Below are 56,169 nucleotides of genomic sequence, written 5' to 3' on the forward strand. Positions count from 1 at the left end.
TTCGCACCGCAGGGTCGTCATCGGCCGCCAGATCTGCTGCGGCACCGCCCGCTCGGACTCCTCCAGGTCGAGTACGTCCTTCACATGCAGATAGCCCATGAAGGCACCGTTCTCGGCGGCCACCGGGAAGCGGGAGTACCCGGTGCGCGCGGTGAGCGCGACGACCTGGCCCGGGGTGACCGAGGGCCCAACGGTCACCAGGGAGTCGCGGTCCAGGAGGACGTCGGTGACCGGGCGGGAGCCCAGCTCCAGGGCGTCCTCCAGACGCTCCTGCTCCTCCGGTTCCAACAGGCCCGCCTGGCCCGAGTCCTCGACCAGCCGGTTGAGCTGTTCGCTGGTGAAGACCGCCTCGACCTCGTCCCTCGGCTCCACACGGAACAGCTTCAGGATCAGCCGGGCGCAGGCGCCCAGGCCGACGGTGACCGGCCGGCACAGCCGCGCGAAGGCGACCAGGCCGGGACTCAGCCACAGCGCCGTCTTCTCGGGCGCGGCCATAGCCAGGTTCTTCGGCACCATCTCGCCGATGACGAGGTGGAGGAAGACGACGAGGGCGAGCGCGATGACGTATCCGAGGGGGTGGATCAGCCCGTCGGGCAGATGAATCGCCTCGAAGACCGGCTCCAGCAGATGGGCGACGGTCGGCTCGGCGACCGCGCCGAGCGTCAACGAGCAGACGGTGATGCCGAATTGGGCCGCGGCCATCATCTGCGGGAGCCGCTCGAGGCCGTACAGGACCTGTCGGGCCCGCGCGGTCCCCAGCGGTTCGATCTGGCTGCGCCGCACGGAGACGAGCGCGAACTCGGCGCCGACGAAGAAGCCATTGGTGAGCACCAGCAGCGCGGCGAAAAGGAGTTGGAGCACGCTCATCGGACGGCCTCCGCAGCGGGCGCGGTCCGCACGAAGCGGACGCGTTCGGCGCGGTAGTGCCCGACCTGGCGCACCGACAGGCGCCAGCCGGGGAGTTCGGCCTTGTCGCCGGGGGCGGGGATCCGGCCGAGCAGGTCGGCGACGAGGCCCGCGACGGTCTCGTACGGCCCCTCGGGCACGTCGAGTCCTATGCGCAGCAGGACGTCCACCCGGCAGCTGCCGTCGGCGTCCCACGCGGGCCGCCCGTCCTCGGGCGGCGCCGCCGCGAGTTCGGGCAGGTCCTGCCCGTCGTGTTCATCGCGGACCTCGCCGACGAGTTCCTCGACGATGTCCTCCAGGGTGACGACGCCCGCCGTACCGCCGTACTCGTCGACGACGACGGCGATCGGCTGCTCGCTGCGCAGCTGCTCCAGAAGGGGCTGCACGGGCAGCGTCTCCGGGACCAGCAGCGGGGCCTGGGCGATCCTGCCGACGGGGGTGCGCAGCCGGTCGCGCGAGGGGATCGCGAGGGCGTCCTTGAGGTGCACCATGCCGACGATCTCGTCGATCCGCTCCCGGTAGACGGGGAAGCGGGACAGGCCGGTGGCGCGGGTGAGGTTGACGACATCCTCGGCGGTCGCCGACGACTGCAGCGCGCTGACCTTCACGCGCGGGGTCATGACGTGCTGCGCGGTCAGGTCGGCGAGCGAGATGGTCCGTACGAAGAGATCCGCGGTGTCCTGCTCCAGGGCACCGGCCTGCGCCGAGTGCCGGGCGAGCGAGACGAGTTCTCCGGGGGTGCGGGCGGAGGCCAGCTCCTCGGCGGGCTCGACGCCGAGAGCCCGTACGAGCCGGTTGGCGACCGCGTTGAGGGCGGCGATGACCGGCCGGAACAGCCGCGAGAAGATGTGCTGCGGGCCCGCCACGAAGCGAGCGACCTGCAGGGGCTTGGACACCGCCCAGTTCTTGGGCACGAGTTCGCCGATGACCATCTGCACGGCCGAGGCGAGCAGCATGCCGACCACCACGGCGACACCGGACACGGCGCCTTCGGGGATGCCGATCGCGGTGAACGGGCCGTGCAGCAGCTCGGCGAGCGCCGGTTCGGCGAGCATGCCGACGACGAGCGAGGTGATGGTGATGCCGAGCTGGGTACCGGAGAGCTGGAAGGACAGCTCCTTGAGCGAGTTCACGACGGTCTGAGCCCGTCGGTCGCCGTCGGCCGCGGCCTTCTCGGCGTCGGGGCGCTCGACCGTGACGAGGCCGAACTCCGCCGCGACGAAGAAGCCGTTGGCGAGAATCAGCAGGAATGCCGCCCCAAGGAGCAGCAGGGGGATGGTCATGCCGCCGCCTCGATATGTCGGGAGGGGGCGGCGCAGGTACTACAGGACGATCCGTCCATCGCTGGAGGGAGTCACTCCTCGGGTAGCAGGGGGCCTCTGAATTCCGGGTGGCACATCAGAGACGGAGGCGCAACGAAAACGCCTCCGCCAACAGATTAATCAAGACATGGGCCCGGCGGGCAGGGTGGAAGGCTGAGAGTCAGCCCTCATGTTTCTCGGGGTCGCCGATGGAGCGGGCCTCGGCGAGGGCACGCAGGGCGCGGGCGTCCTCGATCGCGCGCTGTTTGGCGATGCCCGGCTGGATGCCGAGCGCGGGCAGGCTGGTGCCGTCACTGAGGTTGAGGAACACCCAGGGGTCACCGGGGCGCAGGTTGACCTGGAGGATCTCCGCCCAGTCCAGGTGTCGTTTGCCGGCGATGTTGACGACGGTGACGCCGTTCTCGTCGGCGACGACTTTGGGCCGGGAGAGCAGCAGGAGCACCCCGAAGAGCAGCGCCGCGGTGAAGATGAAGCTGAGCCGCTCCCCCGGGCCGAGCTGCTCCAGGAGCATCGCGACCGTCGTGATGACCACGAAGATCGCGGCGCCCGCGGTGAGCAGCACGGCCCGGGTGCGGGACGGTCGGAATGTGACGGGAAGGGTGGGAAGGTCTGACATGTCCGGCAGTCCCGTCAGAGCCGGCAGGCGTGGATGGCGGTGGTCAGGATGGCCCGCGCGCCGAGCGCGTACAGGTCGTCCATGATCCGCTGGGCCTCCTTGGCGGGGACCATGGCGCGCACGGCGACCCAGCCCTCGTTGTGCAGCGGCGAGATGGTCGGCGACTCCAGGCCCGGGGTGAGGGCGACAGCCTTCTCCAGGTGCTCGGCGCGGCAGTCGTAGTCCATCATCACGTACGTCCGTGCCACCAGGACGCCCTGGAGGCGGCGCAGGAACTGCTGCACCTTGGGCTCGGCGTCCTCGGCGGTGTCGGCTCCGACCCGGCGGACGACGACGGCCTCGGACTTCATGATCGGGTCGCCGAAGACCTCGAGGCCCGCGTTGCGCAGCGAGGTGCCGGTCTCGACGACATCGGCGATGACCTCGGCGACGCCCAGTTCGATGGCGGTCTCGACCGCGCCGTCGAGGTGGACGACGGAGGCGTCGACGCCGTGGTCGGCGAGGTGCTTGGCGACGATGCCCTCGTACGAGGTGGCGACCGTCATGCCGGAGAGGTCCGCGATGCCGCCCGCCGTGCCCGGCTTGGTGGCGAAACGGAAGGTCGAGCGGGCGAAGCCGAGCGGCAGGATCTCCTCCGCGTTGGCGCCCGAGTCGATGAGCAGGTCGCGGCCGGTGATGCCGATGTCGAGGCGGCCGGAGGAGACGTAGATCGCGATGTCGCGAGGACGGAGGTAGAAGAACTCGACCTCGTTCTCCGGGTCGACGATCCTCAGTTCCTTGGACTCCCGGCGCTGCTGGTAGCCGGCCTCATGCAGCATCTCCGCCGCAGGGCCTGACAGGGAACCCTTGTTGGGGACGGCGATGCGCAGCATGAGGTCGGCTTCCTTTGCGTGATGGGGGTTGGGGAACAGCGGGATCTACAGGTGGGCGTACACGTCGTCGAGGGAGATCCCCCGCGCGACCATCATCACCTGGACGTGGTACAGCAGCTGCGAGATCTCCTCGGCGGCGGCGTCCTTGCCCTCGTACTCGGCGGCCATCCAGACCTCGGCGGCCTCTTCGACGACCTTCTTGCCGATGGCATGGACGCCCTTGCCGACCAGCTCGGCGGTACGCGAAGTGGCGGGATCGCCGTTGGCGGCCTTGTGCTGGAGCTCGGTGAAGAGCTCCTCGAACGTCTTCTTGGACATGGTGCTGCCTACCCTACGCGCTCACGGGGGTTCCTCAGCGCCAGGGTTCAGATACTGAGCGCAGCGTGGCCGCGGTCGCCACCGCGGCCGTCACCGCCTCGTGCCCCTTGTCCTCGTTGGAGCCCTCGATGCCCGCGCGGTCCAGGGCCTGCTCCTCGGTGTCGCAGGTCAGCACGCCGAAGCCGATGGGCACGCCGGTGTCGATGGAGACCTGGGTGAGGCCGTGGGTGACGCCCTGGCATACGTACTCGAAGTGGGGGGTGCCGCCACGGATGACGACGCCGAGCGCGACGATCGCGTCGTAGCCGCGGCCCGCCAGGACCTTGGCGACGACCGGCAGCTCGAAGCTGCCGGGGACCCGAAGCAGGGTCGGCTCGTCGATCCCCAGCTCGTGCAGGGCGCGCAGCGCGCCGTCGACGAGGCCGTCCATCACCTTTTCGTGCCACTGTGCCGCGATGACCGCGACGCGCAGGTCGCCGCAGTTGCGTACGGACAGTTCAGGTGCACCCTTGCCGCTCACGTCTCTCCTCAGTGCCGCTGTGCAGTGTTGCCGATAGTGCCGTTGTTGCTGGTATTGCCGTTCTTACTGGTTGCCGCAGGCGGACACGGTGGTCGTGTCCAGCCAGGGCAGGTCGTGACCCATCCGGTCCCGCTTGGTGCGCAGGTAGCGGAGGTTGTGCTCGCCCGCCTGTACGGGCATCGGTTCCCGAGCGGAGACCTTGAGGCCGTGCCGGACGAGCGCGTCGGTCTTGTCGGGGTTGTTGGTCATCAGGCGCAGGCTGTGCACGCCGAGGTCCTCCAGGATCTGGGCGCTCGCGCCGTAGTCCCGGGCGTCGGCGGGCAGGCCCAGCTCCAGGTTGGCGTCGAGCGTGTCGCGGCCCTGCTCCTGAAGCTCGTACGCGCGCAGCTTGGAGAGCAGCCCGATGCCGCGTCCCTCGTGGCCGCGCAGGTAGACCACGATGCCGCGGCCCTCGGTCTGGATGCGTTCCATGGCCGTCTGCAGCTGGGGGCCGCAGTCGCAGCGCAGCGAGTGGAAGACGTCGCCGGTGAGGCACTCGGAGTGGACGCGGACGAGGACGTCCTCGCCGTCACCGATCTCGCCGTGGACGAGGGCGACGTGCTCGACTCCGTCGACGGTGGAGCGGTAGCCGTAGGCCGTGAACTCGCCGAAGGCGGTGGGCAGGTGGACCTCGGCCTCACGGCGGACGGTGGGCTCGGCGGTGCGGCGGTAGGCGATCAGGTCCTCGATGGAGATGATCGTCAGGCCGTGCTTGCGGGCGAAGGGGATCAGCTCGGGCAGGCGGAGCATGCGGCCGTCCTCGCCCGCGATCTCGACGATCGCACCGGCCGGGCGAAGGCCCGCGAGACGGGCCAGGTCGACGGCTGCCTCGGTGTGGCCGTTGCGGACCAGGACGCCGCCGGGCTTGGCGCGCAGCGGGAAGATGTGGCCGGGGCGCACGAAGTCGTCCGCCTGGGCCCTGCCGTCGGCGAGCAGCTGAAGCGTGGTGGCACGGTCGGATGCCGAGATGCCGGTGGTCACACCGTGAGCGGCGGACGCGTCCACCGACACTGTGAACGCGGTTTTCATCGACTCGGTGTTGTCGTCGACCATCTGCGGGAGCCGGAGCCGGTCCAGTTCGTCGCCCTCCATGGGCGCGCAGATCAGCCCGCGGCACTCGCTCATCATGAAGGCGACGATCTCGGGGGTCGCCTTCTCGGCGGCGATGACGAGGTCGCCCTCGTTCTCCCGGTCCTCGTCGTCGACGACCACGACCGGGCGGCCCGCCGCGATGTCGGCGATGGCCTTCTCGACCGGGTCGAGCGCGAAGTCCGAGGCATCGAGATCGTGCCCGGTGCTGTACCAAACCGGCGCCGTTGTCATGCCGGGGCTCCTTCCAGGACGGGCTGCCCGGCCTTGCGGGAGCGCAGCCACCAGTCGCGCATGCCCCACAGGACGAGCGCGCCGTACAGGACGTAGACGAAACCGGAGAAGGCGAAGCCGTTGGCGAAGTTGAGCGGCACGCCCACCAGGTCCACCAGCAGCCAGGCGAACCAGAACTCGACCATGCCGCGTGCCTGGGCGTACATGGCGACGATGGTGCCGACGAAGATGTACGCGTCCGGCCAAGGGTCCCAGGAGAGGGACGGGTACGCGAAGAACAGGCCGGCCACCGCGACGGTGCCGACGGCCGCGGCGCCGATCAGGTAGCCGCGCTCGCGCCAGGTGGCGAAGCGGACGGCGATGGAACCGTCCGCCGCTTGTCCCCTGCCGCGGTTCCACTGCCACCAGCCGTACACCGCGACGATCATGACGACGACCTGCTTGCCGGCACTGCCGGAGAGGTGGGCCGTCGAGAAGGCCGCGAAGAGGACGACGCCCGACAGGAACTGGGCGGGCCAGCTCCATATGGAGCGCCGCCAGCCGAGGGCGAGGGCGATCAGACCGATGACGTTGCCGATCATGTCCGACCACTTGATGTGCTGGTCGAAGAGGACGAAGGCCTCGGAGTTGAGCCAGTTCACTTGGCTGCTCCCTGCGGGCCCAGCAGCCGCTCGACGTACTTGGCGATGACGTCGACCTCGAGGTTGACCGGGTCGCCCGGCTGCTTGAGGCCGAGCGTGGTCAGCGCGAGTGTGGTCGGGATGAGGCTGACGGTGAAGTAGTCGGGGCCCGCGTCGACGACGGTCAGGCTGATGCCGTCGACCGTGATGGAGCCCTTCTCGACCACATAGCGGGAGAGGTCGGCGGGGAGCGAGATCTTGACGATCTCCCAGTTGTCGGACGGCTTGCGCTCGATGACCGCGCCGGTGCCGTCGACGTGTCCCTGCACGATGTGCCCGCCGAGGCGCTCGCCCACGGCCATGGGGCGCTCCAGGTTGACGCGGGAGCCGACGGTCAGAGCGCCGAGGCTGGAGCGGTCCAGGGTCTCGGCCATGACGTCGGCGGTGAATTCGTCGCCCTCGTGGTCGACCACCGTGAGACAGACGCCGTTGACGGCGATGGAGTCGCCGTGCTGCGCGCCCTGCGTGACGACTGGGCCACGCAGACGGAAACGGGAGGCGTCGTCGAGGTTCTCGACGGCGGTGACCTCACCCAGCTCTTCGACGATTCCGGTGAACACTTCCCGGGTCCTCCTGCCTCATGGGGCACGGACTCCGGGGCCTGTCGATGACGACAGAATGAGCGGACGACGACACCGGGAGCGACGCCGCAAGGGGACGTGTCCCATGGGACACGTCGCAACAAACGGCAGCGCGCACGAATGCCCGCCCGCCGCGCACTGCCTCCCATCCGGACTTTAACCGTCGGTCCAGGAATTTCACCTGGTCAACCGGCCGCTGGAAGCGACCGGGTCGCGGACTGTAACCGCCGGTTCGGAATTTCACCGACCCCGGAGTGCGCTGCTTCTGGTACAGAGCCAGTGTGCCACGCCTGATCGACGCCCATGCGGGCGAATGCCTGTGGGGTGGCTCACAGGCCATATGGATGGACTTCTCGCGCGGCGCGCGAGCGGCCAACTTCCGCTCCGGCGCACGCCCTTGATAATGATCCATACCCATTGACGCTTTGGTCTAGTCCATTTAAGGTCGGCGATCACTGCTTCGTTTCCGGCGGTTCGGTCAACCCGTCCGACCGGCAGCGCGTCCGGTTCGTCGACACCGAATGGTCGCCCCCCCCGATCGACCCGGCGGCGGTGACGGAGGCCCTTGCCCCGCCGCCGGGTCTCCAACCCTCTCTGCGAGGCTGGAGGCGTGACGACGAGCCTCGCCGACGAATTCGAGACGTATCGCCCGCGGCTTTTCGGGCTGGCCTACCGCATGCTCGGTTCCGCCGCGGACGCGGAGGACACCGTGCAGGACGCGTATCTGCGCTTCAGCGGCGCCGACCGCGCGGGCATCGACCAGCCCGGCGCCTGGCTCGCCAAGGTCGTCACCAATCTCTGCCTCAACCGGCTGACCTCGGCCCGCGCACGGCGCGAGCAGTACGCCGGGCCGTGGCTGCCCGAGCCCGTGATCACTTCGGACGGCACGCTCGGCCCCCTGGAGTCGGCCGAGCGACGCGACGCCGTGTCCATGGCCCTGTTGGTCCTCCTGGAGCGGCTCACCCCGACCGAACGCGCGGTGTACGTACTGAGAGAGGCCTTCGCGTACGGCCATCGGGAGATCGCCGGCGTACTGGAGCTGAGCGAGGCCAACTGCCGTCAGCTGTACCGGCGGGCGGTCCAGCGGGTCGCCGCGCCCAAGGCCCGCTTCGAGGCCGCGCCCGAGCAACAGGCCGGGCTCGTCGCGTCCTTCCTCACGGCGGCCCGCGAGGGCGATCTGGCCGGTCTGGAGAGTCTGCTCGCGGCGGACGTGACCTGGTGGTCCGACGGCGGCGGCAAGGTCTCCGCGGCGCGGCGGCCGATCGAGGGGCGCGAGAAGGTTCTGCGGTTCCTGGCGGGCGTCCTGGGCTCGTTCGCGACGGAGGACGTCGACTTCATGGTGGCCGAGGTCAACGGACGCGCCGCGCTGCTCGTTCGGGCGGACGACCGTCCGCTCGGTGTCGTCACGTTCGAGGTCCACGAAGGCGTGTGCACGCAGGTGCGAGCGGTGCTGAACCCGGACAAGCTGGAGTTCGTGGGCCGCCAGCTGGAGCGGGCACAGGCTTGAACCGGCCTGGTCCAGGCCTGACCCGCAGGGTCCGGATCCGGCCACGTCCTGGTCGTGGGTCAAGTCCTGGCCGGGCGTTGTCACATGCGTGGTGCCTGCCCGGTCTCAGCTGACGGAGGGCGGTCCACCCGGGGGCGTCCGACGTCCGAAGGGACTGAAAAGCATGACCACGATCCTGGTGACCGGCGGCACCGGAACCCTCGGCCGACTCGTGGCCGAGCGGCTGCGGGCGGACGGCCACGAGGTACGGGTGCTCAGCCGGCACACGCAGCCGTACGCCGTCGATCTGCGCGAGGGCGGCGCGGGGCTGGACGCCGCCGTTGCGGGCGTGGACGCGATCGTGCACTGTGCGACTACGCCGCGCGGGGGTGACGAGCGGGCGGCCGCACATCTGATCGCGGCCGCGCGCCGGGCGGGTGTTCCGCACCTGGTCTACATCTCGATCGTCGGTGTGGACGTGGTGCCGCTCGGCTACTACAGGACCAAGCTCGCGGTGGAGAAGCTGGTCGAGGAGTCGGGGCTCGGCTGGACGATCCTGCGCACCACCCAGTTCCACGACCTCGTTGTCCAGCTCCTCGCCACCATGGCCAGGCTGCCGGTCCTCCACCTCCCCGCCGGCGTCAGCGACCAGCCGATCGAGGTCGCCGAGGTCGCTGACCGGCTGGCCTCGCTGGCGGTCGGCGCGCCGGCGGGGCGCGCCGATGACATGGGCGGGCCCGAGGTGCGTACGTTTCCCTCGCTGGCCCGTGCCTATCTGCGAGCCGCCGGGAAGCGGCGCCCGTTGTTCAACGTCCGGCTTGTGGGGAAGACGTATCGGGCGTTTCGGGGTGGAGGGCATCTGACGCCGGGGCAGGCCGTGGGGAAGGGCACGTTCGAGGAGTACTTGGCGGCGCGGTTCGGGGGTGAGCGGCAGGGGTGACCGCGGCGTGGGTGCGGGTGGGTGGGATTTTCGCCCCGTCCGCCCCTACCCGGCCCGCGGCGCGAAGAGCTCCTCCTGTGCGCCGTCGCGGGCGGTGAGCAGCGCGCCGCGGAGCACCGCCCCACCGCCCAGCGCACTCGCGCGCACCTCCGTCGGAAGCGGCGACATCCGTGCGAGGCGTTCCTCCACCCGCGCGGCGAGTGCGACCCCGCCCGCCTGGCCGACCTCGCCGCCCAGGACCACGCAGCCGGGGTCCAGTACGGCGATGACGGAGGCGGCACCGATGGCGAGACGGTCGGCGAGGGCGTCGAGGAAAAGGGAGGAGGCCGGGGCGTCGGGGGTCGCCACCGCCTCCCTCACCAGCGCCGCCGCGTGCGGTTCGTGCGGAGCCGGCTCCGCCACGACGCCGTACCGCGCCGCCAGCCCGGCGACCGCCGCCGATCCCGCCAGCGAGTGGAAGCCGCCCTCGCAGTCCGTCGCCGAGGGGAGGGTCGACGTGCCGGGAACGGGGAGGAAGCCGATTTCACCGGTGCCGCCGGAGGCCCCGCGGCGGAGCCGGCCGTCGAGGATCACCGCGGCACCGGTGCCGTGCCCCAGCCACAGCAGCACGAACGTGTCGCGGTCGCGCGCGGCGCCGTCGCGCTGTTCGGCGAGGGCGGCGAGGTTCGTCTCGTTCTCGACCAGGACACGGGCGGGCAGGCGCTCCTGAAGGGCGGCCACCAGGCGGCGGTGCCACTCGGGCAGGCCCGAGGAGTCACGGAGTTCCCCGGTGGCCGGGTCGATCAGACCGGGGGCTCCGATGCCGACCGTGTGCAGTCGCTCCGCCCCCGCCTCCTTCGCCGCGCGCTCCACCAGCGTGACCGCCTGCTCGACGGCGGGCCCCGTGCCGGTGTCGTCCGCGATGGGCACCGACGCCCGGGCCAGCTCCGCGCCGAGGAGATCGGAGACGACGACGGAGACGCCCTCGGTGCGCACGTCGAGGGCGGCGAGGTGGGCCCGGTCGGCGACGATCCCGTACAAGCGGGCGTTCGGGCCGCGCCGCTGCTCCCCCGACTCCCCCACCACGGAGATCAGCCCAGCTGCCGTGAGGCGCTCGACGAGGTCGGCGACCGTGGGCCGGGACAGCCCGGTGAGCTGCTTCAACTGCCCGGCCGTCAAAGGGCCTTCCTGCTGGAGCAGGCTCAGGGCGAGCCGGTCGTTGATGGCCCGGGCGGTGCTGGGTGATGCGGGCATGCGGGGATCCTCCCAGATCACGGGTTCCTTCCAGCTCACGGGTTCCTCCCAGACCACGGCTTCCGCCCAGACCACGGGCTCTTCCCAGATCGTGGGCCCGTCCCAGACCAGATCATGGGCTCTTCCCAGACCACGGGCTCCTCCGGATGAGTGAGGGGCATGAACCCCCGGCCTTAAATCCGCTATTTATCAGGCAGGGTTCCTGATAGTTTACAGCGGCAGTACGGGGAGGACGTCCGGGAGGGGCAGCGGCACCATGGGTGAAGTGGTCTACGACATGCGCGAGCTGAAGCGGGCCCGGTACGCCGTGGCCGCCGTGTTCGCGGTGCACGGCGCGGTGACGGGCTCGTTCGCGACCCGCGTGCCCTGGATCCAGGACCACGCCTCCGTCGGCGCGGGCCAACTGGGCCTCGCCCTCTCCTTCACGGCGTTCGGCGCCTCCGTCTCCATGCCGCTGGCGGGGCGTATCAGCCATCGCTTCGGATCCCGCTCGGCGCTGCGCGGGCTGATCGCCCTGTGGACGCTGGCCCTGATCCTGCCGTCCCTCGCGCCCAACCTGCTCACTCTGTGCCTGGCGATGTTCACCTACGGCGCCACGGCGGGCATGGCCGACGTCGCCATGAACGCGCTGGGCGTCGAGATCGAGCGGCGGCTCGACAAGTCGATCATGTCCGGGCTGCACGGTATGTGGAGCGCGGGCGCCCTGATCGGCTCGGCCGCGGGCACGCTGGCCGCGCACCTGGGCTCGGACGCCCGCCTGCACCACGCATTGGCCGCAGCGGCCCTCACGCTCCTCGGGGTGCTCGCCTGTCGATGGGTGCTCGATCTGCAGCCCGCCGAGGACGAGGAGCCGCCGCCGAGGTTCGCGCTGCCGCCCAAGTCGGCCCTCCTCATCGGCGCGGTCGGTTTCTGCGCGGTGTTCGCGGAGGGCGCGAGCCTGGACTGGTCGGCGGTCTACCTGCGGGACCAGCTGGATTCCTCGGCAGGTCTCGCGGCGGCGTCGACGACAGGCTTCATGCTGACCATGGCGCTGGCCCGGCTGGCCGGCGACACGGTGGTGAACCGCTTCGGCGCCCTGCGCACCGTACGGGCGGGCGGAGTCCTGGCCGTGGCCGGGGGGCTGCTCATCGTCGTCGCGAACCAGCCCGCGGTGGCGATGGGCGGGTTCGCCCTGCTGGGCCTCGGCATCGCCGTCGTCGTCCCCCTCTGCTTCGCCGCGGCCGGGCGCAGCGGCCCCAACCCCAGCCAGGCCATCGCGGGCGTCGCCACCATCACGTACACCTCGGGTCTGGTCGCGCCGGGCGCGATCGGCACGCTGGCGCAGGCGACGAGCCTGGTGGTGTCGTTCGGGCTGGTCACGGTGCTGGCGTGCGGGCTCGTCGCGTTCGCGGGCGTGCTGCGCGCGGGCGACCGCAACCGGCCGAAGGTCAGCCCCGCGAGCGCAGCAGTTCCCGACCCAAGGCCCTGAACCGGTCACTCCACGGCGTCGGGCGCAGCGTCCCGGCGTCGAGCCGGACGAGCACCCTGGTGCCGTGCGCGTACGTCACCGAGCCGTCGGCCGAGCAGAAGCGGAAGCCGTACGTCAGTCCGGTGTTCCCGAGCCGCTCCAGCCAGAGGTGGACGGCGTAGGCGCCGGGCCGGTTGATCGGAGCCTCGTAGCTGATCCGCAACTCCTTGACGGCGTTGCAGAAGTCGCCCGCCGCCTCCCAGTCGCCCTCGAAGCCGCCGAAGCCGCGCTCGTTCCACAACGCGGTCCAGGCACGCTCGACCATCACGGGGTAGCGGGCGTTGTGCAGCAGCCCGAGCGCGTCCAGGTCGTCGAAGTGGACGGTCACGGGAATCAGCCGCCCGTAGGCAAGCACGGGGGCGGCGGGTGGTGCTTCGGCGGTCACGGGCGGGGCTCCTGAGGGTGCCGGACGGGACGGTGGGGACACCCCATCCTAAGCAACCGCTCAGGAGCCCCTGTCTGTGCGGGGCTCGACGACCCTCTGGTCGCCCTGCTCCTCCTGCGCAGGTCAGCCCGCGATCGAGTCCAGCTGCTCCGCCGCCGGTCGCAGCGCCCACAGGTCACCGCCGGGCGGCGTTTCGAGCTTCGGCACGGCTGCCTTCGCGGCCCTGTCCCCCGCGTCGGCGGCCGCGTGCACGACGTCGCTCGCCGCGAACCGGTGGAACTCCAGCTCCGGGTGGGCCCACGGCTCGGCGCCCGTCGCCGCGGGCAGCAGATAGTCGACCGCCTTGAACAGGCTCTGGCCGTCCGGCCCTTCGTACGACCAGAGGTTCACGCCGACATGCCGGCCGATGGCGGCGAGCCGGGTGTACGCCACCAGGTCGAAGGTCGAGTAGTGCCAACTGCGGGTGCGGGCCAGCTCCTGGGGCTGACTGCCGTCGGCGGCGATCTGCGGGTCGATGCGCAGGGCGCGCGCGTCGAGGACGGTGCGCCGGGCGAGGTCCTTGTCGCCGGTCGCGTAGGCCAGTGCGGCGAGCTGCATGTCGTAGAAGGTGCCGTGGTTGTTCTTGGCGGCGCCCTCCTCCTTGCCGAATGCGCTGTTCGCCAGCCAGTCGCGGAAGTCGGTGTTCCAGGCGAGCATCGCGGTGCGGTCGCTCTTGGACCAGCCGGGGGCGCCCGTCTCCAGGATCGCGATGGCGTCCAGGACGCTGGTGTAGGACTGCGAGAAGTCGATGATGCCGATGGCCCGGCCGTCGTACTTGCAGGGGATGAACTGCCCGTGGTTCAGGTTCGGGTTCATCCGGGTGTCCGGGGCCAGGAACCAGGTGCGCAGGACGGAGGCGGCCTTCTCGGCGTACTGCTTCTTGCCCGTGTAGTACCAGGCCAGCGAGAGGTCGTAGGACGAGTCGAAGACCTTCTCGACGTCCTGGCGGTCGGTGCCGGTGTCGACCTCGGGATTGCGCTGGCCGTCACGCTGGACGTAGGGGCAACCCCAGGGGTTGTCGGCGGTCTTGGGCTGCGAGGGCCACCAGTACGGGGCCTGGCTGAGGTAGTCGTGGACGTCGCCGCCGGGTGCGGGCTTCGGCTTGTCGACGACCGTCCAGGGGCCCTGGTTCAGCCAGTTGTCGGCGCGGGCCGTCAAATCCTCGAGCGTGCGCTTGAGTTGGGGATCACCGCGATCCAGACGCTCCTTCGTCTGCTGCAGCCGCGCGCCGTCGAGCACCGCGGTCCTGGGGACTTTCGGCGCGGCATGGGCAACGGCGGAGGGAACGACGGCGGACGCGAGGGCGACCACGGCCGCAAGGACCACACCCAGACGGGGTCTTGCACTCATCGAGCACTCCGATCAGAAATGTGAACGCAGTTCATGAGTAGGACCGTGCGAGCGTAGGGCGGCTGGTTACCCCTGACAATGGTCCGGACAGATTCACGTACAGAGAAAGCGAAGCCTCACCATGGACCTCGGCGTGCGATGGAAACTGCACGGCGACGGGCGCACGCCCGCCCCCGGAGCGGTCGTCCGCCCCGATGAACGCCTCTCCTGGCCCCGTACGGTCGGGCTCGGCGCCCAGCACGTGGTGGCCATGTTCGGGGCGTCCTTCGTCGCACCCGTCCTCATGGGCCTCGACCCGAACCTCGCGATCATGATGTCCGGCGTCGCGACGGTCATCTTCCTGCTCGCGACGCGCGGCCGCGTGCCCAGCTACCTCGGCTGCTCGCTCTCCTTCGTGGGCGTCGCCGCCGTGATTCGGGCGCAGGGCGGCACCAGCGCGACGGTGACCGGCGCGGTGTTCGTGGTCGGCATCGCCCTGTTCCTGGTGGGGCTCGCCGTGCAGCGTTTCGGGGCCCGGATCATCCATGCCACGATGCCGCCGATCGTCACCGGCGCGGTCGTCATGCTGATCGGCTTCAATCTCGCGCCCGTGACCGCGTCCACGTACTGGCCGCAGGACCAGTGGACTGCGCTGCTGGTGATGCTGTTCACCGGCCTGGCCGTGGTCTGCCTGCGCGGCTTCTGGTCACGCATCGCGATCTTCCTCGGTCTGGTCTTCGGGTACGGGATCTCCTGGGCCTTCGACCGGATCTTCGGCAAGATCCACTCGGTGGACGCGAGCGGCAAGCTCACGGACCACTGGCGCCTGGACCTCTCCGGCGTCGGCAAGGCCGACTGGATCGGGCTGCCGTCCTTCCACGGCCCGTCGTTCCAGTGGTCGGCGATCCTCGTAGCGCTGCCGGTCGTGATCGCGCTGGTCGCCGAGAACGCCGGTCACGTCAAGGCCGTCGGCGAAATGACCGGCGTCCGGCTGGACGACAAGCTGGGCACCGCGATCTCCGCGGACGGCGTCGGCTCGATGCTCTCCACCGCGGTCGGCGGCCCGCCGAACACGACGTACTCCGAGAACATCGGCGTGATGGCCGCCACCCGCGTCTACTCGACCGCCGCCTACTGGACCGCCGCGGGCTTCGCCCTCCTCTTCGGCGTCTGCCCCAAGTTCGGCGCGGTCGTGGCGGCGATCCCGGGCGGCGTCCTCGGCGGCATCACCGTGATCCTGTACGGCATGATCGGCCTGCTCGGCGCCCAGATCTGGCTCAACGCGCGGGTCGACCTGCGCAACCCGCTGAATCTGGTGCCGGCCGCCGCGGGCATCATCATCGGCATCGGCAACGTCACCATGAAGTTCACGGACACCTTCTCGCTGAGCGGCATCGCCCTCGGCACCCTCGTCGTGATCACCGGCTACCACGCGCTGCGGGCGATGGCTCCGGCCCACCTCAAGACGCAGGAGCCGCTGCTGGACGAGGGCACCTCCTCGTACGACGAGGTCGAGGATCAGCGCGCCAGCTCATAGGCGTACTCCGCCGAGAAGGTTCCCGGCGTGCCCTTGCAGCCGTCCGACTCGCCCGGCAGCTTCACCCACAGATAGGCGTCGATCCTGGCTTCCCCGGTGCTCAGGGTCGGCGCCTTGCCGATCTTCCGGCCCGCCGGATCGCACCACTCGCCGTCGGACGGGGCTCCGTTGCCGTTCCGGCTGGTGTCGATGACGGCGCCCAGGCTCGCCGGGCCGCCGAGAGCGGACAGCACCTGTCGGGCGTACGCGATCTCGTCGCTCGTACGGTGGAAATTGGACACGTTGGTGAAGATGCCGTCGGAGGAGGCGGGTGAGGCGGCACCCGCCTGGTCGAGCAGCGAGGCCTGTTTGGCGGGCGGGTTCCAGTCGGAGTGGCCGGCGTCGTAGTAGACCCGGGCCTTGGGGTTCGCGGCTTTCAAGACGCGGCCCGCGCGGGCCAACGAGGCGAAGCGGTCGGCCTGTTCGCCCTCGGTGAGGCAGTCGGACTGGGCGATCGAGTCGGGCTCCAGGATGACGATGACCTCGCCGGATCCCAGCCCCGCCGCGAAGTTGTCGATCCAGCCGTCGTACGCGGCGAGGTCGGGCGCCCCTCCCTCCGAGGCGCCGCCACAGTCGCGCTGCGGGACGGCGTACGCCACGACGACCGGGACCCGGCCCTGCACGGCGGCGGCCGACGTCACCGCCCTGACCCGTGCGGTGATGGTGGACGGCGTGAAGTCCGCGAACCAGACCGCGGCCGGGCGGTCGGCTATGCGGGACTCGATCACATCGCGCCGGGCGTCGCCGGGATGGGCCTCGACCCAGTCGAGGACCTGGGAGTCGGGGTGGCGGTAGAGCAGGGCGGAGGCGGCCACGGTCTGCTGCTTCTTCTTGCTCGCGGAGGGCTTCGGGCTGGGCTTCGGGGACGCAGACTTCACAGGGGACGGCGAGGCCGACGTGGGCGACGGCGTCGGCACCGCGGGCAGCGGCTGGAGACTGGGCGAGCGGCTCACCAGCGGTTTGGCGTCGTCGGAGGAGCGCCCGTCGTCGAGCGCGGACACCATCCCGGTCACCGCGCCGACCGCGACCACGACCGAGGCCGCCGCGACCATGGCACCGCGCCGGGCGGCACGCCTGCGCTCGGCCCTGCGCGCGGCCAGGCGCTGGGCACGTAAGCCTGACACGTACTGCTCCCCCCACTCCCGCCACGGTTGCGTTCCCCCGTTCTGGGGATGCGTCCGGCCCGGCGGCACTCCGGCCAGCCTAGGACTGGGACGCTGCCCCCATGGCGCAGTTGGCACAGTTGATTACTCCCGTGGACACGGTCGTCTCCCGTATGCGTGCCCTGGACGCGACCCTGCCCGAGCGGGACGGGGTCGCGGTCTTCAACCGCGTCTACCTCGCCGTCACCGAGGAGGTCGACCGGCGTCTGGACGCCGGCGAGTTCCCGGATGCCGAGGCCGCGATCACGCTGGACGTACGGTTCGCGGAGCGCTATCTGACGGTGGCCGAGCAGGGGTGCGCGCCCGCCTGCTGGCGGCCACTGCTGCAGTTCCGGCGCCATCCCGGTGTACGTCCGCTGCAGTTCGCGCTCGCGGGCATCAACGCGCACATCGGGCACGATCTGGCGCTGGCCGTGGTGGACACCTGTCGTACGCTCGGCTGCGAACCCGCCGATCTGGAGGACGAGTTCGAACGCGTGGGCGACCTCCTCGTCTCGATGGAGGAACGCATCCGCGAAGATCTGATGCCAGGCCCCGACCTGCTCCAGATCGCCGACCCGCTCACCCATCTGCTCGGCTCCTGGAGCCTGGAGCGGGCGCGCGACGCCACCTGGTCGGCGGCGCGGGCCCTGTGGGCGCTGCGCGGCCTGCCCGACCTGGCCGAGGAGTTCGGCACCCGCCTCGACGCGGCGGTGGGCTTCGCCGGCCGGATGCTGCTCACTCCGCTGCCGGACTGATCCGGCCACATCACCGCGTAGACCGCGGAACGTGGCGTAGTAAGCGATACGTTGCTGATCGATACGCCTGATGCAAAGGAGCACCAGCATGGCCACTCGGCTCGGCCTGAGTCTTCCGCAGACGCACCAGTACGACATCGGACGCGACGTGCCGGACGTGGCGCGCGCGGCCGAGGAGATCGGTTACGAGAGCCTGTGGGTGTTCGAGCGCGTCCTGTTCCCCGAGCCCGCGACGCAGGGGCTGTACGGCATGCCGGGAGTGCCCTGGCCCGAGGCGTACCGCGGACTCGCCGAACCGCTGGTGACGCTGACCCTGGCCGTCCCGGCCACACGTCGGGCGCGGCTCGGCACGAGTGTCCTGGTCGCCCCGCTGCACGGCCCGTTCCAGCTGGCCAGGACCCTCGGCACGCTGGACGCGGCGAGCGGTGGCCGGATCGTGGCGGGCTTGGGCACGGGCTGGTCGCTCGACGAGTACGCGGCGGCGGGGGTGGCCCCCTTCGAGGAGCGCGGCCAGATCCTGGACGAGGTCCTCGACGTGTGCCGCGCGGTGTGGGGCCCCGACCCGGTGCGGTACGAGGGCCGGCTGACCAAGATCGCGTCTGCCGTGGTCGCCCCGAAGCCCGCCCGGCCGATCCCGATCCTGCTGCCCGCCTTCACCAAGAAGGCACTGTCCCGGCTCGTCGAGCGCGGCGACGGCTGGATGCCGGTGGCCATGGGGGCCGAGCAGCTCGCCACGCAGTGGCAAGGGGTGCGGAACTTCGCGGCCGAGCGAGGGCGGACGGAGCCGATCGAGTCGGTGGCGCGGGTGAACCTCCAGTACACGGCCAAGGCGTACGACGGCTCTGACCGCGCCCCCTTCCAGGGCAGCATCGACCAGATCGTGACCGACCTCGCGGCCCACGCCGAGGTCGGCCTCGACGAGTTCTTCCTCGACTTCGGCGACAGCCCGCGGGACGCCCAGGAGCTCAAGGACCTGGCCGCCGAGGTGTACACGGCGGCCAGGGCGGCCGGAGTCTGAACCCCGGTCAGTCCTCGGGCAGTTCGACGGGCGCGATCTCGTCGTAGACGTCGCCGGGCCCGGGGTTGGTCGGGTCGGTCGTCCCGCCCAGCTGGTGCATGACGCCCCAGACCGCGTTCAGCGCGGTCTGCACGGCGCCCTCGGCCCAGCCGGCCGTCCAGGAGATGTCGTCGCCCGCGAGGAAGATGCCCCGCTTGTCCTCGGGCAGGGCGTCCTGCATGAAGTGGGTGAACAGGCGCCGCTGGTAGCGGTAGTGGCCCGGCAGGTTGGCCTTGAACGCGCCCATGAAGTAGGGCTCGTTCTCCCAGGACACGGTCACCGGGTTGCCGATGATGTGCTTCCTGATGTCGACCTTCGGGTAGATCTCGCCGAGCGACTTCAGCATGACCTCCATCCGCTCGTTCGCGGACAGCGGCAGCCACTTGAGGCTGTCGTCGCACCACGTGTACGAGAGGCAGATGACGGCGGGCTTGTCCGGACCGTCGTCGAGGAGGTAGGTGCCGCGGGTCATCCGGTCGGTGAGCGTCATCGACATGACGTCACGACCCGTTTCCTCGTCCTTGTCGAGCCAGAAGGGCCGGTCGACGGGAACGAAGAGCTTGCTCGACTCCATGTAGTGGGTCCGCTCGATGGCGGTCCAGTGGTCGATCGGGAAGAGCGAGTCGTCGCAGGCGATCTTCGAGAGCAGCATCCAGGACTGGGCGGTGAAGATGGCCGACTTGAACGTACGGATGTCGCCGTTCGCGTCCGTCACCGTGATCTGGTTGCCCGCCGTGCGGTGCAGTCGGGTCACGGCCGGGCGCGGGGTGCCGTCGTGCAGCTTCGCGAGCGAGGTCCCGTACGCCCAGTGCACGATCTTCTCCGGCTCGCGCTCCCACAGGCGCAGCGGCAGCTGCTGGGAGCCGCCGACGATGCCGCGGTGGTGGTCGTCGGCCTCGGTGTAGACGACGCGCAGGATCTCCAGGATGGAGTTCGGGAAGTCGGTGTCCCAGCCGCCTGTGCCGAAGCCGACCTGGCCGAAGATCTCGCGGTGCCGGAATGACTTGAAGGACTCCGACTCGCAGAGGAAGCCGTAGAAGGTCTGGTTGTCGAGCTTCTCGACGAGCTTCGCCCAGATCTCGCGGATGCGCGGGACATCGCGCTCGCGCATGGCCTGGTTCATGTCGGAGAAGTCGGCGCCCTCTTCGAGACAGGCGTTCCAGGCGTTCATCACATCGCGGTAGACCTGCGGCAGGTCGTCGACGGTGGTCGCGTAGTGCGACTCGCCCTTGAGGTCGACGACCGTCGAGGGCGTCGCCTCGGCAAGGGGGTTGGGGAACGGCCGGGTCTCCAGGCCCACCAGGTCGATGTAGTGCTGGAGGGCGGTGGAGGAGGGCGGGAAGCGCATGGCGCCCATCTCGGCGGTGAGCGAGGGGTCGCACCCGTCGAAGCCGACCGTGCGCAGCCGGCCGCCGATCTCGTCGGCCTCGTACACGACGGGCTTGAGGCCCATCTTCATCAGCTCGTACGCGGCTACGATGCCGGACAGGCCGCCGCCGATGACCGCGACCTCGGTGCCGTGCTCGGTCGCGGGTATCTGGCCGAGGCCCGCGGGGTGCGCGAGGAAGTCGTCGTACGCGTACGGGAAGTCCGGGCCGAACATGGTGATCGGCGGCTGCTGCACATCGGCGTGCTGGACGGCGTTGGGCACCGTGGACGTCATGGGGGTACGGACTCCTTGCACAGAAAGGTGGTTCAGGGGGCGGCGAGGCTCAGATCAGCGACCCGTAGAAGCCGGGGCGGCGGTCCTTCAGATACGGGTTCGCCTCGCGCGAGGCCGTGAGGAAGCCGGGGTCGGCGTCGGCGAGGACCAGTTCCTCACCGCGGCCCGCACGGGCGCGGGCGACGCCGTCGGGTCCGGCCAGCGTGGAGAGCCCGACGAACTCGAACTCCCCTTCCTGACCGACCCGGTTGACGTACGCGACGTACATCTGGTTCTCGAAGGCGCGCACCGGGACGACGGACTCCGCGACGAACTGGAACGGGTGCATCTGCGCCGTCGGCACGAGCAGGAGGTCGGTGCCGGCGAGGGCGTGCGCGCGGACGTTCTCCGGGAACTCGACGTCGTAGCAGATCATGAGGCCGACGCGCAGTCCGCCGAGCTCGGCCTGCACGACCGGCTGCTCGCCGGGCGTGAAGTGGTCGCGCTCGAAGCAGCCGAAGAGGTGAGTCTTGCGGTAGTTCGCGAGGCGGGTGCCGTCGGCGGAGATGAGCTGGGCGGAGTTGAAGACGGACTCGCCCTCGCGCTCCGGGTAGCCGTAGGCGACGGCCACGCCGTGCCGGGTGGCGATCTCGGCGATCGCGTCGGCGGAGTCGCCGTCGGCGGGCTCGGCGAGGCGGGCGATGTCGTCGCCGATCGCGTACCCGGTCAGGAACATCTCCGGCGCCACGAGCAGCCCGGCGCCCGCGGCGGCGGCACGACCCGTGGCCTCGTCGAGCACCTTGAGGTTCTCGACGACCGAGCCGGGGCGGCCGGAGCTCTGGAGCAGGGCTGTGCGCATGCGTGATCCTCACCGGTACGGAGGGTTTGAGGGGCCAGATAGACGGTACGGGCGGCGGGCTCGGCCGGACAAGAAGAACCCGTTGCGCGCCACTGAACGAATCGTTGCGTGCCCCGGGGGCCCGGCGGCGATTCGTTGCGCACCCTCAGACGTAGCCCGGATCCCCCTTGAGGCGCAGGTCACAGGCATGGCCCCCACCGGACGGCGGAGGGGCGGTGACATCCACGGCACGATGTGCCCGCCGGACGTCGGCGGAACAGTGGTGACTGTCCACTTCACCTGCAGAAAGGACCGTCATGAGCCGCCTCGACCGTCGTACGGAGCTCATCGCGCTCGGCGCCGCCGTGCTCCTCTCCGCCGGAGCGGCCGGATCCGCCGTGGCGTCCGGCACCGGGCATCAGGACAAGCAGGAGGCCGCCGCCCTCACCGGCACCGCCAAGCTGTACCGGTCGGCGGGCGACGACATCACGTTCTCCTTCGACGCGCACCTGGCGGCCAAGGACAACGACGATCCACTGAAGGCCACCGGCACCTTCGAGTGGAGTCACTACATCGCCGGCGACGGGGCCTGGGCGAAGGCCAAGGTCGACTGTCTGCTCACCGGGGGCAAGGTGGCCGTCGTCTCGGGGGTGATCACCGACTCCGACCTGCCCGGCGCGAAGGGCAGGCGGGTCGGCATCACGGTGCACGACCTCGGCCACCACGACCGGCTGGGATACAGCTGGGCGTCGGTCGGTGATCCGGTGGAGACCAAGGACCTGCCGAAGTGTGTCGGCTCCGCACCCTTCGAGAAGGTGAAGCGGGGCACCGGCGACTACACGGTCGTGCCCTGGCATCCCGCGTTCTGAGCGACCCCGGGGAAGCGCGTGCACGCCCCCCGACCTGCTTGGTTCTCCCCTGGCCCGCGTCCGGTTCTCACAGCTCGCGCAGCCGCTCCACGATCTCGCGCAGCAGCTCCGGGTCGGCCGCCGGCCCGCCCGGCGCCGTCCGCCGCGGTGCGTCGATGCGCACCAGACGGGCCTCTGCCAGGTCGCCGAGCAGCACCCGGACGACGGTCAGGGGCAGGTCGGCGTCCGCGGCGAGCTCGACGACCGGCCGGGATCCCCGGCGCACCAGGTCGAGCAGGGCGGCGCGGACGTGGTCGACGCCCGGCTGCCCCTCGTCCGTCTCCACGGCTGTGACCTGCGACATCAGATCGATCGTGTGCCGGTTCGAGGGCCGTGTCCGGCCCCGTGTCACGGTGTAGGGCCGCACCATCGAGCCGGTCTCGTCCTCGTACCAGTGGTCGTCGGTCACGGCCGGATCAGGGGCCCGCGGGGTCGTCGGCCGACCGTACGGCGGCGGCCATGTGGCGGCCGACGCGGCGGACGAGCAACGCCATCTCGTGGGCGAGCTGTCCCACGTCCGTCTGCACCTCGCTCAGGACGGCCAGCCGACTGCCGTCGCCCGCCGGGGTGATGAAGAGGTAGGCGTCATCGAGCATCACCATGGTCTGGCGCACCTCCCCCGCGGCGAAGCGCTCGCCGGCCGACCGGGCGAGGCTGTGAAAGCCGGAGCAGACCGCGGCGAGGTGCTCGATGTCCCCTCTTCGCATGCCGTCGGAGCAGCTCAGCGGAAGGCCGTCGGCGGTGAGGAGCACGGCCTGGCGGACGTGATCGGTTCGGGCCACGAGGTCGTCGAGCAGCCAGCCGACGTCCGTGCCGGGCCGGTCGGGGGTGGTGCCGGGCGCTTCGGGGGTGCTGCCCGGGAACTCGGAGAGCCGGGCGGGATGCTCAGGCGTCTGGTCAGGGCGCATTGTCGGCGTCCGTCCCTTCCTCGGTGTCGGTTCGCTGCGCGGGGCCGGGTTCCGTGGGCAGACCCTTGCGGCCGCGGTCGAGCCCGCGCTGGAAGGCGCCGAAGACCGCGCGCATCTCCTCGGGCGTGACCTCGCGCTCCGGCGTCCCGTCGGCTTCCAGAACCTCGGTGCGCAGCTCGGGGGCGAGGGAGGTCTGGCGGACGCGGGTGGGCAGGGCGGGCGAACCCGACGCCGGACCGCTCCCCGGCGCACGGCCCAGGCCCAGGCCCAGCTCCGGCTCCCGTTCCTGCTCCTGCTCCTGCTCCTGCTCCTGCTCCTGCTCAAGCTCAAGCTCCCGCCCCTGCTGCACCTCGCGCTGCTTCTCGAGGACCGCGGTCCCCCTCCGGGAGGGCAGCGCCCGCCGCTCCGCGTCCGCCACCACCTCCGGCCGCTCGGGTTCGACCGGCGCGAGGACCGCCTGCGGCAGCAGCACCACCGCCGTCGTACCGCCGTACGGCGACCGGCACAGCGTGACCTCGATGCCGTGCCGTGCGGCGAGCCGCCCCACCACGTACAGCCCGAGCCGGTCGTGCCGGGTCGGGTCGAAGTCGTCCGGTGTGGTGAGGGTGCGGTGGGCTTCCTCGATCTGCTCGGGCCCGAGACCGAGGCCCCGGTCGTCGATCTCCAGGACGAAACCGCCCCCCGCCCGACCGGTGCGCAGGGTGACCTGGGTGTGGGGCGGCGAGAACACGGTGGCGTTCTCGACGAGTTCGGCGATCAGATGGGCGACGTCGGCGACGGCGTCCGCCGCGACACCCACCTCCGGCATCGGCGGGATCACGACGCGCGCGTACTCCTCGATCTCGCTCACGGCGGAGGACACCACGTGGGCGATGGGCACGGGCCGCCGCCATCTGCGGCCCGGCGCCGCGCCGGAGAGGATGATCAGGCTCTCCGCGTGGCGCCGCATGCGGGTGGTGAGGTGGTCGATCCGGAACAGGTCGTCCAGGACGTCCGGGTCGTTGGTGCGCCGCTCCAGCGTGTCGACGAGTTTGAGCTGGCGGTGGACGAGCGCCTGATTGCGGCGGGCGATGTTGAGGAGCACCGCGAACAGCCCGCGGCGCAGGGTGGCCTGCTTGACGGCGGCCTCGACGGCCGCGAGGCGGGCGGTGTTGAAGGACCGGCCGACCTGGCCGATCTCGTCGGCCCCCGCCTCCCCGTCGGCCAGGGGCGGTGCCTCGGTGGCGGCGTCCACGTCCTCGCCCGCGCTCAACCGGCGCATCACGTCCGGTAGTTGGCGGGAGCTCAGGAGGTCGGCGGCGTCCCGCAGCGTTTCCAGGCGGCGCGAGATACGACGGGCGCCGCGCACGGCGAACCACAGGGACAGTGCCACGGCGGCGAGTCCGAGCACTCCGACGATCGCGGCCTTGGCCAGCTCCCGGTAGGCGAACTCCCGCCCGCGCTCGGCGGAGTTGACGGCCGACCGCGTGCACAGCTGCATGTAGCGCTTGACGGCCCGGTCGGTGGTGGTGCGCCAGGAGGCGGCCGCGACGGCCTCGCCCGCACGCTGCGCGCCCGCACGCAGCAGGGCGTCCTCACTTCGGGTCAACTGCTGGTGCAGGTCCCCGCGTTGGAACTCCTCGAAGAGGGTGCGCGAGTCGGCGGGGAGGTCGGGCACATAGGTCCGCTCGAAGATCCGGCGGTCCTCGATCGTCGCGGTGAGCGTGTCGTACTGGCGGTCGGTGAGCGATCCGGCGGCCCGCGCCCCGGCGACGAGGGCGTCCTCGCGCGACACGAACTCCCGCACCCGCACCAGCTCGATGACGACCTGGGCCTCGCGCGCGAGCTGTCCGGCCTGGAGCGCGGTGAGCGCGGACTGCACGTCGAAGCCCGGTTCCACGAGGGCGCTGTACTCGCTGACGGCCCGGTCCCAGGAGATGTCGCGGGACAGTACGCGCTCCCGCAGCCCCTCCAGCCCGTCGACGGAGTCGAGCATGGCGTCGAGCACCTGCCGCTGCCGGTCGGAGAGCCGTCCGCGGTCCCCGTCCCGGATCGCGTCCCGCATGGCGGTCACGGCGCGGTCGGTGCGGCGCTGTTGCTCCATCAGGTCGAGGGCCGCCGCCGTACGGTGACCCGCGCCCAAGTACGCGGCCGAGAGCCGCCGTTCGATCTGGATCTGGCCGACCGCCGTGTCGACCGGTGTGCCGAAGGCGTCGTACACGCCCTGGACCCGGACGAGCGCGCGCAGTTCGCCGGTGACGGACACCATGGCGAAGCTCCACAGCGCCATGAGGGCGATCACCGGGGCGAGTGCGAGCGCCACGATGCGCGTACGGACCGTGGTGGGACGGCCGAAGGGCCAGCGCATGGGTCTCCCCAGAACGGCAGGACGGTCGGGTGGCCGGGTGACGTGTGGTTACCCATCGGTGTTACCCGCTGGTAGCGAGCGCGGATCAACCTACGGGATGGCGCACCCGGACCGCAATGGCTTCCTGGACACTGACTCCCGGTTCAATACGCCCGGCGTGCTCGGTCGGTTCAACGCGCGGTGCGTGCCCGGTCAGTCGGCGCCGGGCACGGTGAAGGTGGTGACGACCGCGGCGTGGTCCGACGGCCATTCGTTGCCGGCGACGTCGGGCCAGGGGCGTGGTGTGCCGCTGACGAACGTGCGCGAGTCGAGCACGTGCAGGCCGCGATGCAGGACGAAGTCGATCCGGTCCTGGGGCTCGGGCCGCCCACTGCCGTCCTCGTGCTCCACGTGGATCGGCGACCAGGTGTGCCCCGGATCCCGTACGGGGTCGGGGTGGGCCTCGCGGTAGGAGTCGCGCAGGCCCGCCTCCTCGGCGGCCTTGGTCACGGGCCACTCGACGTCCGGCCGGTCCAGGTGCGAGGGAGCGTTGAAGTCACCGACCAGCACGACGGGGGTGGCGTCGGTGGCGGACTCGGCGATCCGCCGGAGGATCTCCCTCATCTGCTCCAGCCGTACGGCTTCGTGGGCGATGAGCTCGTCCGCCGGGAGCCGGTCGAAGGCGGCCTCGTACGGCCCGTACGGCGTGTAGTCGAGGTGAGCGCTCCAGACGTCCACCTCCTGCCCGCCGTCCAGCCGGATCCGGACGCCGGTCCCCCCGTAGAAACCGACGTCCGGGTCGCCCAGGCGGGCGGTGATCGGGTAGCGGCTGATGACGCCGAGGTTCTCGCCCGCCCGGTGGTGGTGCCAGCCGAGAGCCTCGGCGAGTTCCTGGGCCGAGTTCCCGTAGGTCTCCTGGAGGCCGACCACGTCCGCGCCCGTCTCCGCGATGGTCTTGAGCTGCTTCTCGCGGTGGTCCTCGACCTTGGTGCCGCCGTACCAGAGGTTCCAGCTCATCACCCGCAGCTCGCGGGGCGCGACCATGGCGCGCAGCCGTGCCGGGGTAACCTCCTCCAGGCTGGCGAGGACGGTGCGCCCGGCCGCGGGGGCGATCGGCGCGAGGGAGGGCACCGCGAGTACGGCGCAGCCCGCCGCCTCGGCGGAGGCGACGCCCGTCTGGGTGTCCTCGACGGCGACGCACGCGGCGGGCTCGACCCCCAGGGCGTGACAGGCGGCGAGGTAGGGGTCCGGGGCCGGCTTGGTGCGCTCGGTGTCGTCGGCGGTGACGGATACGGCGAAGTGTCCCGCACCGAGGGCCTCCAGGACGGTGTCGGCGACCGCGCGCGGTGATGCGGTGACGAGGGCGGTGGGGACGCCCTCGCGCACCAGTTCCTGCAGGAGTCGCAGCGCCCCCGGCCTGGGCACGATGCCGGTGCGGACGCGGTCCGCGAACTCCCGGTGCAGCTCGGCGGCGATCTCCTCGGACGGGGCGTCCGTGATCCCGCCCAGCCAGGCCGCGGTGTATTCGACGGGCCGCCCGAGCACCTCCGCCTGGTCGGCGCCCGTCAGCGGACGCCCGAGCCGGTCGGCCACCTGCTCCACCGCCTCCCACCACAGTCGCTCGGTGTCCACGAGCGTGCCGTCCATGTCGAACAGAACGGCCTGGAGGGTGAGTTGGGGGGTGGTGCGGTGGGTCACGGCGCTCTCTTTCGTCGGTGGGGGGGTCTCGGTGGCCGGGCTTCGGCGTGCCGAACCCGGCTCTTCTTCAGTGCGTACGCTCGGCGACCAGCACCGCCCGCTCCGGCAGGCTCACCGTCACGGCGGCACCCGAAGCGAGCGCCGCGGCCTCGTGGGTGGGCAGGTCGGCCTTGACCTCGGTGCCGTCGGTGAGCCGCACGGTGACCCGGGTGGCCGCCCCGAGGAACGCGGTGGCCACGACGCGCGCGTCACCGGCCTTGTCCGGGCGCACCCGCACCGCCTCTGGCCGTACGAGCACATCCACCTCCCGTACGGCGGGGGCGTCCCCGTCCACCGGCAGCCGCTGACCGAGTACCTCGACCGTCTCGCCGTCCAGATGTCCGGGAATCCGGCTCATCGTGCCCACGAACTCGGCGACGAAGGCGGTGGCGGGACGCCCGTACAACTCGGCCGGCGCGGCGCACTGTTCGAGCCGACCGGCCCGCATGACCGCGACCCGGTCCGCCATGGACAACGCCTCTTCCTGATCGTGCGTCACGAACAGGGTGGTGATGCCGAGCTCCTGCTGGAGCCGGCGGATCTCCTCGCGGAGCGTGAGCCGCACCTTGGCGTCGAGCGCGGAGAGCGGTTCGTCGAGCAACAGCACGCGCGGCCGCAGGGCGAGCGCGCGGGCCAGCGCGATGCGCTGCTGCTGGCCGCCGGAGAGCTGGTGCGGGAACCGCTCGCCCTTGTCGGCCAGACCCACGAGGTCGAGCAACTCGGCGGCGCGGCCGCGCCGTTCGGCCGTGCGCACCTTGCGCATGCGCAGCCCGAAGGCCACGTTGTCGAGGGCGCTCAGATGCGGGAAGAGGCTGTAGGACTGGAAGACCATCCCGGCGTCGCGGCGGTGCGCCGGGACGCGCGTGACGTCCTGGCCGTCCACCAACACCTCACCGGAGTCGGGGTGTTCGAACCCGGCGAGCATGCGCAGCGCGGTGGTCTTGCCGCAGCCGGACGGGCCGAGCAGGGCGAGGAGTTCGCCGGGCTGAACGGTCAGGTCCAGCCCGTCGAGGGCTACGGTCGGGCCGAACTCCCGGCGCAGTCCCCGGAATTCGACGGTGGCGGCCTTGGGGTCGGCGGCCTTCTCAAGCGTGGTGACGGTCATGGTTCATCCCCGGGAAGCGGTACGGGAGCGCCCACCGAGCCCGGCGAGCGAGAGGAGCAGGGCCCAGGTGACCAGCAGACTGAGCACGGAGACGGCGACGGACAGCTGGGCCTGCGAGCCGCCGACGCTGTAGATCCACACGGCGAACGGCTGGAAGCCGAGCAGCTGGGCGACCGTGAACTCGCCGAGGACCAGCGCCAGCGTGAGGAAGGAGGCGTTGAGCAGCGCCCCGCGCAGATTGGGCAGCACGACCCGGACCAGCGCCTGCGGCCAGCCCGCGCCGCAACTCCGCGCGGCCTCCACCAGCGTGCGTACGTCGATGGCGCGCAGCCCGGCGTCCAGCGCCCGGTACACGAACGGCAGCGCCATCACGACGTACGCGAGGACGAGCACGAACGGGAAGTCGGGGTTCTGGATCGCCACGAACGTCTGGAACAGCGGCGTACGCGAGAGGTGCTCGGGCCCCCACTTCAGTACGGTGGCGATCCCGGCGACGAAGGCGATCGGCGGAACGACCAGCGGCAGTGAGCACACCACCTCGACGACCGGCCGCAGCCGGGGCGCCCCGAGCCGCAGCGCGACCATCGCGGGCACCATCAGGAACAGCACCACGGCGATGGTGGCGGCGGCCAGTTCCAGGGAGAGCAGCAGGCTGGAGACGAAGCCGTCGGTGGAGACGATCTGGCTGTACGCGTCGAAGGTGACGCCCTGGCCCGGCACGTCGACCGTGAAGATCACCGAGGCGGCCAGCGGGACCAGGAAGTACAGCGCGGCGCAGCCGAGGACGACCCAGCGCCACAGATTCAGGCGAGCCATCGCGCACTCCGTCGTTGCAGGGGCAGGTACACGGCCATGACGAGGCCCGCGATGAGGACCATGTCGAGGCTGAGGGCGAGCGCCACGTTCTCCTGGCCGACCAGCACGTTGCCGGAGATGGCGTCGGCGATCTGCAGGGTGACCAGCGGAACCGCGCTGCCCACCATCGCCGCCGCGGTGGCGTACGCGGCGAAGGCGCTGCCGAAGAGCAGCACCAGCCCGCCGAGCAGCGAGGGCGCGAGAACGGGCAGCGCCACGTGCCGCCAGTACTGGACGGAGGTGGCGCCGTTGTTCTGCGCGGCCTCGCGCCACTGGGAACGCAGACCCTCAAGGGCGGGCGTGATGGTGAGGACCATCAGCGGGATCAGGAAGTACAGGTAGACGATGACCAGACCCCAGAAGCTGTAGAGGTTCCAGCCCTTGTCGGTCAGGCCCAAGTGCCGCGTCAGCACACCGGAGTTGCCGAGGGTGGCGACGAACGCGAAGGCCAGCGGCACGCCGCCGAAGTTGGCGAGGACGCCGGACGCGGTCAGCACGGCCTCGCGCAGCGCGCGGAAGCGGGAGGTCACCACGGCCTGGGCGAGCGGCAGTCCGAGGACGGTCGCGATGCCCGCGGAGACGGCGGACAGTTTGACGCTGCCGATCAGGGCGGTGAGGTACGCGCCCTTCAGCGAGCCGGTCAGATTGGCCGTGGTGTACGACGTGGCGCCGGTGGCCTGGTCCTTGACCGTGAAGGCGCCGTTCAGCATGGCCAGCGCGGGGATCCCGAAGGCGATGGCCACGACGACGAGCAGCGGGACGACGGCGAGCCAGCCTGGGGCGCGGCGCCGCCGCTGCTTGTCAGCAGCGGCGGGCACCACGTCGGCCGGGACCTCGGTGAGGACGGTGGTCATCCGGAGACGGCCTTGCCCCAGCCCTGGGCGAGGACGCCCTTGGCCTTGCTCTGCTGGGCCTCGGTCGGGAAGCTCGGCGTGCCCGAGACCTCGGGGAGCTTGGCGGCGGCGGTCTTGTCGAGCGTGCCGGCCTTCTCCATCGCGGTCATCAGGGCCGGGCGGGCGTAGCCCTTGAGCCAGAGGTTCTGGCCCTCGGCGCTGTAGAGGTACTCCTGCCACAGGCGGGCGGCCGCCGGGTGCGGGGCGTCCTTGTTGATGGCCTGCGAGTAGTACTGGGAGAACTGGCCGTCGGTCGGGACGGTGACCTTCCAGTCGACGCCCTTGGACTTGAACTCGTCGGCGTAACCGGCGTTCAGGTAGTCCCAGTCGATGCTGATCGGCGTCTCGCCCTTCTCGACCGTGGCCGGCGTCGACTCGACCGGCGTGTAGTTGCCGTTCTTCTTCAGCTTGGCGAAGAAGTCGAGGCCGGGCTGGATGTCGTCGAAGGAGCCGCCGTTGGCGAGCGAGGCCGCGTACACGCCACCGAAGGCCGAACCGGACTTGGTGGGGTTGCCGTTGAGCGCGACCTGGCCCTTGTACTCCGGCTTGAGCAGGTCCTTGAAGGTCGTCGGGCACTCCTTGACCTTCTTGGCGTCGCAGCCGATGGAGATGTAGCCGCCGTAGTCGTTGTACCACTGCCCCTTCGGGTCCTTCTGGCCCTCGGGGATGTCACCGAAGGAGGCGACCTCGTAGGGCGCGAGCAGCCCCTGCTGGGCGGCGCTCAGAGCGAAGGAGCTGCCGAGGTCGAGGACGTCGGGTGTCCGGTCCTGGCCCTTGCGCGACGTGACGGCGTTGATCTCGTCCTGGCTGGAGCCGTCCGGGTTCTCGACCTCGATCTTGATGCCGTACTTCTTCTTGAAGCCGTCGATCAGGGCGCCGTAGTTGGCCCAGTCGCGGGGCAGCGCGATCGCGTGCAGCGTGCCCTCCTTCTTGGCGGCCTTGACCAGGGCGTCGAGGCCGCCGAAGTCCGCGGCCGAGGTCGCGGTGGCCGCGCTCTTGCCGTTGGCGGTGGTCGCCTTGTCGTCGGGAGCGGCGCCACAGGCGCTCAGGGCGAGTGCGGCGGCGACGGCGAGGCCGCCGGTGAGGACGGCGGTCCTCGGCAGGAACACGGTCACGGTCTCTCCAGGAGTACGCACGAGGGTGTGGTGGGACGGAGAACTTGTCTGAACAAGTTGGCCCCAGTAGGCCCGGCAATGGTGTCCTGTTCGTAAACTTTGGCGAAACCGTGACCCTTGATTCCCTGCACAATCCCGGCCCGCGCCGATCACCGTCGTATCTCGATTAGGCTGGTCACGCTGTGCACAACAGCCGAATCAGAGGGGAAGCATGGCGGCGCGACACGAGGAGATCGCCGACGAGCTGCGGCGGGCGATCGACCGCGAGGAGTACACGGTGGGCAGCCTGCTGCCCGCGGAGACGGACCTCGCGGCCCACTACGGCGTCTCGCGCGGCACGGTCCGCCAGGCCGTCGCGGCGCTGACCGCCGAGGGACTCATCGGCTCCCGCCAGGGCGCCCGCCGCGTGGTCCTGGCCAGCCGCCGCAGCCAGAGCTTCGCCGAACTGCGCAGCTTCGCCCAGTGGGCGCGCGCGATGGGGCGGGAGGCGACGGGCCATGTGGTGTCGCAGGAATACCAGCCGGCGACCTCGGAGGACGCCGTACGTCTCCAACTCCCCGAGATGACACCCGTGTTGCACGTCCTGCGCGTCCGCGGCCTGGACGGCGAACCGGTCCTGCTGGAGCGGACCGTGTACGCGGACTGGATCTCCCCCGCAGTCGAGGCCATCGAACCGGAGTGCCCCTCGGTCACCCAGCGGCTCTTCGAGGACACCGGTCTGGTCTTCGCCTACGGCGAGCACGTCATCGACGCGGTCGCGGCCGGCGCCCAGGACGCCGACCTGCTCGGCGTCCGCCGCACCAGCCCGCTCCTCCGCGTCCGCCGCGTCACCACCACACGCGAAGGGCGCCCGGTGGAATGGTCCGACGACCGCTACCGCTCGGACGCCGTGAGCTTCAGCGTGCACAACTCGATCGGGAACAACGCGCTGGCCCGCAAGACAGCGGAGTGAGTGGCAGCGCCCCGTCAGGGGCGCGGGGCCGTGACATATGCGGCTCCGCCGCGTGGGCGCGACCAGCCACGTACAGGCCGCAGCCGCGAACAAGCCCCAGAGGCACCTACGTAGGCGACCCAGAAGAAAACCGTCGCAGCAACGGCGAAAGCACCAGCACGGACTTCGTCCGTTCCACGAACGGCTCCCCGGCAATCCGCTCCAGCACCCGCTCGAAGTGCCGCATGTCGGAGGCGAAGACCTGCACGACCGCGTCCGCCTCCCCGGTGACGGTGGAGGCGGCCACCACCTCCTGGTACCGCTCAAGACCGCGCTGAATCGTCTCCGGCGAGGTGTTACGGCGGCAGTAGATCTCGACGAACCCCTCGGTCTCCCACCCGAGCGCCGCCGGGTCCACCCGCACGGTGAACCCGGTGATGGCCCCGGTGGCCCGCAACCGGTCCACCCGTCGCTTCACGGCGGGCGCGGACAGACCGACCAGTTGCCCAATGTCGGCGTAGGAGCGACGCGCATCCTCGGCGAGGGCGTGCACGATGCGTTCGTCGAGATCGTTCAGCACTGCGGGTGGATCACTTTTCTGACGTTGCGATACGGGACCGGCGATAGCCGTAACTGAAGTAGAACACGAGCCCGACGGCCATCCAGACCCCGAAGACCACCCAGGTGACGGTCGACAGGCTGCCCATCATCCACACACAGAGGACGAAGCCGATCGCGGGCAGCAGGGGCGAGAGCGGAACCCGGAAAGTACGCCGCATGTCCGGGCGTGTCCGGCGCAGTACCACCACGGCGATGTTGACCAGCGCGAAGGCGAAGAGCGTACCGATGCTGGTGGCGTCGGCGAGCTGGCCGAGCGGAATCGCGGCGGCGAGGACACCGCAGAACAGCGAGACGATCACGGTGTTGGCACGGGGCGTACCCGTCTTCGGGTCGACCCGTGCGAAGACCTTGGGCACGAGCCCGTCGCGGGACATCGCGAAGAGGATGCGGGTCTGGCCGTACAGCACGGTCAGGACGACGCTCGCGATGGCGATGACGGCGCAGGCGGCCAGCAGCGTGCCCCAGAAGGTCTGCCCGGTGACGTCCTTCATGATCTCGGCGAGCGCGGCCTCCGAGTCGTTGAAGCGCTGCCAGGGCTTCGCGCCGACGGCGACGGCCGCGACGACGACGTACAGCGCCGTCACGATGACCAGCGAGAGCATGATCGCGCGCGGCAGGTCGCGCTGGGCGTTCTTCGCCTCCTCACCGGCCGTGGAGGCAGCGTCGAAGCCGATGTACGAGAAGAAGAGCGTCGCACCCGCGGCGCTGACGCCGGTCATGCCGAGCGGCATGAAGTGCTCGTAGTTGCCGGACCGGAAGCCCTGAATGCCGATCGCGCAGAAGAGCACCAGCGCGGCGATCTTCACGCACACCATGATCGTGTTGGCGCGCGCCGACTCCTTCGCCCCGCCGAGCAGGAACGCCATCGCGAGCAGCACGACGATCAGCGCGGGCAGGTTGAAGATGCCGCCGTCGCCGGGCGGCGCGGACAGGGCGTCCGGGATGGTGACGCCGATCGTGCCGTCGAGCAGCTCGTTCAGGTACTCGCCCCAGCCGACCGCGACCGCGGCCACCGAGACGCCGTACTCGAGGACCAGACACCAGCCGCAGATCCAGGCGATCAGCTCGCCCATCGTTGCGTACGCATACGAGTACGAGGACCCCGAGACCGGGATGGTGCCCGCCAGCTCGGCGTACGAGAGGGCGGAGAAGAGCGCCGTGAGACCGGCGATCACGAAGGACAGGGTGACCGCGGGGCCGGCCTTGGGGACGGCTTCGCCGAGGACGACGAAGATGCCGGTGCCGAGCGTGGCACCGATGCTGATCATGGTTAGCTGCCACAGCCCGAGGGAGCGCCGGAGTGAGCCTCCCTCACCCTGGCCACCCTCGGCGACCAGGGCTTCTACGGGCTTGCGGCGCATGAGGCGCGCGCCTGTCCCCGGGGACGGTGGGGCGGATGTGGTGCGGGACTGCGGGGGTGCGCCTTGGTCGAGCACGCGCTGGCTCCTTCATCGCTGCCGGTCGGGACGGCGGGGACCGGCGGCACCCCTGCGAGCAGGAACCCACCGAGCGGGGTCCCCGCCACGCCTATGTACAGCGCTTGACCCTATGAGTCCGGCCTTCACGGGCGTAATGCAGCAACCTTGCGCATCTCCGCAAGATCGTTGCGTTCATCGCATCCCGGCGCATGTTCGTTGCGCGGGGCCTTTCGATGGTTGCGCAAGGCGCCTTTCATCGCCTTGACGAGGTTCCGGAAGCCCTATGGATTGACACCTCGTCAGGTCTGCTTCATGGTGCTCGCCACTCGATACGGGAGGCACGGCATGGACCTGGATGTCCTGTACGAGATCGACGTACCGAAGCCCTGGAAGGGACCGCACCCCTACGGTCAACGCGCGGCCGAGCAGCGGGCGTACCGCGAGGCCGTGGAGCAGATCCGGCTCGCCGACCGGATGGGGTTCCGCACGGTGTGGGCGGTGGAGCACCACTTCCGCGAGGGCCGCTCGCACTGCCCCGCCCCGGAGGTGCTGCTGGGCCATCTCGCGGCGCTGACCGAGCGCATCCGGCTGGGCTTCGGCGTGACCCTCACGCCGTTCGGCTTCACTGCCCCGCAGCGGATCGCGGAGAAGGTCGCCGCCGTCGACGTACTGTCCGACGGGCGCGTGGAGTGGGGCACGGGCCGCTCGACGCCCATGGAGCAGACGGCGTTCGGCGTGGACCGCGCCAACTCCCGCGAGGACTGGCGTGAGGCGATCGAGATCGTCACCGGGATGTGGCGCGAGGAGTACTTCGCCTACGAGTCGCCGCGCTTCTCCTTCCCCCGCCGCATGGTCACCCCGAAACCGGTCCAGGACCCGCACCCGCCCTGCTGGATGGCGGCGACCTCGCCCGGTTCGGCGGAGGTCGCGGGCGCGAGCGGCCTCGGTCTGCTCTCGTTCTCGATCATGCAGCCGCTGGAGGCGATGGCCCGCCAGGTCGCCGCGTACCGCGAGGCGGCCCGCGCACCGCGCCCGATCACCGACGTCACCACGGACCGCGTCGCCGCGTACACCCTTGTCCACGCCACGGACCGCCCGGGCAAGCGCGTCTGGGACTCGGTCGCCTGGTGGTACGAGAACCTGGCGCGCTTCACCCTGGACTGGGAGCTCCCCCACCTCTCCCCCGACGAGCGCGACCGCGCCTTCCCGCTCCTCGATCCGATCATCCAAGGAGCCGTCCCGGTCAGGGAGTTCAACGACGGCGACATGATCCTCATCGGCGACGCGGAGACCATCGTCCGCAAGGCGAAGCACTACGCGGACCTCGGGATCGACCAGCTCATCTGCTACGTCCAGTGGGGCTATCTGGAACACCGGGAGATCCTGCGCACGATCGAGATCCTGGGGAAGGAAGTCATCCCGGAGCTGGCGGGGTACCGGCCGAAGGCGGTGCCATGACCCCAGGCCCCACAACTCCTGACCCCACACCCCCTTCGGACACGTCCCCGGTGCCCGACTACGCCTCCCTCCACCGCCTCGAGGGCCGGTCGTTCGTCCTGCTGGGCGCCGGCAACGGCATCGGCCGCCAGACCGCGCACGCGCTCACCGCACTGGGCGCCCGGGTGCTCTGCGTCGACGTGGACAAGGAACGCGCGGAGGCCGTCGCCGCCGAGACCGGCGGGGTGCCGTACGTCGCCGACGTGACGCGACGGGAGGCGGTACGGGATCTCTTCACCTACGCCATAGGGGAGTTGGGCCCGGTCGGCGGAGTCGTCGACATCGTCGGCATGGCCCAGTACGGCCCCCTGGACGCGATGGACGACCAGACCTGGGACTGGCACTTCGACATGGTGCTGCGGCACGCGTGGCTCGCGGTCCAGTACGGCGGCCCGGCGGTCGCCGAATCCGGCGGCGGCCCCCTCGTGTTCGTCGCCTCCGTCTCCGGCCTGACCTCCGCGCCGCTGCACGCCGCGTACGGCGCGGCGAAGGCCGGCCTCGTGTCGCTGGTCCGCTCGGCCGCGGTGGAGTTCGGGCCGCGCGGCGTGCGGGTCAACGCCGTTGCGCCCGGGGCGGTTTGGACGCCGCGGGTCGCCGGCCTGCTCGGTGCGGAGGGCCGTCGCCGAAACGCCGAGAACGCCCCGCTCGGACGCATGGCCGAACCCGCCGACATCGCCTCGGCCCTGCTCTTCCTGGCATCCCCGCTCTCCTCGTACGTCACCGGCCAGACCCTCGTCGTGGACGGCGGCGTCACGGTCAAGTTCCCGTACCCGACGATCGGCGGCCCACGATGAAGAACCTCCTGCGCGGCCTCGCGTGGTGGTCGGACGACGGCCGTCCGCTGCGCGCCGACCCTGCCGACCGGGACCGGCTGCCCGCCGACACCTGGTCGCGGGCTCTCGTACCGGCGGGCGTACGCCTGGAGTTGAGGTGTCACGGGGTGTCCGCGCTGCGGATCCGGTACGCGGCGACGGAGCCGTCCCTCGCGGACACGTACCGCGACTCCGCCCCCGTCTTCACGCTGCTGTCGGGCGACGAGGTGGCGGACGAGGTCCCGGCGCGGCCGACGGACGACGGCACGGCGGTTTTCGAACTCCCCTGTCCCGACGGCGAGTTCACCGTCCACCTGCCGGAAGCCCTGAGCCCGGTGATCCGCGCGGTCGGCACGGACGCGGGCACGGTCGAGGCCGCTCCCGCACGCCCCCGCTGGGTCGTCTACGGCGACTCGATCGTCGAGGGCTGGTCGGCCTCACGCCCGCATCTCGCCTGGCCCGCGATCGCCGGACGGGCACTGGGCGTCGACACGGTGAATCTCGGCTACGCGGGCGCGGCACGCGGCGAACTCGCCTCGGCCGAGCAACTGGCCTCGCTCGACGCCGACTTGGTCACCATCGCCTTCGGCACCAACTGCTGGGCGCGGCCACCGCATTCGGCCGCGCTGCTGTACGAGGTGGTGCGAGCGTTCCTGACGGTGGTCCGCCAAAGCCACCCGCACGTCCCCCTGCTGGTCGTCTCCCCCGTCGTACGCCCCGACGCGGACACCACGGCGAACCGCCTCGGCGCCACGCTGGCGGATCTTCGGGATGCGGTGGAGCGGGCAGCACACGACGTACCGCTGCTGCCTGGAGGCCGACTCCTGGACCCGGCTCACCTGGCGGACGGGGTACATCCGGGCGACGCAGGGCACGCCCTGCTGGCGGAGGCGGTGGTGGAGGCGCTACGGAAGACGAGCTGAGGCCCCGTCCATGGGGCCCCGCCAGGCGGTTTAGCCCGTCCGGCGTTTGAGGACGAGGCCTTTCAGGCCGAAGCGGGGGTCTGGGGGTGGCAGCCCCCCAGGTACGGAACGGGCAGGGGCGGAGGGGGCGAAAATCCCGAGTGCGCAACGGCACGTCAGCCGTCGCGCTCGGCTCCGGCCCCGGCCCGGCCTCAGCCCGCGTCCGGCCCCCCGGCGATCCCCCGCGCCCGCGCCACGTCCTCCTCGTCGAACCCCATCTGCCCGGGCCGCCCGTAGGCCGCCGCCTGCGCGTCGATCCAGCGCGTGTGGGCCTCCCAGGCCGCCTGCTTGCTGGTGCCGAGGGCCGCGCCGATCTGGGACCAGGAAGCACCGGACTCGCGGGCGGCGCGGACGGTGAGCTGACGGCCGTACGCCGCCTTGCGGGCGACCACCTCGCTCAGCGCGAGGAGCTCGAGCAGCTCGGCCCGGTCGAGCGCCTCGGCGTCGCTCCCGGCCCCGGCGAGCGACTCCCGCACGCGCAGCTCGTCGAGGCGAGCCACAGCGGTCAGCAGGGTGTACTGCGGCTCGATGCTCTGCGGTGTCGTCATGACCTCAGCCTTGCGTCAAGCAAGCTTGACGTCAAGAGGGCCTGACGCTCTGCTCGACGACGGACAGCTCCTTGACCAGGAACACACAGGGGTCGGCGCACTCGTGCCGCTCACCGCTGGAGCCCAGGTGCGCATAGCGGTCGACGTACGCCACGGTGGGCCGGTAGCCGAGCCGCGCGTACAGCGCGGCGGCACGCGGGTTGTCGTCGCCGACACCGAGCCCCATGAGCCCGATTCCGCGCGCGATCGCCCTCTCCTCTGCGGCGCGCACGAGAGCACTGCCGATGCCCCGGGAGCGCAGCGACCCTGGCCACACGAACAGCCCGTTGAGCTCGGGACAGCCCGGCCGCGCCGCCCGCACCTCGGGAGCCGCGTACCCGGTCCAGCGGATCTCCGCGTGCCCGACGGGCCGATCGTCGAGCCAGGGGATCAGACAGGTGCTGCCACCGGCCTCCTGGCGCGCGAAACGCGCCCGGTGATTTCCGTCGACGCTGTACGACGGCATGAAGCGGTCAAGGAGCGCGAGGTCCTCGACCGAGCAGTCCGCGATTCTCATCCGGCCGAGCGTAGCGAGCGCCGAACACACGTACGGCCCCTTTTCCCGAGAGGCGGGAACAGGGGCCGTGCGTGAAGGAGAGCGCGTCAGCTCCAGCTGGCGTGCAGCGGCTTGCCCTCGGCGTAGCCGGCCGCGCTCTGGATGCCGACGATGGCCTTCTCGGCGAACTCCTCCAGAGAGTTGGCGCCCGCGTAGGTGCAGGAGGAACGGACGCCCGCGATGATCGAGTCGATCAGGTCCTCGACGCCCGGGCGGGACGGGTCGAGGAACATGCGCGAGGTGGAGATGCCCTCCTCGAACAGCGCCTTGCGAGCCCGGTCGTACGCCGACTCCTCGCTGGTGCGGTTGCGCACCGCGCGCGCGGAGGCCATGCCGAACGACTCCTTGTACAGGCGCCCGTTGGCGTCCTGCTGGAGGTCGCCCGGGGACTCGTACGTACCGGAGAACCAGGAACCGATCATGACGTTGGACGCGCCCGCGGCCAGCGCCATGGCGACGTCACGCGGGTGCCGGACACCGCCGTCGGCCCACACGTGCTTGCCGTACTTCTTCGCCTCGGCGGCGCATTCCATGACGGCGGAGAACTGCGGCCGGCCGACGCCGGTCATCATGCGGGTGGTGCACATGGCGCCGGGGCCGACACCGACCTTGATGATGTCCGCTCCCGCGTCGACGAGGTCCTTGACGCCCTCGGCGGCGACGATGTTGCCCGCGACGATCGGGACCTGCGGGTCGAGCGCCCGCACCGTCCTGATCGCGCTGATCATCGACTCCTGGTGGCCGTGCGCCGTGTCGATGACGAGCGTGTCGACGCCCGCGTCGAGGAGCTGCTTGGCCTTGCCCGCGACATCGCCGTTGATGCCGACGGCGGCGGCGATGCGCAGCTTGCCGTCCGCGTCGGTGGCCGGGGTGTAGAGCGTGGCGCGCAGGGCGCCCTTGCGGGTCAGGATGCCGGCGAGCTTGCCGTCCGCGTCCACGGCGGGGGCGTAGCGGCGGTTGGCGTGGTCGAGCGTGTGGAAGGCCTCGCGCGGGTCGATGTCGGCGTCGAGGAGCAGCAGGTCCCTGGACATGACCTCGGTCAGCTGCGTGAAGCGGTCCACGCCGGTGAGGTCGGCGTCGGTGACCACACCGACCGGGCGGCCGTCCTCGTCCACGACGACGCCCGCGTTGTGCGCGCGCTTGTTCAGCAGCGCCAGCGCGTCGGCGACGGTCTGGTGGGGGGCCAGGACGATCGGGGTGTCGAGCACCAGGTGGCGTCCCTTGACCCAGGAGATGACCTCGGTGACGACCTCGATCGGGATGTCCTGCGGGATGACGACGAGCCCACCGCGGCGGGCGACGGTCTCGGCCATCCGGCGGCCCGCGATGGCGGTCATGTTGGCGACGACGAGCGGGATGGTGGTGCCCGTGCCGTCCGGGGAAGCGAGGTCCACGCCCTGACGCGAGCCGACCGAGGAGCGGCTGGGCACCATGAAGACGTCGTCGTACGTCAGGTCGTACGGGGGCTGGATGTCATTGAGGAAACGCACGTGCTGCACATCCCAGTCGATCAGAGGTGGCCCCCGGACAGGTCAGCCAGGGGGAAGAGCACGTACTTCATTGTCCCATGTCGGCCGGTATGCGGTGCCCGCACAGATCATCCAGGCTGGTCGGTGGGCAGTTGGTCGGATCCTCCAAGGGAGAGGACGACGGACAGCGTCGCGTTGTGCTCCTGGTAGTGCCCCGCGGCCGCCGCCAGGATCTCCTGGACGATTTCCCACTCGTCGGGGTGCCCGACCGCGTAGGGCCGCCAGCCGGTCACCACGAGCAGTCGGCCCGGGGTCGCGGGCCCCCAGTCGGGGTCGCCCAGGACATCAGCGAGCGCGTCCCAGTTCCGGCCGAACCACTCCGGCAGGTCGAGGGCGCGTGCGCAGCGCTCCATGAAGGCGCCCTTGTCCCTGACGCCGGCGAGGTCGAGTTCGGTGACCTGCCACCCCGCCGCGCGGCACACGTCCGCGAAGGGCCCGTGAGTCATCTCAGCACCGCCCTGAACGACTTGTAGTGATCATCGGTGTAGTAGATCTCACCGCCCTGCCCGGTGACAATGCGCCGGGCTCCGCGGTCTCGCTCGCCGGGGGTTTTGACCGTGTACTCGTGGTAATAGCCGCGCGGGTGTTTCGGCAGCAGCCGCTCGAAGTTGCCGAAGACGACGCCGTCCCTGGCGTACGGGAAGGGGCCGCCCTCGTCGATGAGGGCGAGGGTCCGACGGGCCTCGGCGGGCAGCTGGGCCTCGGGGACGGTACGCATGTCGCCGACCCAGGACGGGGCTGCCGTCGGGGCACGTGTGTCGGAGGCGGTCGTGTTCGTCGAGGAGCAGCCCGTCAGCAGCACTCCGAGGCACAGGAACAGGCCCGCGAACACGCGGGGGACGGACCGCAGCAGCATGACGTCGATGCTGCCACGGCCGCCCCCGAGCGGCGCGGCGATGGGCCCCGAGGGGCCCTGAAGGGTCACGGCCCGTCCGGGTCCGCCCGGTTCAGAGCCGGTCGCGGCGTCGGCCCCGCCGTCATCAGATAGTCCGCGGCCGACGTGTCCGTCACCAGGCTGGTGACGAGCCCGGAGCGCAGCACCGCGTCGATGGCGGCCGCCTTCCGCTGCCCGCCCGCGATGGCGACGACCTCCGGTATGCGCCGCAGCCGGTCGGCCTCGACCGTGATGCAGCGCTCGCCCAGGTCACGGCCGACCCGTCGGCCCTCGGCGTCGAAGAGGTGCGCGGACATCTCGGCGGCGACGCCGAGCGACGCGTAGTGCGCGCGCTCCTCGTCGCTGAGCATGTCGTGCACCGTGGAGATGCCCGGCTCCCAGGAACCGATGGACACGCACGCGACCGTGACCTTGTCGAAGTACTCGAAGGCGCGGGCGATCCCGGTCTGGTTGCGCAGCGCGGCCGCGGTGGCCGCGTCGGGCAGCAGCATCGGCGCGTAGATGGGGTGGGCGTCCCCGCCCGACACCTGCGCGGCGCGCCGTACCGCCTCGACCGAGCCGCGCTCGGCGGTCCCGGCGTCGTACACACCCGTCAACTGGACCACCGTGCAGGGCGGCAGCCGGTCGAGGGCGGCCGCCATGTGGATGGTGGACCGGCCCCAGGCCAGGCCGAGCACATCGCCCTCGTTGACCAGCTCGCCGAGCAGGTCCGCGGCGACCTCGCCGAGGTTCTCGGGGTCGGGCGACTCGTCGGCGACCTCGGCCGGCGACTCGACCACGACGGCGTGCCTGAGGCCGTAGCGGGCGCGCAGCGCGTCGGAGCGCTCCGCGTCCAGTTCGGCCGGCACGCGGATCTCGATGCGCACGAGATCACGTTCGAGAGCGGTCTCCAGGACCCGGGCCACCTTGAAGCGGCTGACGCCGAACTCCTCCGCGATCTGGATCTTGGACTTGCCCTCGAGGTAGAAGCGGCGGGCCATGGCCGCCGCCTGCACCAGCTCAGCGGGTCCCATCCGCATGGCTGACCGGCCCGCCGACATACCCGACACGGCGATCTCCTCACTGCTGTTCACACTCTGGATTCGCCGTTCATCCTTGCAGATCCGGCGTACTTGATCAGCCCTGATGGGCGCCGTTCACGTTCCCTTGGCTCAGTGGTCGCACGCCCACGCCGCATGGGCGATCGCCTCCTGTGCCTGGGTGCGCAATGCACGTACCGCCTGGGCCGGGTCAGATGCCCCGTAGACCGCCGAACCGGCGACGAAGACGTCGGCTCCCGCCTCCGCGCACCGCTCGATGGTGGACGCCGACACGCCGCCGTCGACCTGGAGCCACAGTTCGAGGCCGTGCTTGCTGATCAGCTCACGGGTGCGGCGGATCTTCGGGAGCATGATGTCGAGGAACGCCTGGCCGCCGAAGCCGGGCTCGACCGTCATGATCAGCAGCATGTCGAGTTCGGGGAGCAGGTCCTCGTACGGCTCGATGGGGGTCGCGGGCTTGAGCGCCATGGAGGCGCGGGCGCCCTTGGCCCGGATCTCGCGGGCGAGTCGCACCGGCGCGGCGGCCGCCTCGGCGTGGAAGGTGACGGAACCGGCACCCGCTTCCACGTACTGGGGGGCCCACCGATCGGCGTCCTCGATCATCAGATGGCAGTCCAGCGGCGTGTCCGTCGCACGGGCCAGAGACTCTACGACCGGCACACCGAGCGTGAGGTTCGGTACGAAATGGTTGTCCATGACGTCGACGTGGAGCCAGTCGGCCCCTTCCACCGCCTTTGCCTCCTCGGCAAGGCGGGCGAAGTCGGCGGACAGGATGCTGGGGTTGATCTGCACGGCCATGCCCCAAGACTGCCATGCCCGGCACCGGTTGCTCTCCTCGGTCCAGACCTAGGCCGTTCTGCGGATGTTGTACAGCGGCCCGACATGCCATGCTGGGCCGCCGACCGGCTCCAGATACGGCTACGGGGGTGGCCATGACGGACGGGAAAGAGCGCCATGTGCGCCAGGGACTCATCGGATTCGTGTGCGGGCGGCGCAGCAAGTGGCTGATCGTCGGGCTGTGGCTGGTGGCGCTCGTGGTGGCGGCACCGCTCGCCTCCAAGCTCACCGACGCCCAGGACAACGACGCGGCCTCCTGGCTGCCCGGTTCCGCCGAGTCCACCCAAGTCCTCGACACGTCCAACAAGTTCAGGCCTGAGCAGATCCCGGCGGTCGTCGTGTACGCCCGCGAGGGCGGCCTGACCGCCCAGGACAAACAGGCGATCGCCCAGGACGCACAGCGGATCAAGGGGCTCACGGCACACGGCGTACGCGGCGCCGAGACGCGCGGCCCCGTCTACAACAACCCCACCGCCCCCGAAGCCGCCCAGATCTATGTGCCGATCACGATGGACAAGAAGGGCTGGGAGGAGATCGCGCCCGCGGTCGACTCCATCCGTGACCAGGTCGGCAAGGGCGGCGGCGGGCCGGCGGTCCACATCACGGGCCCGGGCGGCACCTCCGCCGACTTCTCCAAGGCCTTCGAGGGCATCGACTCGACGCTGCTGTTCTCCGCGATGGGCGTCGTGATCGTGATGCTGCTGCTCACCTACCGCAGCCTCACCCTGATCTTCGTCCCGCTGATCGGCGTGGTCGCCGCGCTCTTCACGTCCCAGGCGCTGATCTATCTCCTCGCGAAACACGCGGGCCTGACCGTCAACGGGCAGAGCGCGGGCATCCTCACGGTCCTCGTGTTCGGGGCGGGCACCGACTACGCGCTCCTCCTGGTCGCCCGCTACCGCGAGGAGCTGCGCCGCCATGAAGACCGCCACGAGGCGATGGCCCTCGCCCTGAACCGCGCGGGCCCGGCGGTGCTCGCGTCCGGCGCGACGGTCGTCCTGAGCATGCTGGTGCTGCTCGCCGCGGAGATGAACTCGACGCGGGGCCTCGGCCCGGTGGCCGCGATCGGCGTGGCCGTCGCCCTCCTCGCCATGGTCACGCTCTTCCCGGCCCTGCTGCTGGTCTTCGGCCGCTGGATCTTCTGGCCGGCGATCCCGCACTTCGGCTCGTCCGATCCGACCGCGAGCGGCGTCTGGGCCCGCATGGGCCGCCGTATCGCCCGCCGCCCGCGCCTCGTCTGGGGCGCCACCGCCCTCGCCCTGGCGGCCCTCTCCTTCGGCCTGCTGCAGATCCGCGCCGAGGGGATCAGCAACGCGGACGCGTTCACCGGCAAGCCGGACTCGATCACCGGGCAGGAGATCTCCGAGCGGTACTTCCCGGCCGGCAGCGGTGATCCGCTGGTCATCGTCTCCGACCAGGCCCAGGCCGACCAGGTCCGCAGCGCGGTGGCCGGTACGAAGGGTGTGGCGCCGAACAGCATCACCGTGCCCGCGGGCACGAAATCCTCGTACGACGGCAAGGTGCTGTTCGAGGCGACGATGACCGATCCCGCCGACAGCGAGGCCGCGAAACGGACGGTCGAGCGCGTACGGGACGCCGCGCACGCCGTGCCTGACGCGAACGCGCGGGTGGGCGGCGGGACCGCGGCCCTGCTCGACATGGACGCGGCGACCACCCACGACAACATCGTGATCATCCCGGCGGTCCTGCTGGTCGTCCTGCTGATCCTGGGTGTGCTGCTGCGCGCCCTGGTGGCTCCGCTGCTGCTGATCGGGACGGTCGTGCTGTCCTTCGCGGCGGCACTCGGCGCCAGCGCGCTCGCCTTCCGGCACCTCTTCGACTACGCGGGCGAACAGACGGACTTCCCGCTGTTCGTCTTCGTGTTCCTGGTCGCCCTCGGCATCGACTACAACATCTTCCTGACCACCCGGATCCGCGAGGAGGCCGGTCACCAGGGCACCCGTGCGGGCGTGGTGACGGGCCTGGCGGCGACGGGCGCGGTCATCACGTCCGCGGGCCTGGTGCTGGCCGGCACCTTCGCCGCGCTCGGCACCCTCCCGATGGTCGCCTTCGCCGAGATCGGCTTCGCGGTGGCTCTGGGCGTCCTGCTGGACACCTTCATCGTGCGGTCGATCCTGGTGACGTCGCTGTTCCTGGATGTGGGACCGAAGGTGTGGTGGCCGCACCGACTGGCCCAGGAGGGTGGGTCGGAGCGGCCGACGGCGAAGCTGTCGGAGGCTCCGGAACCGGCGTCGCAGCCGGACTAGGACGGGCCTGGGACCGGCCTGGGGACTCCTCAGCCGGTCCTGCGGATCCCCGGGGACCAGATCAGCCGGTCCTGCGGATCAGCGCCAGGTACATCGCGTCCGTCCCGTGCAGATGCGGCCACAGCTGTACGTCGGGGCCGTCGCCCAGGGCCGGTACGCCCGGCAGCAGCGGGCGGGCGTCGAGCAGCTCGGCGGAGCCGCCCTCGTAGTGCTTGAGGACGTCGTCGACGACCGCGCGGGTCTCGGCGAGGTGCGGCGAGCAGGTGGCGTACCCGACCACACCACCGACCCGCACCGAGTCGAGCGCCGTGCGCAGCAGCCCTCGCTGGAGCGGCGCGAAGCCGTCCAGGTCCTCGGGGCGGCGCCGCCAGCGGGCCTCCGGACGGCGGCGCAGCGCGCCCAGACCCGTGCAGGGCACGTCCATGAGCACCCGGTCGAAGGTGCCGGGCCGCCACGGCGGACGGGTGCCGTCGGCGGCGATGACCTGATAGGGCCCGGGATTGCCGGCGAGCGCCTTCGCCACCAGGCCCGCCCGGTGCGGCTGCTTCTCCGAGGCGAGCAGGACGGCATCGCGTTCGGCGGCGAGCCCGGCCAGCATGGCGGCCTTGCCGCCGGGTCCGGCGCAGCCGTCCAGCCAGGCCTTGTCGGGCCCGTCGAGCGGCGCGTTCGCCAGAGCGAGCGCGACCAGCTGGCTGCCCTCGTCCTGGACGCCCGCACGGCCCTCCCGTACGGCGTCGATGGCGCCCGGTTCGCCGCCCTCGGTGAGCCGCACGGCATACGGCGACCAACGGCCGGGCAGCGCGGACTCGTCCCCGAGTACGTCGAGGAGCTCGTCGGCGGTGGAACGCCCGGGCCGGGCGACGAGGGTCACCTCGGGCCGCTCGTTGTCGGCTTCGAGGAGGTCCTCGATCCCCGCGCGGCCACCGCCCAGCGAGTCCCACAGCGCCGAGACGACCCAGCGCGGGTGCGAGTGCACGACGGCGAGATGGTTCTCGGGGTCCTCGTCGTAGGGCGGCGCGACCTGCTCCAGCCAGCCGTCGAGATCCTGCTGCGCGACCTTGCGCAGTACGGCGTTGACGAACTTGGCCCGCCCGTCGCCGAGCACGACACGGGCGAGCTCGACGGTGGCGGAGACGGCGGCGTGCGTCGGAATCCGCGTCCCGAGCAGCTGATGCACACCGAGGCTGAGCACATCGAGCACCGGCGGATCGACTTCCCTGAGCGGCCGGTCGACACAGGCCGCGATGACGGCGTCGTACGTCCCCTGCCGGCGCAGCGTCCCGTAGACCAGCTCGGTCGCCAGCGCCGCGTCCCGCCCGTCGAAGTCGCCCTTCTCGCGCGCCTTCCGCAGCAGCGGCGGCAGAACGAGGTTCGCGTACGCGTCCCGCTCGTCCACGGCCCGCAGCGCCTCGAAGGCGAGCATGCGGACCGGGTCCTTCTGCGGACGGCGGTAGGGCTTGCCGGGCTTGCGCGGCCGGCGGGACTGCTCACTCACGAAAAAGGTTCTCCGGATTCTGGATGGTTCGGCCTGTCCACCCTACGTCCGGACGGGCGCCGGGGGCCCCGCGGGCCGCCTGCGGCGGCGCGGGCGTTGGCGCGCGTTTCGGGGCGCGTCGGCGGGGCGGGTGCGGGCGCGCGTTTCGGGGCGCGCCGGCGGGGCGGGTGCGGGCGCCTTTCGCGGCCGCGTGCGCGGGGGCGGGCGTAGGCGCCCATCGCCCGGCGCAGAGTGCCAGCAGGGGGGTCCGCGTCGGCGGGGCGGGCGTGGACGGCCCCCGCGGACCGCATCCGCCGGACGGCCATGCACGGCCCTCACGGACCGCATCCGCCGGTCAGACCCCGACGCGCTCCCCGGAGGGGATCCGCACGCCGCGCGCCCAGTCGGCGGCGCGCATCGGCTTCTTGCCCTGGGCCTGGACCCAGAGCAGCTCGACGGCGTACGACCCGGTCCCGACGTAGACGTTGTTCTTGCCGACGGACAGCTCGCCCGGGGCGAGGTCCGTGCGGTCCGGCACGGATGCCACCTGGATGAGCTTGAGCCGCTCGCCCCGGAAGACGGTCCACGCGCCGGGGGCGGGCGTGCACCCGCGCACGACGCGGTCGACGCGGAGCGCCGGGGCGGACCAGTCGATGTGGGCGTTCTCGACGGTGATCTTCGGCGCCACGGTGATGCCGTCGGTGGGCTGCGGCACGGCCTTGAGGCTGCCGTCCTCGATCCCGTCCATCGTGGCGGAGAGCAGCCCGGCGCCGGCGAAGGCGAGCCGTGTGAGCAGGTCCCCGCTGGTGTCCGTGAGCCGGATCTCCTCGGTGACGGTCCCGTACACGGGCCCCGAGTCGAGCCCTTCCTCGATGAGGAACGTGGACGCACCGGTGATTTCGTCGCCGGCCATGATCGCGTGCTGCACGGGAGCGGCGCCGCGCCAGGCGGGCAGCAGCGAGAAGTGCAGATTGACCCAGCCGTGGGCGGGGATGTCGAGGGCGACGCGCGGCAGCAACGCCCCGTACGCGACCACGGGGCAGCAGTCGGGCGCGATCTCCCTGAGCCGCGCCAGGAACTCCTCGTCCCGCGGCTTCACCGGCTTCAGCACCTCGATCCCGGCCTCCTCCGCCCGCTCGGCGACCGGACTCGCGACAAGCCGCCGCCCCCGCCCGGCAGGCGCGTCGGGCCGCGTGACGACAGCGGCCACCTCGTGCCGCCCGGAGGCGATCAGGGCGTCCAGAGCGGGAACGGCGACCTCGGGGGTACCTGCGAAGACAAGCTTCATGGGTGGCGGTTGGCCTCTCGGGCGGGAATTCTTGAGCCCCCGCACACCTGCCGGTCGGGGCGAAGCACGGGGCAGCGCACCAGTCTATGCGGCACCGGGGCTCGGGGGCTCGCAGGTTCCGCGCCTGCCGCCCGGCAACTCGAAGCCCCGACTCGCGGCCGCAAACCCGCAGGCCCAGCCGCAGCCGCGAACTCGAAGGCCCAACCCGCAGCCGCCAACGGCGACCCGCCCCCACGGGAGACCCGCACTTGACACCCGACTCGCACGGGCGGTGCGCGGGCGGGAGAACAAACGAGCCAAGACCGAAGGCCGAGGCGAGCCACCCCCCACCGGGGGCGTACGAGCCAAGACGCGCCCCGGGCATATGCCCTTACGCTCCCGATGCGTGACCAGCGGAGCGCAAGCGCGTTGGTCAAGAGAGAGTTGACCACAACGGGCCGCAATCGCGGCCCGATCCTTTTCAACGCCGGTTCGAGAGGCTTGTTCATGGCCGACCACGCAACCCACGACGCCCAGGCTCGGGCCAGCCTGCACTTGCTGGTGCGGGACATCGAGCGGGTCCGCCGGCAGGTGGACGCACTGCGCACGCTCACCGCCCAGTTGGGCAACGTCTACCGCCCGCGCCGCTCAGGCCCCTCCACGGGCTTCGTCGTCTACGGACGCGCCCCCGCCCCGACCGTCCGCCTCGCCCAGGAGCTGCGGGACAGCGTCGAGACCCTGGTCACGGCAGCCGTGGACTTCGACCGCTCACTCGGTTTCTCGTGGGACGCGGTGGGCTCGGCCCTCGGAGTCACCAAGCAGGCTGTGCACCGCCGTTACGGCGCCCGCCGCGCCGCCGCCCAGGCTGCCGCCGAGGCCGAGCGGGCAACCGAGACATCGGGCACCCGCACGGTAGCCGTCAACACCGGCATCCCCACGGTGCCGACGGTCCCCGCGGCCCGCTCGATGCCGACCCAGCCGACGGCGGGCAGCCCCACCCTCCGAGACGACGCCAGGCCCACGGCGTTCCCGGGCCCGCGCAACGGCTGACCAACTCCCCCTGCCTCCCGGAGCCGACCGGTCCGGGAGGCACCCTCGAGGTGAGGCGCCCCTGCGCCGAGGCAGCCCTGGGCGCACGCCTCCACTGACGCACCCTCACCCAATGTCCGGCGGATCGATCCGAACCCGTACGGGCTCACTCCCCCCACGCGCCATCCGCGCCGCCTGCGCGGTCTTCAGCGCGGCCGCCAGCGCCGCACCGCTCCCGGGCGGCACCCGGATGAGGGCCCGCTCCCAGCGCTCACCCGGAGGCGGCGCACCCACCCGCCGGGGCCGCCCCGCCTCCGTGACGGCCATCGGTACGGGCCCCAACACCTCGGCGTCGCGAGGAAGTTCGACCACGGCGAGAAACTCGGTGAGAGCCTCCGGCGCACCGGAGACGGCCGCCATCCGAGAGACAGGCGGAAACCCCAGCTCGGCCCGCTCGGCGAGCTCGCGCACCGCGTGCCCGACGGGATCCCACCGCACGAGCGCCTGCACGGGCCGCAGCGTCGGCTCGGCGACCACCACCACGGTGCCCCCGGCCTCCTGCGGGCGTACGAGTGCCGCGGCCCCGATCCAGCGTCGCAACGCGTCCTCACCGGCCCGCAGATCGGGCCGCCCGAGCATCGCCCAGCCGTCGAGCAGCAACGCGGCGGCGTACCCACCCTCGGCGACGGGCTCGGCTCCCGGTGTACTGACGACGAGGGCGGGCGCCTCGGACACGGTGTCCAGCACCTGCTCCCGCCCGGACGTCCGCACCGGCACGGCCGGGAACGCCCGCCCCAGCTCCTCGGCGGTGCGCCGGGCACCCACGACCTGCGCCCGCAGCCGGAACCCGCCGCATTCGGGGCAGTGCCAGGCCGCCTCGTCCCGCCCGCACCACGTACACCGCAGCGCGCCCGCGTCCTGTGCCTCCAGCGGCCCGGCGCAGTGCCGGCACCGCGCGGGCGCCCGGCACTGCGCACAGGCCATCCGGGGCACGTACCCCCGCCGAGGTACCTGCACGAGCACGGGCCCGCTCCTCAGACCCTCCCTGACGACCCGCCAGGCGAGCGTGGGCAGCCGCGCGGCGCGAGCGGCCTCGTCCCGCGCGAGATCCCCGTCCCCCACGGTCCGCACGAGCGGCGCCGCCCCCCGCACCTGCTCCCGCTCCGCGACCAGCGGCAACGCCCATCCGCTCTCGACGAGCTGCGCGGCCTCGACCGTGCAGCCCCAACTCCCCAGCAGGAAGGCGCACTTGTCGTGGGCTGCCCGCAGCAGCAGCACTTCCCGCGCATGCGGCTGCGGCGCGTGCTGCTCGCTGTGGCTGTCGTCCCCGTCGTCCCAGATGACGACCAGCCCCAGATCCCGCACGGGGGCGAACATGGCGGCCCGGGTCCCCACGACGGCCCGTACGGAACCACGCCGGACGGCGAGCCACTCCCGATACCGCTTCTCGGGCCCGGCCTCGGCGGTGAGCACCGCATGCCGCCCCTCTCCCAACAGCGAGGTCAGCGCGGCATCAACCCGGGATACGGCACGCCCATCCGGTACGACGACGAGGGCGCCCCGCCCGGAGGCGAGCGTCGCGCCCACGGCTCTGGCGATTTCCTCGGCCCAGCCAGGCCCCGGCAACGCGTTCCACACAGCTCGCGGCGCCCCGCCCGCCGCGAGCGACTCCACAAAGGCGGCCCCGCGCCCGTACCGCGCCCAGGACCCCACCTCAGGCGCCTCGGGAACGGGCAGCGGCTCGGGCGAGGGCTTCCCCTCCGCCCGCGCGTTCCGCGGCGGCACCGCAAGCTGCAGCACATCCGCAAGGCTCCCCGCATACCGATCGGCGACGGCCCGGGCCAGCCCCAGCAGCTCGGGCCCGAGCACGGGCTCGGGAGACACCACCTGGGCCAGCGCGGCGAGCGGCCCGGAGTAGTCGGAATCGGCGAGCCGCTCGACGAGAAACCCGTCGATCAGTCCGCCACCCTCACGGCGCCCCTCCCGCACGCGATGCCGCCCGGCCCCGAACCGCACCCGGACGCGCACCCCGGGCCGAGCTGCCTCATCAAGCTCCTCAGGCACGGCGTAATCGAAGTACCGATCAAGATGCAGCACGCCCTTGTCGACCAGCACCCGCGCGACCGGCAACTCCTTGGCAAGCGCCGCCCCCCGCCAGGTCCGCGGCTTCGCCTTCGGCACCTTGGCCTGCCGCACCCCCTCGCGGATCAGCGCAAGCTGCTCGGGCGGCGCGCCCTCCGCGCCACCCTCACCCCGCCCATTCGCGCTGCTCACAGCAACATTCCTACCAGACCCCACTGACACCGCCGTGCGCCCGAGATCAAGCCGGCCGCGGATCGCGCACGTCCTGAGGACGCTTCTGCCATAGACCACTCGGCCATACCGGTCCAGGACCGGCAGCAGGATTCGAACCTGCGAAGGAGATCACCCGGAAGTACCCGCAACCATCGCACCGGGCGCCACGACGTCAGCACCTCCCGAGTTCCAAGCGGCAGCGGACCATGTACCAGATTCACCGCGCGCCCTGGGCGCACTCCACCGAAGTAACCGCGGCCATCGCACCGGGAGATCACCAGCGTACGAACGCCGCAGCCACCCGCACCACCCATTTCCCGTGTGGTGAAACGGTGAGGCCCGGCACCCCGAAGGGGCACCGGGCCTCGCCGAACAAGCGGGTCCTACAGACCGGCAGCCTTGCGCAGCGCCTCCACCCGGTCCGTCCGCTCCCACGTGAAGTCGGGCAGCTCGCGGCCGAAGTGTCCGTACGCGGCCGTCTGAGCGTAGATCGGGCGCAGCAGGTCGAGGTCGCGGATGATGGCCGCCGGGCGGAGGTCGAAGACCTCGGTGATGGCGGTCTCGATCTTCTCGGCGTCGACCTTGGCGGTGCCGAAGGTCTCGACGAAGAGACCGACGGGCTCGGCCTTGCCGATCGCGTAGGCGACCTGGACCTCGCAGCGCGAGGCGAGGCCCGCGGCGACGACGTTCTTCGCGACCCAGCGCATCGCGTACGCGGCGGAGCGGTCGACCTTGGACGGGTCCTTGCCGGAGAAGGCGCCGCCGCCGTGGCGGGCCATGCCGCCGTACGTGTCGATGATGATCTTGCGGCCGGTCAGGCCGGCGTCGCCCATCGGGCCGCCGATCTCGAAGCGGCCGGTCGGGTTGACCAGGAGGCGGTAGCCCTCGGTGTCCAGCTTGATGCCGTCGTCGAGGAGGGCCTTCAGCTCCGGCTCGACCACGAACTCGCGGATGTCGGGGGCCAGGAGCGAGTCCAGGTCGATGTCCGAAGCGTGCTGGGACGAGACCACGACCGTGTCCAGGCGGACCGCCTTGTCACCGTCGTACTCGATGGTGACCTGGGTCTTTCCGTCGGGACGGAGGTAGGGAATCGTGCCGTTCTTGCGGACCTCGGACAGACGGCGCGAGAGGCGGTGCGCCAGGTGGATCGGAAGCGGCATCAGGTTCGGCGTCTCGTCGGTCGCGTAACCGAACATCAGGCCCTGGTCGCCCGCACCCTGCCGGTCGAGCTCGTCGTCGTCACCCTCGACCCGGTTCTCGTACGCCGTGTCGACGCCCTGCGCGATGTCCGGCGACTGCGAGCCGATGGACACGGAGACGCCACAGGACGCGCCGTCGAAGCCCTTCTTCGACGAGTCGTAGCCGATCTCGAGGATCTTGTCCCGCACGAGCTGGGCGATCGGCGCGTACGCCTTGGTCGTGACCTCGCCGGCCACGTGCACCAGGCCGGTCGTGATCAGCGTCTCCACGGCGACCCGGGACGTCGGGTCCTCCCGCAGAAGCGCGTCGAGAATGGTGTCGCTGATCTGGTCAGCGATCTTGTCGGGGTGACCCTCGGTCACGGACTCCGAGGTGAACAGGCGACGGGACACAACGCTCCCTGTGGTTGCAGCGGCTGCTGGCTGATCATTGGCGGACGGGACGGAGGCTGCGCCCGGCGTCGTCCGAGAACAGTTTATCGGTCGCGCTCGCCCGCAGGCCCCCTTGTCTCGCTTCTCGGAAGCGCTGTGACCTGCGGCACGGGCATTCTGCGCCATGACGATCGGTCTTCACCAGGTTCGTCACACCGTATTTCGCGCGGATGGAGGCGTCCGTTGAGGCGAATGAGACATTCACCGCAGGCGGCGTGTCACCAGGTCCCACACGGTCTCGGCCAAGGCTTCCTTGGGTCCGTACGGCACCGGGGTCTCACTGCCGTCGGCTCCGAGCACCACGGCCTCGTTCTCCTCGGAGCCGAACGTCTTGCGCTCTCCCACCTCGTTCACCACGAGGAGATCGCAGCCCTTGCGCTCCAGCTTCGTACGGCCATTGGCGAGGACGTCGTCCGTCTCGGCGGCGAAGCCGACGACCACCTGGTCGGGGCGCGGCCGGTCCGTGGAGATCTCCGCGAGGATGTCCGGATTACGGATCAGAACGATCGGCTCCGGTTCCTGGCCGTCCTGCTTCTTGATCTTTCCGGCCGCGTACGTGGCCGGGCGGAAGTCCGCCACCGCCGCGGCCATCACCACGGCGTCGGCGTCGGAGGCCGCCTTCAGTACCGCCTCGCGCAGTTGCACGGCCGTCCCGACCTGTACGACGTCCACGCCGGCCGGGTCCGGCAGTCCGGTGTTCGCGGCGATCAGGGTGACGCGGGCGCCGCGCGCGGCCGCCGTACGGGCGAGGGCGTACCCCTGCTTGCCGGAGGAGCGGTTGCCGAGGAAGCGGACCGGGTCGAGCGGCTCGCGCGTGCCGCCCGCACTGATGACGACGTGACGGCCGGTCAGATCGGGCTCGGTCACGCCCCGCGCGAGCACCCGGCGGCAGATCTCGAAGATCTCGGCGGGCTCGGGCAGCCGCCCCTTGCCGGTGTCGACACCGGTCAGGCGCCCCACCGCGGGCTCGATGACGACGGCGCCGCGGCGGCGCAGCGTCGCCACGTTCTCCTCGGTCGCCGGGTGCTCCCACATCTCCGTGTGCATGGCGGGAGCGAAGACGACCGGACAGCGGGCGGTCAGCAAGGTGTTCGTGAGGAGGTCGTCGGCCAGGCCGTGGGCCGCCTTGGCCAGCATGTCCGCCGTCGCGGGGGCCACGACCACCAGGTCGGCGTGCTGCCCGATGCGGACGTGCGGGACCTCGTGGACGTCCGACCAGACCTCGGTCGAGACCGGGTGGCCGGAGAGCGCGGACCAGGTGGCGGCGCCGACGAAGTGCAGCGCCGACTCGGTGGGAACGACCCGTACGTCATGACCGGACTCGGTCAAACGACGCAACAGCTCACAGGCCTTGTAGGCGGCGATGCCGCCGCTGACCCCCAGAACGACCTTCGGCTTGTCCACCGGGCCTCCCCAACACTCGAAAACGTACAACCCCATGACACACCACAGGCCCGACAGTCGCGCTGCCGGGCCTGGGATGAAGGAAAGAAACGGTGACTACTGCGCGGGGCCCTCAACGGCCTCGGACGTCAGCAGACCCGCGTTGATCTCGCGCAGGGCGATCGAAAGCGGCTTCTCGTGGACGTGGGTGTCGACGAGCGGACCGACGTACTCGAGGAGGCCCTCGCCGAGCTGCGAGTAGTACGCGTTGATCTGACGGGCACGCTTGGCCGCGTAGATCACGAGGCTGTACTTCGAGTCGGTGGCCTCGAGGAGCTCGTCGATCGGAGGGTTGATGATGCCCTCGGGCGCGGTGATGGAAGAGGACACGCTTGGCCTTCCGAAAGGTGGGATTGATCAGTGAAGATCACACAACGTCCACCAAGGCTAGCAGCTCGCGCGCCACGTCCTCGACGGAGGTGTTGACCAGGGTGACATCGAACTCCGGCTCGGCCGCCAACTCGATCTTGGCCGCCGCCAGGCGGCGCTCGATCACCTCGGGCGGTTCGGTGCCCCGCCCGGTGAGCCTGCGCACCAGCTCCTCCCAGGAGGGAGGGGCCAGGAACACGAGCAGGGCCTCCGGCATGGACTCGCGGACCTGACGGGCACCCTGGAGGTCGATCTCCAGGAGGACCGGCACACCCGACTCCAGGTGCTCCAGGACGGCCTTGCGCGGCGTCCCGTAGCGGTTGCCGGCGAATTCGGCCCACTCCAGCAGCTCGCCGTTGGCGATCAGCTTGTCCATCTCCTCGTCGGTGACGAAGAAGTAGTGGACTCCATGCTTCTCACCCGGGCGCGGCTTGCGGGTCGTCGCCGACACCGAGAGCCAGACCTCGGGGTGTTCCTTGCGCATATGGGCGACGACCGTGCTCTTGCCGACCCCTGAGGGGCCGGAGAGCACGGTCAGCCGCGGACGTTCACTCATGCAGCGATTATTCCAGCAATCCCGGAGTGCCCAGGACTCAGGCGCCGGAGCCGCCGAACTCGCGCTCCAAGGAAGCGATCTGGTTCGAGCCGAGGCCGCGTACGCGGCGGCTCTCGGAGATCCCGAGTCGCTCCATGATCTGCTTGGCGCGGACCTTGCCCACGCCCGGCAGGGACTCGAGGAGAGCGGAGACCTTCATCTTGCCGATGACGTCGTTCTCCTGGCCCTGCTTGATGACCTCGTGAAGGGAGGCGCCGGAGTGCTTGAGTCGATTCTTGACCTCGGCCCGCTCCCGGCGAGCCGCGGCGGCCTTTTCGAGCGCGGCTGCGCGCTGTTCAGGGGTAAGGGGCGGAAGAGCCACGCCTACGTCACCTCGGATGTCGAACTGTCGGATACGGACCGGTGAGGAACCTAGTCGCCCCACACCTGGGGAGCTACGAGCAACACGCTTGCCCGTTCTCCCCCACTGCCTTAAAAGCGTGGGAGGTGCCCCCACTCGACGGAGACTAGCGGGCAAGTGCGCCAGAGTCAGCGAGAACAGCGGAAAAGTCCTGGTCAGCCTCCCTGGAGCCGGACATTTCCGACATACTGCCCCGGATTTGAGGATGTATTCAGACTCAGGGCGCTCCGAAGACACTCATCGGAGGACTGTCGAGCGACTGTCCGAGGACTCAGGCGGCCGCAACAGCGGCCCTGATCTCCTCCGCGAAGCGCTCCGCGGACTCGCGCAGCGCGGCCACGTCGGGACCGTGACGAAGAACACCCCGGCTCACGTTCGGGACGACATTGCGCACCGCCGCCCCGAAGACACCCGCCAGATCGGCCGCCGTCGCCCCCTGGGCACCGATTCCGGGTGCGAGGAGCGGTCCGTTGATCTCCAGGTCGTACGAGGAGAGGTCGCCCAGCGTGGCCCCGACGACCGCGCCGAAGGAGCCGAGGGGCGTCTCCCCCGCGTTCTCGACGGCCAGGTGCCCGAGCATCGTCGCTCCGACGTTCCGGCCGTCCGCCCGGACCGCGTGCTGCACCTCGCCGCCCTCCGGGTTGGAGGTGAGCGCGAGGACGAAGAGCCCGGCCCCGCTCTCGCGCGCGAGCTCCACCGCGGGCTTCAGCGAGCCGTAGCCGAGGTAGGGCGACACGGTCAGCGCGTCGGAGAAGAGCGGCGCGTCCTTGCGCAGGAAGGTCTCCGCGTACGCGGCC

Annotated in this window: 54 protein-coding genes and 1 riboswitch (2 of these 55 cut by a window edge); of the genes, 13 read left to right on the top strand and 41 right to left on the bottom strand. The window is 71.1% G+C overall.

Annotation, left to right across the window (positions count from 1 at the left end):
• The 9 genes from AB5J53_RS09395 to AB5J53_RS09435 form a co-directional block, all read right to left on the bottom strand.
• A protein-coding gene (locus tag AB5J53_RS09395; RefSeq protein WP_369245163.1) for a hemolysin family protein crosses the window boundary here: on the bottom strand, window positions 1–867 show its 5' portion. It extends 219 nt beyond the left edge of the window; 867 of the gene's 1,086 nt are visible here — the first part of the coding sequence; its start codon is at window positions 865–867; the stop codon falls past the left edge of the window.
• A complete protein-coding gene (locus tag AB5J53_RS09400) occupies window positions 864–2,189 on the bottom strand; it encodes a hemolysin family protein (protein WP_369245164.1) in 1,326 nt (441 codons plus the stop codon). The genes AB5J53_RS09395 and AB5J53_RS09400 overlap by 4 nt, the downstream gene beginning before the upstream one ends.
• Before the next feature lie 199 nt (window positions 2,190–2,388).
• Entirely contained in the window at window positions 2,389–2,844 is a 456-nt protein-coding gene (locus AB5J53_RS09405; RefSeq protein ID WP_369245165.1) for a PH domain-containing protein, read from the bottom strand.
• Between the two features lie 14 nt (window positions 2,845–2,858).
• Window positions 2,859–3,716 (bottom strand): ATP phosphoribosyltransferase, encoded by an 858-nt coding sequence (gene hisG / locus AB5J53_RS09410; protein ID WP_369245166.1) that lies wholly within the window; start codon window positions 3,714–3,716, stop codon window positions 2,859–2,861.
• 45 nt (window positions 3,717–3,761) lie between these two features.
• On the bottom strand, window positions 3,762–4,034 hold the full coding sequence (locus AB5J53_RS09415) for a phosphoribosyl-ATP diphosphatase (RefSeq protein WP_028803646.1): 273 nt from the start codon (window positions 4,032–4,034) through the stop codon (window positions 3,762–3,764).
• Between the two features lie 34 nt (window positions 4,035–4,068).
• Window positions 4,069–4,554 carry a 6,7-dimethyl-8-ribityllumazine synthase gene (ribH, locus tag AB5J53_RS09420; protein WP_369245167.1) on the bottom strand — a complete coding sequence of 162 codons (486 nt, stop codon included), beginning with the start codon at window positions 4,552–4,554 and terminating at the stop codon, window positions 4,069–4,071.
• Window positions 4,555–4,617: 63 nt separating this feature from the next.
• Window positions 4,618–5,916: a bifunctional 3,4-dihydroxy-2-butanone-4-phosphate synthase/GTP cyclohydrolase II gene (locus AB5J53_RS09425; RefSeq protein WP_369245168.1), complete on the bottom strand. Its 1,299-nt coding sequence runs from the start codon at window positions 5,914–5,916 to the stop codon at window positions 4,618–4,620.
• The gene (locus tag AB5J53_RS09430; protein ID WP_369245169.1) at window positions 5,913–6,557 is read right to left on the bottom strand and encodes a nicotinamide riboside transporter PnuC; all 645 of its coding nucleotides are present in this window, start codon (window positions 6,555–6,557) and stop codon (window positions 5,913–5,915) included. The genes AB5J53_RS09425 and AB5J53_RS09430 overlap by 4 nt, the downstream gene beginning before the upstream one ends.
• Window positions 6,554–7,156 (bottom strand): riboflavin synthase, encoded by a 603-nt coding sequence (locus AB5J53_RS09435; RefSeq protein WP_369245170.1) that lies wholly within the window; start codon window positions 7,154–7,156, stop codon window positions 6,554–6,556. Before AB5J53_RS09435 ends, AB5J53_RS09430 begins: the two co-directional genes overlap by 4 nt.
• A 152-nt stretch (window positions 7,157–7,308) precedes the next feature.
• Window positions 7,309–7,439, bottom strand: a riboswitch (FMN riboswitch).
• Window positions 7,440–7,787: 348 nt separating this feature from the next.
• On the opposite strand from AB5J53_RS09435, the gene AB5J53_RS09440 reads away from it, so the two are divergent.
• Both AB5J53_RS09440 and AB5J53_RS09445 read left to right on the top strand, forming a co-directional pair.
• The gene (locus tag AB5J53_RS09440; protein WP_369245171.1) at window positions 7,788–8,684 is read left to right on the top strand and encodes an RNA polymerase sigma-70 factor; all 897 of its coding nucleotides are present in this window, start codon (window positions 7,788–7,790) and stop codon (window positions 8,682–8,684) included.
• 163 nt (window positions 8,685–8,847) lie between these two features.
• Window positions 8,848–9,603, top strand: a complete 756-nt coding sequence (locus tag AB5J53_RS09445; protein ID WP_369245172.1) for an SDR family oxidoreductase — start codon at window positions 8,848–8,850, stop codon at window positions 9,601–9,603.
• A gap of 45 nt (window positions 9,604–9,648) precedes the next feature.
• Here AB5J53_RS09445 and AB5J53_RS09450 read toward each other — a convergent pair whose 3' ends face one another.
• Entirely contained in the window at window positions 9,649–10,836 is a 1,188-nt protein-coding gene (locus tag AB5J53_RS09450) for an ROK family transcriptional regulator (RefSeq protein ID WP_369245173.1), read from the bottom strand.
• A gap of 256 nt (window positions 10,837–11,092) precedes the next feature.
• Between AB5J53_RS09450 and AB5J53_RS09455 the strand changes: the two genes are divergently transcribed.
• Window positions 11,093–12,304 (top strand): MFS transporter, encoded by a 1,212-nt coding sequence (locus AB5J53_RS09455; RefSeq protein WP_369245174.1) that lies wholly within the window; start codon window positions 11,093–11,095, stop codon window positions 12,302–12,304.
• Here AB5J53_RS09455 and AB5J53_RS09460 read toward each other — a convergent pair.
• Together AB5J53_RS09460 and AB5J53_RS09465 are read right to left on the bottom strand one after the other, a co-directional pair.
• Window positions 12,264–12,728 carry an acyl-CoA thioesterase gene (locus AB5J53_RS09460; RefSeq protein WP_369245175.1) on the bottom strand — a complete coding sequence of 155 codons (465 nt, stop codon included), beginning with the start codon at window positions 12,726–12,728 and terminating at the stop codon, window positions 12,264–12,266. The two genes, AB5J53_RS09455 and AB5J53_RS09460, sit on opposite strands and share 41 nt — an antisense overlap.
• A gap of 123 nt (window positions 12,729–12,851) precedes the next feature.
• On the bottom strand, window positions 12,852–14,117 hold the full coding sequence (locus AB5J53_RS09465) for an alginate lyase family protein (protein WP_369245176.1): 1,266 nt from the start codon (window positions 14,115–14,117) through the stop codon (window positions 12,852–12,854).
• 121 nt (window positions 14,118–14,238) lie between these two features.
• Between AB5J53_RS09465 and AB5J53_RS09470 the strand changes: the two genes are divergently transcribed.
• Entirely contained in the window at window positions 14,239–15,633 is a 1,395-nt protein-coding gene (locus AB5J53_RS09470) for a uracil-xanthine permease family protein (protein ID WP_369245177.1), read from the top strand.
• On the opposite strand, the gene AB5J53_RS09475 is transcribed toward AB5J53_RS09470, so the two are convergent.
• Window positions 15,615–16,724, bottom strand: coding sequence for a glycoside hydrolase family 6 protein (locus AB5J53_RS09475; RefSeq protein WP_369252128.1), 1,110 nt, complete (start codon window positions 16,722–16,724; stop codon window positions 15,615–15,617). The two genes, AB5J53_RS09470 and AB5J53_RS09475, sit on opposite strands and share 19 nt — an antisense overlap.
• A 173-nt stretch (window positions 16,725–16,897) precedes the next feature.
• Here AB5J53_RS09475 and AB5J53_RS09480 point away from each other — a divergent pair, with 173 nt between their 5' ends.
• On the top strand, window positions 16,898–17,572 hold the full coding sequence (locus AB5J53_RS09480; protein WP_369245178.1) for a DUF5995 family protein: 675 nt from the start codon (window positions 16,898–16,900) through the stop codon (window positions 17,570–17,572).
• An 88-nt stretch (window positions 17,573–17,660) separates the two neighbouring features.
• Complete coding sequence (locus AB5J53_RS09485) at window positions 17,661–18,590, top strand: LLM class F420-dependent oxidoreductase (RefSeq protein WP_369245179.1); 930 nt, start codon at window positions 17,661–17,663, stop codon at window positions 18,588–18,590.
• Between the two features lie 7 nt (window positions 18,591–18,597).
• Here the strand turns inward: AB5J53_RS09485 and AB5J53_RS09490 are convergent, their stop codons facing one another.
• Together AB5J53_RS09490 and AB5J53_RS09495 are read right to left on the bottom strand one after the other, a co-directional pair.
• The gene (locus tag AB5J53_RS09490) at window positions 18,598–20,292 is read right to left on the bottom strand and encodes a flavin monoamine oxidase family protein (protein ID WP_369245180.1); all 1,695 of its coding nucleotides are present in this window, start codon (window positions 20,290–20,292) and stop codon (window positions 18,598–18,600) included.
• Between the two features lie 49 nt (window positions 20,293–20,341).
• The gene (locus AB5J53_RS09495) at window positions 20,342–21,130 is read right to left on the bottom strand and encodes a carbon-nitrogen hydrolase family protein (RefSeq protein ID WP_369245181.1); all 789 of its coding nucleotides are present in this window, start codon (window positions 21,128–21,130) and stop codon (window positions 20,342–20,344) included.
• A 296-nt stretch (window positions 21,131–21,426) separates the two neighbouring features.
• Between AB5J53_RS09495 and AB5J53_RS09500 the strand changes: the two genes are divergently transcribed.
• Complete coding sequence (locus tag AB5J53_RS09500; protein ID WP_369245182.1) at window positions 21,427–21,978, top strand: Repetin; 552 nt, start codon at window positions 21,427–21,429, stop codon at window positions 21,976–21,978.
• A 67-nt stretch (window positions 21,979–22,045) separates the two neighbouring features.
• On the opposite strand, the gene AB5J53_RS09505 is transcribed toward AB5J53_RS09500, so the two are convergent.
• The 8 genes from AB5J53_RS09505 to AB5J53_RS09540 form a co-directional block, all read right to left on the bottom strand.
• Complete coding sequence (locus tag AB5J53_RS09505) at window positions 22,046–22,426, bottom strand: DUF742 domain-containing protein (protein ID WP_369245183.1); 381 nt, start codon at window positions 22,424–22,426, stop codon at window positions 22,046–22,048.
• A gap of 7 nt (window positions 22,427–22,433) precedes the next feature.
• Complete coding sequence (locus AB5J53_RS09510; protein WP_369245184.1) at window positions 22,434–22,925, bottom strand: roadblock/LC7 domain-containing protein; 492 nt, start codon at window positions 22,923–22,925, stop codon at window positions 22,434–22,436.
• Window positions 22,915–25,272, bottom strand: coding sequence for a nitrate- and nitrite sensing domain-containing protein (locus tag AB5J53_RS09515; protein WP_369245185.1), 2,358 nt, complete (start codon window positions 25,270–25,272; stop codon window positions 22,915–22,917). Before AB5J53_RS09515 ends, AB5J53_RS09510 begins: the two co-directional genes overlap by 11 nt.
• A 192-nt stretch (window positions 25,273–25,464) precedes the next feature.
• A complete protein-coding gene (locus tag AB5J53_RS09520) occupies window positions 25,465–26,949 on the bottom strand; it encodes an HAD-IA family hydrolase (RefSeq protein ID WP_369245186.1) in 1,485 nt (494 codons plus the stop codon).
• A gap of 67 nt (window positions 26,950–27,016) precedes the next feature.
• A complete protein-coding gene (locus tag AB5J53_RS09525; RefSeq protein WP_369245187.1) occupies window positions 27,017–28,093 on the bottom strand; it encodes an ABC transporter ATP-binding protein in 1,077 nt (358 codons plus the stop codon).
• Window positions 28,094–28,096: 3 nt separating this feature from the next.
• On the bottom strand, window positions 28,097–28,909 hold the full coding sequence (locus AB5J53_RS09530) for an ABC transporter permease (RefSeq protein ID WP_369245188.1): 813 nt from the start codon (window positions 28,907–28,909) through the stop codon (window positions 28,097–28,099).
• Window positions 28,897–29,802 (bottom strand): ABC transporter permease, encoded by a 906-nt coding sequence (locus tag AB5J53_RS09535; protein WP_369245189.1) that lies wholly within the window; start codon window positions 29,800–29,802, stop codon window positions 28,897–28,899. Before AB5J53_RS09535 ends, AB5J53_RS09530 begins: the two co-directional genes overlap by 13 nt.
• Complete coding sequence (locus tag AB5J53_RS09540) at window positions 29,799–30,956, bottom strand: ABC transporter substrate-binding protein (protein ID WP_369245190.1); 1,158 nt, start codon at window positions 30,954–30,956, stop codon at window positions 29,799–29,801. Before AB5J53_RS09540 ends, AB5J53_RS09535 begins: the two co-directional genes overlap by 4 nt.
• Before the next feature lie 211 nt (window positions 30,957–31,167).
• Here AB5J53_RS09540 and AB5J53_RS09545 point away from each other — a divergent pair, with 211 nt between their 5' ends.
• Window positions 31,168–31,908: a GntR family transcriptional regulator gene (locus AB5J53_RS09545; protein ID WP_369245191.1), complete on the top strand. Its 741-nt coding sequence runs from the start codon at window positions 31,168–31,170 to the stop codon at window positions 31,906–31,908.
• Between the two features lie 106 nt (window positions 31,909–32,014).
• Here the strand turns inward: AB5J53_RS09545 and AB5J53_RS09550 are convergent, their stop codons facing one another.
• Together AB5J53_RS09550 and AB5J53_RS09555 are read right to left on the bottom strand one after the other, a co-directional pair.
• Window positions 32,015–32,467, bottom strand: a complete 453-nt coding sequence (locus tag AB5J53_RS09550; RefSeq protein ID WP_015661832.1) for an Lrp/AsnC family transcriptional regulator — start codon at window positions 32,465–32,467, stop codon at window positions 32,015–32,017.
• A gap of 10 nt (window positions 32,468–32,477) precedes the next feature.
• Window positions 32,478–33,944 (bottom strand): amino acid permease, encoded by a 1,467-nt coding sequence (locus AB5J53_RS09555; RefSeq protein WP_369245192.1) that lies wholly within the window; start codon window positions 33,942–33,944, stop codon window positions 32,478–32,480.
• Window positions 33,945–34,271: 327 nt separating this feature from the next.
• Here AB5J53_RS09555 and AB5J53_RS09560 point away from each other — a divergent pair, with 327 nt between their 5' ends.
• From AB5J53_RS09560 to AB5J53_RS09570, 3 genes are read left to right on the top strand one after another with little or no spacing between them, the layout of a single operon-like run.
• Complete coding sequence (locus AB5J53_RS09560) at window positions 34,272–35,384, top strand: LLM class flavin-dependent oxidoreductase (protein ID WP_369245193.1); 1,113 nt, start codon at window positions 34,272–34,274, stop codon at window positions 35,382–35,384.
• Window positions 35,381–36,217: an SDR family NAD(P)-dependent oxidoreductase gene (locus AB5J53_RS09565; protein WP_369245194.1), complete on the top strand. Its 837-nt coding sequence runs from the start codon at window positions 35,381–35,383 to the stop codon at window positions 36,215–36,217. The genes AB5J53_RS09560 and AB5J53_RS09565 overlap by 4 nt, the downstream gene beginning before the upstream one ends.
• The gene (locus AB5J53_RS09570) at window positions 36,214–37,158 is read left to right on the top strand and encodes a GDSL-type esterase/lipase family protein (protein ID WP_369245195.1); all 945 of its coding nucleotides are present in this window, start codon (window positions 36,214–36,216) and stop codon (window positions 37,156–37,158) included. Before AB5J53_RS09565 ends, AB5J53_RS09570 begins: the two co-directional genes overlap by 4 nt.
• Before the next feature lie 191 nt (window positions 37,159–37,349).
• Here AB5J53_RS09570 and AB5J53_RS09575 read toward each other — a convergent pair whose 3' ends face one another.
• The 7 genes from AB5J53_RS09575 to rpe form a co-directional block, all read right to left on the bottom strand.
• On the bottom strand, window positions 37,350–37,745 hold the full coding sequence (locus AB5J53_RS09575) for a hypothetical protein (RefSeq protein WP_369245196.1): 396 nt from the start codon (window positions 37,743–37,745) through the stop codon (window positions 37,350–37,352).
• A gap of 31 nt (window positions 37,746–37,776) precedes the next feature.
• The gene (locus AB5J53_RS09580) at window positions 37,777–38,301 is read right to left on the bottom strand and encodes a GNAT family N-acetyltransferase (protein WP_369245197.1); all 525 of its coding nucleotides are present in this window, start codon (window positions 38,299–38,301) and stop codon (window positions 37,777–37,779) included.
• Window positions 38,302–38,387: 86 nt separating this feature from the next.
• Window positions 38,388–39,830 (bottom strand): GuaB1 family IMP dehydrogenase-related protein, encoded by a 1,443-nt coding sequence (locus AB5J53_RS09585; protein ID WP_369245199.1) that lies wholly within the window; start codon window positions 39,828–39,830, stop codon window positions 38,388–38,390.
• A 107-nt stretch (window positions 39,831–39,937) separates the two neighbouring features.
• Window positions 39,938–40,315, bottom strand: a complete 378-nt coding sequence (locus tag AB5J53_RS09590) for a barstar family protein (RefSeq protein ID WP_369245201.1) — start codon at window positions 40,313–40,315, stop codon at window positions 39,938–39,940.
• On the bottom strand, window positions 40,312–40,725 hold the full coding sequence (locus tag AB5J53_RS09595; RefSeq protein ID WP_369252130.1) for a ribonuclease domain-containing protein: 414 nt from the start codon (window positions 40,723–40,725) through the stop codon (window positions 40,312–40,314). The genes AB5J53_RS09590 and AB5J53_RS09595 overlap by 4 nt, the downstream gene beginning before the upstream one ends.
• A gap of 65 nt (window positions 40,726–40,790) precedes the next feature.
• Window positions 40,791–41,837, bottom strand: a complete 1,047-nt coding sequence (locus AB5J53_RS09600) for a sugar-binding transcriptional regulator (protein ID WP_369245202.1) — start codon at window positions 41,835–41,837, stop codon at window positions 40,791–40,793.
• A gap of 78 nt (window positions 41,838–41,915) precedes the next feature.
• Window positions 41,916–42,602 (bottom strand): ribulose-phosphate 3-epimerase, encoded by a 687-nt coding sequence (gene rpe, locus AB5J53_RS09605; RefSeq protein ID WP_369245203.1) that lies wholly within the window; start codon window positions 42,600–42,602, stop codon window positions 41,916–41,918.
• 134 nt (window positions 42,603–42,736) lie between these two features.
• Here rpe and AB5J53_RS09610 point away from each other — a divergent pair, with 134 nt between their 5' ends.
• Entirely contained in the window at window positions 42,737–44,908 is a 2,172-nt protein-coding gene (locus AB5J53_RS09610; protein WP_369245204.1) for an MMPL family transporter, read from the top strand.
• Between the two features lie 61 nt (window positions 44,909–44,969).
• On the opposite strand, the gene AB5J53_RS09615 is transcribed toward AB5J53_RS09610, so the two are convergent.
• Both AB5J53_RS09615 and fmt read right to left on the bottom strand, forming a co-directional pair.
• A complete protein-coding gene (locus tag AB5J53_RS09615) occupies window positions 44,970–46,403 on the bottom strand; it encodes an RsmB/NOP family class I SAM-dependent RNA methyltransferase (RefSeq protein WP_369245205.1) in 1,434 nt (477 codons plus the stop codon).
• Window positions 46,404–46,737: 334 nt separating this feature from the next.
• Complete coding sequence (gene fmt / locus AB5J53_RS09620) at window positions 46,738–47,670, bottom strand: methionyl-tRNA formyltransferase (protein ID WP_369245206.1); 933 nt, start codon at window positions 47,668–47,670, stop codon at window positions 46,738–46,740.
• A 486-nt stretch (window positions 47,671–48,156) separates the two neighbouring features.
• On the opposite strand from fmt, the gene AB5J53_RS09625 reads away from it, so the two are divergent.
• Window positions 48,157–48,699, top strand: coding sequence for a hypothetical protein (locus AB5J53_RS09625; RefSeq protein ID WP_369245207.1), 543 nt, complete (start codon window positions 48,157–48,159; stop codon window positions 48,697–48,699).
• Between the two features lie 105 nt (window positions 48,700–48,804).
• On the opposite strand, the gene AB5J53_RS09630 is transcribed toward AB5J53_RS09625, so the two are convergent.
• The 7 genes from AB5J53_RS09630 to pyrF form a co-directional block, all read right to left on the bottom strand.
• On the bottom strand, window positions 48,805–50,952 hold the full coding sequence (locus AB5J53_RS09630; RefSeq protein ID WP_369245208.1) for a primosomal protein N': 2,148 nt from the start codon (window positions 50,950–50,952) through the stop codon (window positions 48,805–48,807).
• Between the two features lie 404 nt (window positions 50,953–51,356).
• Window positions 51,357–52,565, bottom strand: a complete 1,209-nt coding sequence (gene metK / locus AB5J53_RS09635) for a methionine adenosyltransferase (protein ID WP_369245209.1) — start codon at window positions 52,563–52,565, stop codon at window positions 51,357–51,359.
• 240 nt (window positions 52,566–52,805) lie between these two features.
• A complete protein-coding gene (coaBC, locus tag AB5J53_RS09640; protein ID WP_369245210.1) occupies window positions 52,806–54,008 on the bottom strand; it encodes a bifunctional phosphopantothenoylcysteine decarboxylase/phosphopantothenate--cysteine ligase CoaBC in 1,203 nt (400 codons plus the stop codon).
• A 96-nt stretch (window positions 54,009–54,104) separates the two neighbouring features.
• On the bottom strand, window positions 54,105–54,377 hold the full coding sequence (gene rpoZ / locus AB5J53_RS09645) for a DNA-directed RNA polymerase subunit omega (RefSeq protein WP_003982715.1): 273 nt from the start codon (window positions 54,375–54,377) through the stop codon (window positions 54,105–54,107).
• 37 nt (window positions 54,378–54,414) lie between these two features.
• Window positions 54,415–54,972: a guanylate kinase gene (gene gmk, locus AB5J53_RS09650; RefSeq protein WP_369245211.1), complete on the bottom strand. Its 558-nt coding sequence runs from the start codon at window positions 54,970–54,972 to the stop codon at window positions 54,415–54,417.
• Between the two features lie 37 nt (window positions 54,973–55,009).
• The gene (locus AB5J53_RS09655) at window positions 55,010–55,333 is read right to left on the bottom strand and encodes an integration host factor (RefSeq protein ID WP_016638838.1); all 324 of its coding nucleotides are present in this window, start codon (window positions 55,331–55,333) and stop codon (window positions 55,010–55,012) included.
• A 310-nt stretch (window positions 55,334–55,643) separates the two neighbouring features.
• A protein-coding gene (gene pyrF / locus AB5J53_RS09660; protein WP_369245212.1) for an orotidine-5'-phosphate decarboxylase crosses the window boundary here: on the bottom strand, window positions 55,644–56,169 show its 3' portion. 317 nt of this gene lie beyond the right edge of the window; 526 of the gene's 843 nt are visible here — the last part of the coding sequence; its start codon lies beyond the right edge, outside the window; it ends in the stop codon at window positions 55,644–55,646.

Source organism: Streptomyces sp. R41, assembly GCF_041053055.1.
Lineage (GTDB): Bacteria > Actinomycetota > Actinomycetes > Streptomycetales > Streptomycetaceae > Streptomyces.

Bases quoted from the DNA above. Each gene is read 5' to 3' on its own strand.
- AB5J53_RS09590 (WP_369245201.1), bottom strand. From the start codon at position 40,315: ATGACTCACGGGCCCTTCGCGGACGTGTGCCGCGCGGCGGGGTGGCAG.
- hisG (WP_369245166.1), bottom strand. From the start codon at position 3,716: ATGCTGCGCATCGCCGTCCCCAACAAGGGTTCCCTGTCAGGCCCTGCG.
- AB5J53_RS09560 (WP_369245193.1), top strand. From the start codon at position 34,272: ATGGACCTGGATGTCCTGTACGAGATCGACGTACCGAAGCCCTGGAAG.
- AB5J53_RS09495 (WP_369245181.1), bottom strand. From the start codon at position 21,130: ATGCGCACAGCCCTGCTCCAGAGCTCCGGCCGCCCCGGCTCGGTCGTC.
- AB5J53_RS09545 (WP_369245191.1), top strand. From the start codon at position 31,168: ATGGCGGCGCGACACGAGGAGATCGCCGACGAGCTGCGGCGGGCGATC.
- AB5J53_RS09575 (WP_369245196.1), bottom strand. From the start codon at position 37,745: ATGACGACACCGCAGAGCATCGAGCCGCAGTACACCCTGCTGACCGCT.
- AB5J53_RS09515 (WP_369245185.1), bottom strand. From the start codon at position 25,272: ATGCGCTGGCCCTTCGGCCGTCCCACCACGGTCCGTACGCGCATCGTG.
- rpe (WP_369245203.1), bottom strand. From the start codon at position 42,602: ATGGCCGTGCAGATCAACCCCAGCATCCTGTCCGCCGACTTCGCCCGC.
- AB5J53_RS09510 (WP_369245184.1), bottom strand. From the start codon at position 22,925: ATGCGCCCTGACCAGACGCCTGAGCATCCCGCCCGGCTCTCCGAGTTC.
- AB5J53_RS09450 (WP_369245173.1), bottom strand. From the start codon at position 10,836: ATGCCCGCATCACCCAGCACCGCCCGGGCCATCAACGACCGGCTCGCC.
- AB5J53_RS09400 (WP_369245164.1), bottom strand. From the start codon at position 2,189: ATGACCATCCCCCTGCTGCTCCTTGGGGCGGCATTCCTGCTGATTCTC.
- AB5J53_RS09405 (WP_369245165.1), bottom strand. From the start codon at position 2,844: ATGTCAGACCTTCCCACCCTTCCCGTCACATTCCGACCGTCCCGCACC.
- AB5J53_RS09445 (WP_369245172.1), top strand. From the start codon at position 8,848: ATGACCACGATCCTGGTGACCGGCGGCACCGGAACCCTCGGCCGACTC.
- AB5J53_RS09565 (WP_369245194.1), top strand. From the start codon at position 35,381: ATGACCCCAGGCCCCACAACTCCTGACCCCACACCCCCTTCGGACACG.
- fmt (WP_369245206.1), bottom strand. From the start codon at position 47,670: ATGAAGCTTGTCTTCGCAGGTACCCCCGAGGTCGCCGTTCCCGCTCTG.
- AB5J53_RS09475 (WP_369252128.1), bottom strand. From the start codon at position 16,724: ATGGTCGCGGCGGCCTCGGTCGTGGTCGCGGTCGGCGCGGTGACCGGG.
- AB5J53_RS09465 (WP_369245176.1), bottom strand. From the start codon at position 14,117: ATGAGTGCAAGACCCCGTCTGGGTGTGGTCCTTGCGGCCGTGGTCGCC.
- AB5J53_RS09480 (WP_369245178.1), top strand. From the start codon at position 16,898: ATGGCGCAGTTGGCACAGTTGATTACTCCCGTGGACACGGTCGTCTCC.
- AB5J53_RS09470 (WP_369245177.1), top strand. From the start codon at position 14,239: ATGGACCTCGGCGTGCGATGGAAACTGCACGGCGACGGGCGCACGCCC.
- AB5J53_RS09490 (WP_369245180.1), bottom strand. From the start codon at position 20,292: ATGACGTCCACGGTGCCCAACGCCGTCCAGCACGCCGATGTGCAGCAG.
- AB5J53_RS09610 (WP_369245204.1), top strand. From the start codon at position 42,737: ATGACGGACGGGAAAGAGCGCCATGTGCGCCAGGGACTCATCGGATTC.
- AB5J53_RS09530 (WP_369245188.1), bottom strand. From the start codon at position 28,909: ATGGCTCGCCTGAATCTGTGGCGCTGGGTCGTCCTCGGCTGCGCCGCG.
- AB5J53_RS09455 (WP_369245174.1), top strand. From the start codon at position 11,093: ATGGGTGAAGTGGTCTACGACATGCGCGAGCTGAAGCGGGCCCGGTAC.
- AB5J53_RS09425 (WP_369245168.1), bottom strand. From the start codon at position 5,916: ATGACAACGGCGCCGGTTTGGTACAGCACCGGGCACGATCTCGATGCC.
- gmk (WP_369245211.1), bottom strand. From the start codon at position 54,972: ATGAGTGAACGTCCGCGGCTGACCGTGCTCTCCGGCCCCTCAGGGGTC.
- AB5J53_RS09625 (WP_369245207.1), top strand. From the start codon at position 48,157: ATGGCCGACCACGCAACCCACGACGCCCAGGCTCGGGCCAGCCTGCAC.
- AB5J53_RS09415 (WP_028803646.1), bottom strand. From the start codon at position 4,034: ATGTCCAAGAAGACGTTCGAGGAGCTCTTCACCGAGCTCCAGCACAAG.
- AB5J53_RS09580 (WP_369245197.1), bottom strand. From the start codon at position 38,301: ATGAGAATCGCGGACTGCTCGGTCGAGGACCTCGCGCTCCTTGACCGC.
- AB5J53_RS09535 (WP_369245189.1), bottom strand. From the start codon at position 29,802: ATGACCACCGTCCTCACCGAGGTCCCGGCCGACGTGGTGCCCGCCGCT.
- AB5J53_RS09525 (WP_369245187.1), bottom strand. From the start codon at position 28,093: ATGACCGTCACCACGCTTGAGAAGGCCGCCGACCCCAAGGCCGCCACC.
- AB5J53_RS09570 (WP_369245195.1), top strand. From the start codon at position 36,214: ATGAAGAACCTCCTGCGCGGCCTCGCGTGGTGGTCGGACGACGGCCGT.
- AB5J53_RS09595 (WP_369252130.1), bottom strand. From the start codon at position 40,725: ATGCTGCTGCGGTCCGTCCCCCGCGTGTTCGCGGGCCTGTTCCTGTGC.
- AB5J53_RS09485 (WP_369245179.1), top strand. From the start codon at position 17,661: ATGGCCACTCGGCTCGGCCTGAGTCTTCCGCAGACGCACCAGTACGAC.
- AB5J53_RS09500 (WP_369245182.1), top strand. From the start codon at position 21,427: ATGAGCCGCCTCGACCGTCGTACGGAGCTCATCGCGCTCGGCGCCGCC.